This is a genomic window from Leptospira sp. B5-022 (assembly GCF_000347035.1).
GTDB classification, from domain to species: domain Bacteria; phylum Spirochaetota; class Leptospiria; order Leptospirales; family Leptospiraceae; genus Leptospira_B; species Leptospira_B cinconiae.
The window spans coordinates 56198-113868 of sequence record NZ_ANIJ01000010.1 but is presented as its reverse complement, the minus strand read 5'-3'; the positions used below and the strand labels follow the sequence as shown (position 1 = coordinate 113868).

The window sequence follows — 57671 nt, the reverse complement described above, 5'->3', positions numbered from 1 at the left end:
GGATCCTCGGCACAATGCCAGGGGGAAGATTTTCGGAATAAGAATATTGAGCTAAGTATTTTTCGTGGCGAAGGATCAATTCTTCGGTAAGAGCGGGATCCAACAAAGGCGCAAATCCGTCGAAAACAAGAAAACATGTCTCGTCCCATTCCGGGTCCCCCGTCCTGGAGGCGGGGAGCATATCGCAGATCTTAGAGAAAAATTCCGCTTCCGATCCGGATTCTATAATTATAAAATCAGAATATTCTAATTTTTTGCTGATCTTTTTTGTTTCTTCGGCTGTTCCGAATGTTCCATTGGAATAAACGGGAATACCTTTTAAAACGGAAGACAATTTTTTGAGAGTAAGTTCTAAATAGGAAAGAGAAGTCTGCGGATCTAAGTTTCCTTTTGTGGAATTAAGATCGGTCGGACGATAAAATACGACTGCTTGGGGAGGAAATTTCATATTCTGTTCGAGATCCGTTTCGCTTCGAATTTCCGAACTTAATCCAGGGTAAAGGTCTCTTGCTGGTCCGGGATCTTATTCTCTTTCTTATACGCTTCGTCAAAGATCTGTATCGGCACGGTTGATCTGGATTCTCTTACCCATTTTATAAAATTTTCGTCTTCTTTTTCGCGACTGAGAAGATTGATAATTCCCTGGCGTACGTTGTCCAAAGGAGTAGGTCTTTTGCCTTCTACCTTGACGATACAATAACGTTTTCTTTCGTCCCTGAAAACTTCAGAGATCGAACCCACCGGTATCGTGGATAATGCCACAGCAACGGAACGATTCGTTTTATATAATTCAAAGGAAGAGATCCAATCGATAAGTCCCTTTCTGGCTCTTAAAACAGCATCCGTATTTCTGGGGGAACCGGCAATCAGGCTGAAGGAAGCCGGATCGGATTGGATACTTTTTTTGATCTCACTTGCTTCTTTATGTATTCTGGATTCTTCCGCGATCGTATCATTATTGGGGGAGATTGCGATCTGTCTATACTGCACTTCGAACCCTACTTTTTCTCTGTTCTGAGCATACCATGCGCGGATATCCTTATCTGAAGGAGGATGGTTGGGGACCTTGTATTGCATGAGCTGCGTTTTTTTGATCTGATAGGGAAGTTCTGTATACCATAACTCGTAAGACATTCCGGAACTGGACTCGACTGCCTTTTCGAATTGTTTACGAGAGGTGATCCCCATATACTCCATTCTTTTTTCGATCTCACTCTCTAATCTTTTTTCGTTCACCTGAATGGATTCGTCTTCCGCAATGGAATCCACTACGGCTCTGTCTATCAGAAAGTCTATGATCCTCGAGCGGAGAGATTTTCTCATGTCCTCACTTTTGAGGTGTTTAGAGAGTTTTTGGTATTTTTCCTGAGCGTCGTCGAAATCTAATTCGCTGATGGATTGATTTCCAACGGTTGCGATAATCTTATTCAAGGATTCAGCCGGTCGGATCTCGGCAGTGAATACACTTAGAGAAAGTATACCGGAGAATAAGGCGAGCTTACGTGAAATTGAAGGGGAGGATCCCGGAAAAATTCCTAACACAGGGAAAAGGATGCTCCCGATCCTCTCTTGTTCAACCGTTTTTCGAAAGCCCGAAGGTCTCGTGGATCTTGTTTACGGCAGTTTCCGCATGAATTCTTGGAATTACGCAGGAGATTTTGATCTCTGAAGTGGAGATCATTTCAATATTGATCTCTTTTTCCGCCAAAGCTTTGAACATTTGAGCCGCCACTCCCACATGGGATTTCATTCCGATCCCAACCGCAGACACGATAGAGATCTCCTCGTTGATCTCAGGCTTTTTGGCGCCTTGGGAATTAGAGAAGGATTCCAGGATAGGAAGAGCTTGGACCAGGTCCTTTTTAGGAACCGTGAAGGAAATCGTGTTTCTTCCATTATAAGGAGAAGATTGAACGATCACATCCACGAGAATATCTTTGGAGCTTAGGTCTCCGAATAGAACTGCTGCAAGACCCGGTTTGTCCGGAACATCCGCGATCGTAATTCTGGCTTGGTCGTTCTTTGCGGTAACGCCGCTTACTTTCAATTTTTCCATAATTTTGTCCTCGTTTACAACCAAAGTCCCCGGATTATTATTAAAGCTGGAACGTACATGAATGACTACGTCATAGTTCATTCCCAATTCCACACTTCTGGAATGAAGAACTCCGGCGCCTAAACTTGCGAGTTCCAACATTTCCTCATAAGTGATCTGAGAATGTTTGCTGGCCTGGGGAACCACTCTCGGATCGGCGGTATAGACTCCGTCCACATCGGTATAAATTTCACATTCTTTTGCACCAAGTACAGCAGCTAACGCTACCGCGGAAGTATCCGAACCGCCTCTTCCCAAGGTAGTGATGTTCTCGTTCTGATCTATTCCTTGGAATCCGGCTACGATCACAACGTTTCCTTCGTTTAACGCTGCATCTATTCTGGAACGATCCACTCCTTGGATCTTTGCATTGGAGAAGTTCCCGTCTGTGATCATCTTGATCTGGGAACCCGTGAATGACTTTGCTGGAACTCCTAGATCCCAAAGAGCCATTGCAAGAAGAGCGATGGAGACCTGCTCTCCTGTGGACAATAACATGTCCATTTCTCTCTTAGGAGGATTTTTGGTGATCTTATCGGCCAGATCCACCAATTCGTCCGTCGTGTGCCCCATCGCGGAAACGACTACGACAACATGGTTGCCTTCTTCATGATAACGTTTGATTCTTCCGGCTACGTTCCGGATGCGATCGGGAGATCCAACGGATGTTCCCCCGTACTTTTGGACGATTATGTTTGCCATCGCTGCCTACCATCTTTTTGGGCTCGGGGCGGGGATCAAGATAAATCAAATCTAGACGGCTGGAAAGAATCCTTGTTTTCAAGGAAAGTCGGCCGATCTTTATGGAGAGTTCTCCCTCCTTTGGGAGAAGGGGGGCCCCATTTTTTCTCCTATCGATTGGTACCTGATCTTAGCGTATATCATTTTCGCTTTTTCGGTCGGACTTCTTCTTTCCTCTAAGGCGGGAGAAAGTCTGAGTTCCTACTTTGTCGCGGATAGAAAACTTCCTTGGTGGTGGCTCGGGACTTCCATGGTTGCGACCACATTTGCAGCGGACACTCCCTTGGTTATTACCGGAATGGTTGCTTTGGATGGGGTAGGCGGAAACTGGCTCTGGTGGAGTTGGGCGATCGGTTATCTGATCATTACCGTATTCTTTGCAGCATCTTGGAGAAAGGCAGAAGTTCTCACAGACGTTGAATTCGTAGAACTACGATACTCCGGAACAGGCGCAGCAATATTAAGAGCGGCCAAGGCATTCTTTTTAAGTATTCTTTTCAATTCCATCATACTGGGCTGGGTTTTTAAGGCAATGTCCAAGATTACCGCTCCTTTTTTGGATTGGAATGTATTGCTTGGCTCAGAAGTATTCAGTTCCATCTCCGATGTTTGGCCGGACTTTTTAATATTAGGAGATTTGAATACTACACTGACGGTTCTTATTCTTTTCTCGGTAGTAGTCTTTTATAGCAGTATGGGTGGGATCCAAGGTGTGATCCTTACGGACTTATTCCAGTTCGCTTTAGGAATAGGCGGTGCGATCGTATTTGCGATCTTCGCAGTCCAATACGTAGGCGGATTAGAAGGTCTGTACTCCAAATTAGAGACCTTATATCCTGGAAAATCGGAATCCATCATTTCTTTTTGGCCAAGGATAGGAGAAGAAGAACACGGACTACCTCTTCAGGTTTTTCTAATATTCGTAGGTGTACAATGGTGGATCCAATATCATTCGGACGGATCGGGATATTTAGCCCAAAGATTACATACTGCAAAAACTCCTAAGGATGCGGAATTAGGTTCTCTTTGGTTCAATATCGCAAACTTTATTTTACGCACCTGGCCTTGGGTACTAACAGGACTCGTATGTCTGGTCGTGTTCCCTTTACATGATGCGGATTTATTCCAACCTGCCGGTGCAGTCGTTCAATCGGATAGAGAGATCGCATATCCGGTACTGATGAAGATCGTTTTACCCGCCGGGTGTTTGGGATTGGTATTCGTAAGTTTGATGGCTGCGTTCATGTCCACTGCGGATACTCATATCAACTGGGGTGCCAGTTATCTAGTAAACGATCTTTATTTAAGATTTTTAAAACCGAATGCCAAGAATAATGAAACAGTTATCGCGGGAAGGGTAGCAGTAGTTTTGATGGCGGGGATTGCGATCTTAGTCGCAACTCAGATGAACTCAATTGCATCCGCATGGAAGTTTTTCCTTGCCATGGCTTCCGGTTTGGGACTACCTCAGATCTTAAGGTGGATCTGGTGGAGAGTGAACGCTTGGACTGAATTGTCCGGAATGGGAACAGCGCTTGTTCTTTCATTAATTTTATATAAAGTATATCCTAATGTAAACGCGGATTACCTTCTATTCTTTACCGCTTTGGGAAGCGTGATCGTTTCCATTCTTGTGACCTTTTTAACTGCTCCTGTTCCGGACCAAGTGTTGGACATATTTGTAGCCAAGTTACAACCTTTCGGTTTCTGGGGAAAATGGGGCGGGGTTTCCGTTCGTAAAAAATTCTATTATAGAATTCGGATCTGGCTATTGGCGATCTTCTCCTTATACGCTTGGCTTTTCGGGATAGGATACCTTCTGCAGCTAAAATATGCGTTAGGCGGTATCTTCCTTTTATCGGGTGTGATTTCTGGACTTATAGTTTTGAAATTATGGGAAAAGAAGGATTTGCTTCGATAAGCGGGATTAAAGAAAAGAGAAGGCGGCATCAACCGCCTTCTCCAGAGAGATCATAGTAAAAGGTTAACTAACGCGAACCAGAAATTCGTTACGTTTGCATCGTTCGGATTCACACTTTCAAAGAAACTCCTAAAAGTAGAACTTCCTAATAGATAATTATTGATGAAGGTCCCGAGTGTAATACCGGTATTTTCTATCTCCGTTCCGGTAAACTCCACAATGGAAGTACAATGACTTTCATTGATACTTCTGTAATACGGCATAAAATATTCTAGATTCGGAAATCTATCGTATTGCGCCTTCAAATTCTCGATATCCTGAGCCCAAAGAGTGGAAAGGATGTATTCCTTGTCCGCCGGATTATTCTCATCTAATCCGTAAAATCTTGCGTACGAATACATGGAATAATTGGCATCCCTTCTGAACAGAGTAATCGCCAATTTATCGTTCGGATATTTTTGGGCCAAGGCCTCGCTGATTTTTCCATAATCCGCACGAATATCTATGGAAGGAAAATCAGGTTGAGCTTTGCTGATAAAATACTCCGTATTCCAGGCGTCTTTGATCTTTTGGTGTAAAGGCCATTGATTCCCGAATCCAGGAGCTGGAAATATCGGGCCGGAATCGTTCAATAGATAACTTTTGGAAGGACTTAAAGCTTTTCTAATGAAGTGATAATTGATCAAAGAACCTGCACCCCCTGCACTACATCCGGAAACGAGCATTTCTTTCGGCTTATTAAAATTGTTTTTCAGCCAATTGATGACTAGCTCCATATTTTTGGCGCCTACGTGTCGATAGGTGATCGGAGGATTTTGTCCGGTTGGATCCGAATAAGTCGCGACCTTATTACCCGCGTACACGTCGCCCGTACAGTACGGAAGAAAGACCTTATTCCAATTGGAAGTCTTAACGTTCTGTCCTGTAGGATGGTTTCTTAATATGATCGGTGAGATTACCGCATTGGGACTTCCTCCCGGAACATTCGGATCTAATAATGCTCCAAAGTTCATGTGATTATCGGGAATACCGTTCGGATTGGCGGCTCCTCTGATACCGGTCTGTCCTGTACAACTTTCGTAATCCCAACAAGCTCCTCCGGGTTCCAAATATACCAATAATCTGCTGGAATATCCTAAGAGCCAATCCAAGATCCCATCGGCCCGATCTACGAATATTTTGTAAGGGGTTCCGTTGCTGCACACAGCGCCCGGAATATACACTACATCGTAAGAGCCATAGACCACACTCGTTAGGTCGTCCAAAATATTTTGGGCCTTTGGATCCGTGTTATCTAATCCGGCCAGATCACCCGCTTGTTTTTCGGGAGACTCTAAAAGTCCTCCTAATAAAGCCAGGTCTTGCGTATTGTTCGTATTTTGCTCAGGACTACAGTAAAACAACGTTACGGATAACGTTAGTAACAATCCTGACCACCAAATTCTCTTCACATCTTTCATTTTGATTTGCCTCCAGTTCTTAACTCCCTATTTCGCTTTTGATTGCGGAAATTCTAATATCACCTTGGCTCCTCCGAGTGTTTCGGAGTTACCTAGGCGGATACGGATCCCCATTCTATCCAATAATTTTTTAGCCAATGCTAGTCCGATCCCGCTAGAGGATTCGGATCCGGTCGGCTTCGCGGAGAGAATGGAAAATTCCCTGAACATGTTTTTTTCGTCTTCGGGTTGGAATCCCGGTCCTGAATCTTCCATTTTGATAATTAGAATTTTCTCATGTAGTTCTGAGGTAAGTTCGCTTTTGAGCGATATCTCCGAATTTTCAGGGGAGAATTTGGCGGCGTTACTTAATAAGTTGTCGAATATTCTATACAATATCTGAGGATTTGCCTGAAAGTAAAAGTTATACTCCGAGAGATTATCTTCTATCCTAATGTTCTTTGAGGAGAACAGGAAGTTTAGATTGCAAGCGACCGATTTTAATAATAGTTCCGGATTCAAATTTTGGCTTTGATTTTCGATCGTTTCCGTATCTCCGGAACTTGCGAGATATAAAACATCTTCAATGGATTCTAAAATTTTGCGGGATGTCCTATCTATATGATCCAGGATTTCCGGAGGATCCGCATAAGAAGAAGTGAGCCGAATCGAAGGAGAAATATGACTAGGTTCTCGCGTATAAAGTCCCACCAAACTTATTATCCCGGTGACGGGACTTTTGAGATCGTGAATTGCGATCCTTAGAATTTCAGATTTTTTAATGGACTCCATTACTAGTTTTCGGTTCAGATCTCGGATGGATTGTTCCTTATGAAAAGAATTCACCTTGGTAAGAAAACTGATCAGATCCAATAAAGTGGTCATGACCATGGTAAAGAAAAAATTCTGGATCAGAAAAGATGAGTTTTTTCCCAACCAGAACATTGCCGCAAAGAATACGGCGTAGTTAGTGAAATAAATAACCTTCTTCGTTTTATCAGGATAACGAAGAAGTACTGCGATCCCTAATTGGGTGAACGCGAATAAAGAAATATCCGTACCGAATTGGAATATAAGCAAGTTCATTGCCGTTCCTGAGGAAGTTAAGAACAAGGTTCCTGCAACAGCGATCCATCTTCTGTTATTTTCACTTTTTAGAACGGGGAAATTTAAAAGGACAGTGAAAAGGAAACAACCGGGAATAAAAATCGAGTTATAAATTAAGAGAGGAAAGTAACCGGAATTTTTTAGAAAGTCGGCCCAATCCAAAATGGCAAAAGGAATGTACACTACGAATAAGAACGGGAACAGATATCTAAGTATTAAATAAACTTCGAAGTAAGCGGATCGGATAAATTCCTCGTTACTTCTGACTTCTCTTAGTATCTGAAAATGTTTTTTTATGAATAGTACGAAGTTTTTAGCCCTAAACCGAATGGCTATGTAGAAATGTTTCACGGCAGACCTAAGACCTTATGATTCGAATTTTTGAATATGGATAGAAGTCGACTACCTTGAGAACGACTAACGGGGATATTATGGTTCGTATACAATAGGAGCCGGTAGGTAGTAGGGTTTTTAAATAAGATCTTTTTAACTTCTTCCAATCGGACTAGGTAACTTCGGTGAGCTCTGAAAAATCCGTGGACTTCCAAATCTTTTTGGAGTTGGTCTAAGGTCTTTCTGACTTTTTCCTCGTTTCCATCTTTGGTAAATAGTCTCGCATAATTTCTTTCCGATCTGGCGAATACAATATTCTCCGGTTCGATAAGATTGATCCCTTCTTCTTTTTTGAGAGGAATTCCTTTGAGTGAGAATACGTTCGGATGTGATGAAAGATATCTTTGGATGGAGATCCCGAATCTTTCTCTTGTGATCGGTTTTGGTAGGAAATCTAAAACGGAAAATTCGAAAGCTTTTACGGCGTTGTCTCGTTCGGAAGATACAATGATTGTTTGGAAAAAACTTCTACTTTCGATTTCCAGGAGTTTAAAACCGGTTTCTCCTTTGAGGTTTATATCCAAAAATAATAGGTCCAAAGGATTTTTTCTTATAAATTCCGCCGCAGAACCCGGATCGGAAACCGTATGGATACTTTGTATCCTTTCGTTCAAAAATTCTTTCGCTAAAATTTCCAAACAGCGAGAGGATAAAACATCATCTTCTACGATTAGGATTCGCATACGCGGGAGTTTACTCCAGGTTCTAAAATAGTCAATTTATTAGGGATAAAGAGATCACATCTCGGGACGAATGGATCGTTTTATGCAAAACGATTGTTATTAATAACGCTTGGACTTTTTGTATAAGTCCTCTGATCGATTGATATACGTTATGCGAAATATTGGCGGTCCCCTCGCTTCGCTCGGGTCGCGCTGCTACGGGTTCGCGCATTCGCGCTCATCCGGGCAAGCCCGGACTAAAGCCCTTCGCATCCCTACCGCTGGTTTCTCACGCAGAGGCGCGAAACCGCAGAGATTTGGTCCACAAAGATCGCACGGAGATCACAGAGTTGGCACACTAAAAAACAGAAACTTTATAAATATTTAATATATTTTTTTTATTCTATTCTATGCCGGTTCGGAGGGGTTGGACTCCGAGTTTTTTAGGACTTTCGGTTTGGATTTCTTAGAGGGTTGGGCAGGCCAAAAAGGATGGACAGACTGGAAAAACCGGGTTTTGTTGAAAAAGTGGGACCGGTTTTTAGCCGGCTTTCCTATTTTTGATCTTATATTTTTTTAAACGATCTATTCTTAAATGTAAGGGGAAATCCGATGTCCGGGCATAGTAAATGGGCAACGATTAAGCGTAAAAAAGACGCGATTGATTCTAAAAGAGGGGCGATTTTCACCAAGGTGGTCAAGGAGATCACTGTCGCGGCTCGTATGGGCGGAGGAGACATTAACACCAATCCAAGGCTTCGACTTGCAGTATTGAAGGCAAAGGCCAGCAACATGCCCAAGGATAATATTGACAGGGCGATCAAAAAAGGGACCGGAGAATTGGAAGGTGTTGTGTACGAAGAATGCCTTTACGAATGTTTCGGGCCTGGCGGAACTGCGATCATGGTGGAAGCGGTAACGGATAAAAAATCCAGGACCACTCCGGAGATCAAAAGTATTCTTACTAAGTTGGGCGGTTCTTTAGCAACGACAGGTAGCGTTAGTCGTCTTTTCGAAAGAAAGGGGATTATCGTAATTCCTTCCGAACAAATTTCCGAAGAGGAATTATTCGAATTAGCGGTGGGCGCAGGTGCGGAAGACGTTCAGAACGAGGGGGAAGTTTTCAGAGTAATAACTTCGCCGGAAGATTATGAAGCGGTCCAGACCGCTTTGACCGACAAAGGGATCAAGTCGGAAGAGTCGGAGATCAAATTCGTGGCTTTAGTCGGCGCGGAAGTTTCCGACAAAGAGATTGCGGAAAAAGTAATGAAACTGATCGACAATTTGGAAGGTCACGACGATGTCCAAAGTGTGAACTCCAATTTCGAACTTTCTCCGGAGTTAGAAAAAGAATTCGGCTGAGATTTTTCTCCGATTTCTTTTGCGGTTAGATTGGTGATTAGAGGATTTTGTTGGAATTCCAACAAAATTTTGTAATACGAAATTCGATTGTCGGTTTGAGGGATTTATGATAATGGGGGATTGTGCTCTCCCACGAGCCACTCCCCCCACCCGAAGCCGGGCGGGGGCGCCCCTCTTGCCCATGTAGGAGTTCCTACAAATTAGTTTAATTTTTTGACTCAGGAGTCTTTTTGGTGAAAATTTTAGGAATAGACCCTGGGTCCCATCGTCTGGGTTATTCCGTTCTTCAAAAAGATAAGTCGGTGATTCGTGTTCTCACTTACGGCACAATTGAAGTTCCGAGTGGAACAAAAAGTCCCGTCAATCTAATCGCGATTCGCAGACAATTGGATGCAATCCTGGATGAATATCATCCGGATCTGGCTTCCGTGGAAGAATTATTTTTTGCTAAGAACAGAACGACTGCCGCCAGAGTATACGAGGCGAGAGGAGTTGTTTTATTAACATTAGGAGAACATAATATTCCCTTGGTCGAGCCGACGGCTTCCCAAATCAAAAAGGGGACTACCGGTAGCGGTATAGCTGATAAAAAAGACATTAAAGCGGCTCTTAAACTTCTTTTAGGTCTGGAAAATTTGACTGGGCATGACGATTCTTGGGATGCTATTGCGTCCGCTTACGTAGGTTTTGCGATGAGCGGATCATTTAAAAAAAAATGATACATTGGAGGATAGATGGATCGGAAATTTTTACCTTTTGTGATTTTGGCTTTTTTGCCTTTGCTCGTTTTCTGCTCTAAAAAAAACCAATTAACCGCTTTCGAAGAAAACGATGTTTACGGTTATAAGGACCAGAACGGAAAAGTCCAGATCTCCCCTCAATATTCCATCGCTTACGATTTTAATGAGAATGGCATTGGTTTTTCTTTCAGCAAAGACGGATGGGTCTGTATCGATCCTCAAAACAAGGTCTTATTAAAGGTGTTCCCTTTTGATAACGGTCCGGATTATTTTTCGGAAGGTTTGGCTCGATTTGTAGAAGGTTCTAAATTCGGATTTTTCGATGCTTCCTGTAAAAAGGTGATCTCGGCGAATTACGATTTTGCATTTCCAATCCTTCACGGTTTCTCGCTTGTTTGCAACGGTTGTGGATCCGAAAGCGACGGCGAACATTCCACCATTCATGGAGGGAAATACGGCCTGATAGATAAGACGGGAAAAGTTATCGTCCCGATTGAATACGATTTTATCTCGGAAATTAACCCGGAGACTAAAACGGTAGAAGTATCTAAGGGAAATACTAAGAAACAGATCAATCTTCCCTGAGAGCGATCGGTTTCTTATTTACTTAAATATACGCCTAAAAACACGGCGGTGATACAGATCGTTGTGCTAAGTACTATGTATGCAAAAAAACTAAAATAGCTTCCTGATTGCAAAAGTTTAAGATTTTCTAAGGCGAAAGCGGAGAAGGTCGTAAATCCTCCGCAAAATCCTACTGTCGCAAATAGTCTGACTTCTTCCGAAATTTTTCCCTGAGCTAATCCGTAAAACACCCCGATCAACAGAGAGCCTAAGATGTTTACTACAAATGTGGAGATCGGAAAAAGACCGGAATCTTTAGGGAACGTTTGGGAGATCATGTATCTGCAAACGGATCCGAAAAACCCTCCTAACCCTACGAGCAAAAGATTCATTTTGTATTATCTTCGTATAATATTTGCAGTCCCCGTAAGGTAAGTAGGGGTTCTATCTTATCGAAAATTTTTGGATTTGCGGCATGAATGGTCGTCACAAGCCCTCCGGTTCCGATTACCTTGTAATCGTTTCCGTAAGCTGCTCTGACTTCTTTGATTATACCTTCTAACAGTCCTATCCATCCGAAAAAAAATCCCGCTTGTATGGATTCTATAGTAGAATCTCCTAATATTTTAGAAGGAGCTTGGAATACGATCGGAGGCAATTGTGCGGTATTTCTGGTCAAGGCGTCCATAGAACCTTTGAGCCCCGGTGCGATCACGCCACCCAAATAATCGGGAGTATCATCCACAACACAGAATGTGGTGGCGGTTCCTAGATCAATGATGATCGATTTTCCCGGATGGTCCTTTACTGCGGCTGCAGCATTTACCAATCTATCTGCGCCTATCTCGAATGGTCTGGCATATTTGATCCCAAAAGGTAACTTCATTTGGTATTGGACTCTGATCGGTTCTATCTGAAACCAATCGTGGATCATTCTTTCAATGATCGGATTCAGCTGAGGGACAACCGAGGAGTAGATACCTCCCGCGATCAGGCTGCTATCAATTTCGAATTCTCGGAGAAAACCCTTAAGGTAAAGTCCCATCTCGTCGGAGGTTCTATCTCTTCGAGTGACTGTTCTCTTATGAAAAATCGGCTCCTTGGAACCGTTCTTATAAATACCAAAGACCGTGTTGGTATTTCCAACGTCGATTACTAGGATCATTCTATTCCAAGGACCTAAAATCCTCAGGGCTGTCAATGAATTCGACCATGTTTCCGACCGAGGTCCGGGCTAATAATTTTCCCTCATCATTCACTCCCAGTAGTGTTGCGGTTTTTTGTTCTCCGCCTTCGGTCCAGGCAATGGTTTCTCCTTTCCAGAGAAGTTTTTCATTTATAAATTCTGTTCTTTTTTCTCCGCTTGAAATTGCGAGTACTGCATCGTTCAACAGAGGAAGTAATGTTTCTAAAAATCGACTCTTTCGTCCTTTTTCGTTTTGATCGATTGTGATAAATCCCGCATCACCTAGATAATCCGGAATTTTAGTACCGTACAGATTGGCCCCTATGCCTAAGATCCAATCCCAAACTTCTCCTTCTTTTTCCGTCTCGATCAATATACCGCAGACTTTTTTTCCATTTAAATAAATATCGTTCGGCCATTTGATCCTAAGATCTTTTTTACTGGCAGAAGGGTATACGGCCAAAATCGTCTTTGCGACTGCGATCCCAACGTATAAGGAGAATAGACCGGGAGACGATAGGTTGGAATCGGAAGAGAATTTGCCCGAAAAAATAAAAGGTTCTTCTCCTAAAATACTCCAGGTTTTTCCCTTTCTTCCCCTTCCGGACGATTGAAAATCCGCTAGGATCCAGGACCCAGCCGGGAATTCCTTTCCTTTTAGGATGGTATTTGTGGAACCTGCTTCCGAGAGAAAGATTCCTTTTTCGGGATCCAATAATTGAAACGACATGAGTTCTGTTTAGTACCTTTTTACGATCCTTCGGACAAGAAAAAATCTGGCACTTGTGCGAAAAAGACAGGTCCTATAGCTATACAAAAATCCCTCCCAATAAATACAGAAAGAAAGAGGTTCCTTTGAAGCTTTCCGAGGTTTCTATTCGCAATCCGATTTTTGCATGGATGATGATGGCAGCGATCATTCTGCTGGGAAGTATCGGCTTTTCCCGTATGGGTCTTTCTCAGATGCCGGACGTGGATTTTCCCATCGTAAACGTTACTCTGAATTTGACCGGAGCGAATGCTCAGGTCATGGAGACCGATGTTGTAGATCCAATCGAAGAAGTTTTGATGACAGTCCAAGGTGTGGTAGAAGTCCGTTCGGTCTCTACGGACGGTTCTGCCACAATCACGGTTGAGCTGGAGCTCAAACGTGATGTCGATGTTGCCGTTCAAGAGATCCAAACGAACATCGCGCAGGTGAGCAACAAACTTCCGGACAATCTGGATCCAGCAATCATTATGAAGTCCAATCCGGACGATCAGCCGATTATTTGGATTACGTTGACCGCTACTAACAGAAGCGAACAAGAGAAGATGGTCTTCGTTAAGACTAGGCTTAAGGATAAATTCCAAGAAATTCCAGGAGTAGGCGAAATCATTCTGGGCGGGTACGTAGACCGCACTATCAACGTATTCTTGGATCCGATCCGTCTTTACAGGGCGGAACTTACGGTAACCGATATAATCAATACTTTAACGGAACAGAATATTGAAGTCCCGTCCGGAAGGGTGCAAAATAAAATTTCGGAAGTTTCTTTAAGAGCGGTGGGCGATGTTCCAACTGTAGAACAATTTTCTAATATATATATCAACTCCAGAAGCGGAGCCGCGATGTTCCGTCCTATCCGTTTGAGGGAAGTCGCCAAGGTCGAAGACGGTCTCGATGAGATTAGGAGGATTTCCAGATTTAACGGAGTATCCTCAGTTGGCCTAGGGATAAAAAAGGTCAAAGGAGCAAACGCCGTAGAAGTCGGAGACTTGGTGAAGGCCAAGTTAGAGGAGCTTAAACCGACTCTTCCTTCCGGATTCGAACTGAATATTTCCAATGATAATACCACTTTTATCAGGGACTCAGTTCATGAATTAATTTTTACTTTGATACTTTCTTCCCTGCTTACGGGAATTGTTTGTAGATTGTTCTTGGGAAATTGGAGTAGTACTTGGAACGTTCTTCTTGCGATACCTACCTCCGTGATGGGAACTTTTTTAATCCTGTATTTTGCAGGTTTTACATTAAATACATTCACATTGCTCGGTCTTTCTTTAGCGACGGGTATTGTAGTGGATGATGCAATCATGGTGCTCGAAAATATCAGTAGGCATAGGGAATCGGGTAAAACTTGGTTCCAGGCTGCATTAGATGGCGCGTCCGAGATCAGATTCGCTGCGTTAGCTGCTACACTGGCGATCATTGCGATTTTCCTACCGGTTGCGTTTATGTCCGGGATTATCGGTCGTTACTTCTTGGAATTCGGTGTTACTGTTTCCGTAGCGGTGGCTCTTTCTCTTTTTGAAGCTTTGAGTTTTACCCCGATGAGAGCTTCTCGTTATAGAGAAAGTAAAGAAGCCCAGAAAAAACAAAGATCCAAATCACCATTTACTCTGCCTGCGGATACTCTTTTTTCTAAACTAAAAAATATCGCGGATCGTTTTTCCTTTTTCAAACGAATGGATCCTGTGATAGAGAATTTTCTTCAATTCTCCGAGAGAGTTTACGGAAGAGTTTTAGAATTTGTAATTCGTAAACCGGGAACAGTGATTGTTTCTTCTATTCTGTTTTTTGCATTGTCCCTCGTCTTTTTGTTCTTACTGAAGAAGGAGTTCATTCCTCCTCAAGACATGGGAAGATTTATTGTCCGAGCTAAAATGCCGATCGGTTCTTCTATCATACGCACGGACGAAGCAATGAAGAAGGTGGAGAATTATCTCAGCTCTCGTCCGATTGTGGAAAAATACATGAGCAATGTGGGCGGAATGGGAGGAACAGAATCCAATACGGGTATGTTCTTTGTTACCATGAAGGAGATGGGCAAACGTCCTAAGAGCAAAAAGACCGGAAGAGAGATCACTCAATCGGAAGTGTTGAGCGAGTTCCGAAAGGATTTGAAAGAGCTTGTGCCTGAGGCAAAATTCTCCGTCCAAGATCTTTCTCAAAGAGGTTTTAGCGCGGGAAGAGGATATCCTGTCGAGTTGGTGTTGACAGGTCCCGATTGGGCTACACTAGCAAAACTTTCCGACTCTATCCGAGAAAAATTAGATTCTTCTAAAATAATTTTGGATATAGATACCGATTATGTTTCCGGACAACCGAAGTGAAAATTCTCCCGAACAGAGAGGCCGCTGCGCTTCGTGGTGTGAGTATGGCAAATATCGGTAATACGATCGGGCCTCTGATGGGAGGACGTAACGTAAGTCGTTTCACGGAGAATGGGAGGAGTTTCGACGTCCGAGTTAAGATCGATAAGGACATGGGAGAAAATACGGACATCATTCCGAATATCGGAGTTCGGAATACCTACGGAGAGATCGTTCGTCTCAAAGACGTTTTAGTGCTTCAGGCAACCAACACTCTCAAAAATATCACCAGAGTGAACCGAGATAGGTCCATTAAAATTTTCGGAAATCCTCCTAAAGAAAAGGGACAGAATTGGGCGACGACTGAAGCCATCCGGATCGCAAGAGAAATGCTTCCGGAAGGTTATCATGTGGAAGTGACAGGTTCCGCAAAAACCGCATCCGAATCGCAATCCAGTTTGTCAGGCGCTTTGATCTTAGGGATCGTAATGTCGTTTATGATCTTGGCGAGTCAGTTCAATAGTTTAAAACAGCCTTTCTATATTCTTCTTTCCATGCCTTTTAGTTTTTCGGGTGCGTTAATCGCTCTTTGGATAGCGGGGCAGTCTTTCAATATGTATAGTTTTATAGGATTGATCCTGCTCTTGGGACTTGTGAAGAAGAACTCCATTCTTCTGGTGGAATTTGTGAATCATGTCAGAGGCGAAGGGAAGAATATTGCGGATGCGATCCGGGTCGGTTGTCCTGTCCGTTTGAGGCCGGTACTTATGACAACATTCTCTTCGATTGCGGCTGCTATTCCTCCCGCCTTGGCCTTGGGGCCTGGAGCGGAAACAAGGGTACCGATGGCGATCACCATTTTAGGCGGTTTGATCGTTTCCACCTTGATCACCTTGGTGGTCGTTCCTGCCGCTTATTATCTTATGGAAAATGAGAAAGATGAAGTACGTAGATACTCTTAAGAATTATAAAAAAATAATATTCTCTATTCTTGCCTGTTTTCTCTTTTGGGAATGCGCTTCCAGTCCGGAAGTAAAAGTCGCAGACGGAGTGGTGGAAGAAAGTCTGAAAAATATTACGGGGATCACTACCCAGGATGTGGAAAAAACGGTCGCGAAAGAAACTTTCGGCTTGGACGATCTTTATATTCTAGCAGTAGAAAGAACGGAAAGGATTGCCTTAAAAAACGAGGCAACCGAGCAGGCTTTAGCACAGAAGGACAAGGCTTTCGCGGGTTTTATGCCGACTCTTTCTTACGTTTTCAACAAGTTCTATTCGATCCCGGGTCATACACAACAACCTTCTATAGTAGACAACTATAGAACATATCGTGCAATCCAAAGCGGGGATCCGCTGAGTTTATTACCTTCTTCTACCTCGGGTAGTAATCTTCCTCCTACGGTTGGGGCGGGTTCTCGCTTACTATTGAGCATTCCGATCTCCGCTGGACTTTCTTCGTACCAAGATTACAGAGCCTCCAAAAGTTTGGCAGAGCAGAGAAGATTAGAAGCGAAACATGAAGCGGGCAGAATGTATTTGGAAATCGCTCAGGCTTACTTCAACTTTTTGCAATTGGAAGAAAGTGTAAAAATTTCCCAAGAGGCCTACGAGTTGAACCAAGACTCTTTGCAGGAAAGAAAAAGAATGTATGCAGTCGGAAGGATCATGAGATCCGATCTTTTGAATTCGGAAACGAGTCTTTCCAATGCGGAGGCCGTTCTTGCGGATGCGAAATTCCAATTGGAACAAGTGCGAATCACATTGGCCACAATGGTCGGTTATGATAAACCGATCTCGGTGGCAGGATTCAAAGCGGAACTAGAACCGATCCCCACAGGTATGCAACCTGAAGAATATTTAGCAAAAAGATACGATGTTCTTTCCGCCCATCAAAGTGTTAAGGTGGCCGAAGCACAAAAGGATAAGGCCTGGGTGGGTTTTGCTCCTACAATCGCATTAAATAATTTTTATTCTTTTCCTTATCCCGGACAAACACATTCTAAAGATATCACAGCCCAGTTGCAGATCACGATGCCTTTAACCCCGTTCTCCCAAATGGCGGATCTAAAAGCGGCCGACTCCGCTAAAAAACTGGCAAAATTAACCGCTTCGCAAACCAGAAGGACCGCCACACAGGAAATTAGGAACGCTTTTGAAAGTTTTAAGAATTCCCAAAAGATATTGGCGATCTACCAAAAAGCATTTGTATCCGCTCAAGAAACTTCCCAGAGCCAGGCCAGCGGTTATCGTTCCGGTAGAAACAGTAGGATAGAAGCGATCGCTTCCAGGATCGCGATGTTAAACTCGGAGATTACATACCGTAAGATGTTACACCAACATTCTTTGAATCGTATCGCTCTTGGAGTTGCGATCGGAGAAATTCCGCATCTTCCTGGAGAAAAGAAGGAAGAATAAACAAACGACCGACGATTGCCGGCCGTTGAAATTTTTATACGGCCGCCGCGGCTTGGCGATTCGCTCTTTCTAGACGTAATAAATTTCCTTCCGCGATCGCTAAGGAATCTATATTATAATCTTGTGAATGTTTAGTTCTTTGTTTTTTCAGATCCCCATCCACATGATTTAGCGATTTCTCTAGTAACATTCCGGCTACAAATCTTGCTGCGATCTCCACAGTTTCGAAAGCTAATTCGTCTTTTGTAAAACCGTCTCCTATCGATTTGTAAGAATGAACCGCCTGTTCCAATTTTTCCCAAAGAGATCTTAGATCGGTAGAGGGAGAAAATTTGGACATTTCTTCTTCTGCATAAGCTCTTAGATGTCCGCTCGCTGCCATTCCGGAAACCACTCCTCCGATTGCTGCTACGATCTGCAATTGAGTGGTTCCTTCGTAGATTGTGGTAATTCTACTGTCCCTGTAGATCCTTGCCACATCGTAATCTTCGGTGTAACCGCTTCCTCCGTGGATTTGGATTGCGTCGGAAGCAAGCGCCACACAACCTTCGGAGGCGTAATATTTACTCATAGGAGTGAATAAGTCTGCAAGTTTTTCCCAACGACGGATTGTCTCGTCTTGGTTCACATCTCTTTCGTTCTTACCTTCTTCTTTGAGCATTCTTTCTTTTTTCCAATGATACAGATCGATAGCTCTTCCCGTTTCGGAAACAAGACATCTTGTGGCTAAAATTTCTCTTTCCATCTTGTCCAAAATTTTTCGGACCGCAGGGATCTTCTCTATCGGTTTGCCGAATTGAATCCTTTCCGAGGCGTATTTTTTTGCTTCGAAATATGCGGCAGTCCCGATCCCTAAAGATTGGGTTGCGATTGTAAGCCTTGCAGCATTCATCATCCCCATGGAATATTTTACGAGACCATAGCCGGTTTTTCCGATAAGTAGTCCCGGAGAATTTTCAAAAACCACTTCGCAGGTAGGAGAACAATGTAATCCCATTTTATGTTCTATCCCCGCGACATGAACGTCCTTCCCTTGTACTAAGAAGAAAGACAATCCTCTAGCTCCGCTTTCGGGGCTTCCGGTCCTAGCTAAAGTAAGAATTACGGATGGAGAATCCACATAACCGCAGGCATGAGTGATAAAACGTTTTGCTCCGTTAATTCTCCAAGTTCCGTCAGGATCTTGGGTCGCCCTAGTTTGCACATTAGGTAGATCGGAACCGTAATTAGGTTCAGTTAAAGCCATGGCCGCGCTGAATTTTCCTGCGGCGATCTGAGGCAGCCATTCGTTGCACATTTCGTCGGAAGCATATCTTTCCATGATCTCGACTATATTAATATTTCCGTATGCTAGACAAAATGCCGCATCCGCTCTGGCAGCAATCTCGCACATCATGGATTGAACGATCGCTGGCAGGCCCAAACCTCCGTACTTTCTGGAGATGGAAATAGGCATAAGCCCCGCATCCTTTAAGGTTTTATAACATTCTTCTTGTGCTTTCGGGAATGTGACCTTGCCGTTCTCGTATTTTAACCCTGTTTGGTCCATTTCTTTACTACGAGGAGCAACAAAGTCCCCCATAATTTCTCCTAAAGCATCCAGAGTAGATCTATAATAATCTACTGCTTCCTGCAAATTAGAAGGTGCATATGCATATCTTTCGTCGTTAGTCTCTTTATATTTGGCGGCGTCATGGAAGTCGCCTTCGTATGCCGCTACAATCTCTTTCCAATCTATAAGATTATCAAAATGAGTTTGTAAGTCGGTGTTATCCTGGAAATAGTTTCCCTGAATCATTTGTATTCTCCCTGTCGCTTAGAGGTCTTTAGGTGTACTGCTTTCTTAAGCTCGTGTCAAGTATTACCTGATTACTTCTTTTTTAGAATATAGACTTTGGTTTGTAATGCGAACAAAGGAGGAGAACCGAACAGGTGTTTGGAATATTGTTTACACTTTACAACTCGAGCAATACAATAATTTAACTTATAAAGTAACCTTTTTCATTGGGAATTCGAAGTTTCCGGTGAGGGATAGAAACTATGGGTCGACTCGGATTATGGATCGGTTTTATATTTTTATTGGGAAACTTTCTATTGGGATGTTCCGAATCCGTAGGAGCTCCAAAAGAAAAGAAAGGGGGTAAGATGAAGTACGAAGTCCAGAAGTCGGAAGAAGAATGGAAAAAAGTCCTAAGTCCGGAACAATACCGGATCATTAGAGAGAAAGGGACAGAAAGAGCGTTTACCGGAGAATATTATTATAATAAGGAAAAAGGAAAATACCTTTGCGCTGCGTGTGGCGCCGAGTTATTCAGCTCAGATACTAAATACGAATCGGGAAGCGGCTGGCCTTCTTTTTATAAACCTGCTGCGGACAAGTCCGTCCTATCCGAAACGGATACAAGTCATGGAATGACACGGACGGAAGTGCTCTGCTCCAGATGTGGAGGGCATTTAGGGCATGTTTTCCCCGATGGCCCGGAGCCTACCGGGCTTAGATACTGTATCAATTCAGCATCTTTAAAATTTAAAAAAGATTAATATTCAAAGGAAAGTATGACTCCCGTACAAAACAGATTAGGCGAAATATTCCGAAACCTACATTCAAAGGATATCTTTGTGATGCCTAACGCTTGGGATGCGGGTAGCGCTCGTATGTTGGCGGGGGCGGGATATTCCGCGATCGGGACTACGAGTGCAGGTATCGCTTTTGCGGCCGGGCTACCCGATCACCAGATTATGAGTAAAGAAGACATGCTTTCAGAAGTAAAATCTATCGTGGACTCCGTCGGAATTCCGGTAAGCGCGGATCTGGAAGGAGGTTACGGGATCCAGCCTTCGCAAGTCGCTGAAACGGTAAAACAAGCGATCGGTATCGGAGTGGTCGGGTGTAATATAGAAGACCTGAGCGGCGATCCTTCTTCTCCTTTGTTGGATGTCAAACTTGCCACGGAAAGAATTCATGCGATCCGAAAGACTGCGGATCAAAGCGGTGTTCCATTTACTCTCACTGCAAGAACGGATGCCTTCTTAACGAATCATCCCAACGCCATGGAAGAAGCGATCGCTCGTTGTAATTCATATAAAGAAGCGGGAGCAGACTGTCTTTTTATACCCGGGATAGGAGATCCTCAAACGATAGGCACATTAGTACGTTCTATCAACGGTCCTCTAAATGTAGTCATGGGTTTAAGTCATAACCAACTTACTGTCGAGGAATTAAGATCTCTTGGGGTTCGGAGAATTAGTATAGGCGGAAGTCTTGCACGAGCCTGTTTTCATCTCATTCGTCAAGCTGCACTTGAAATAAAGAATTCAGGCAGTTTTACTTATGCGGATCATCAGTATTCTCATAAAGAATTATGCGATTTTTTTGCGGAATACGAGGCTAATACCAAATGACATTCTTTCACTTTCTATAGAGTGGAAGGACATAAAATTCTGTTTGCGCCTCGGGGCTGAGAATGGATTCTACCCTAGGGCGGGATTTTCGCCCGCGGTAGAAACCGAATGAAGAGAGACCATCTTACTTACCTTCCCGAAAAAGGGAATATCCGTCCCGTAATCGTACAACATTTAGCCGAGATCTATCACCATATATATTATTTTTTCTGTCATATCCTGGGGATCTTTATAGAACTTCCGGATCATACCGAAGGTTACAAAAGACCTATCGTATGTGTTTCCGGATTTTTAGGAAGAGGTCTGACTTGGGCTGCGATGCGTAAACATCTAATCTCTCTTGGACATCCGGTGTATGTGGTTCCACTTGGATTCCAGACGGGAAACATCCGCAAAAAAAGTAAGATACTCGAAAATTTCCTAATAGAGAAAAATATCAAAGATTGTTATTTGATCTGTCATTCCATGGGAGGACTGATCGCCGCCGGTTTGAGTTATAAAGGAAGAGACAGGGTTCGAAAAATTTTCGTGGTAGGGTCGCCTATGCACGGAACTTATATGGCTTACCTTGCTCCTATCTTTCCTTGCACCTGGCAAATGATGCCCGGTTCTAAATTAGTGAAGGAAGTAGTGGAAACTTATTCAAAATTTCATAATGTACAAGCCGTATTTACGAAGGGAGAAGGTATCGTCCGTCCTTGGGAAAGCGCAACCCTTGGCCATTTTGACGATGTTGAGATCCCGGAATACGGACATCTGAACTTATATTTAGGACCTCTTGGAATAGAGTGTTTAGGTTCCTTAGTGACTTCGGAAGAGAAGAAGGATCCGCTTCCCATCAAACAAAAACCGGTCGCCAAGGAAGATATAAAGAAGGAGTCCGTTGCATCCGCTCCTTCCAAAAAAACTTCTCCTAAAAAGCAAGCGGCTAAAAAAACAAGTCCTGCTAAAAAGAAAACGGCCAAGTCTTCCCCTAAAAAAGCAAAACCTAAGAAGAAACGTTAAACTTCTTTATAGTTTCGGCGGAAAATACGTAAGAGATTTACCGCCGGAGTCCCATTTCCTTGTTCCAGTCCCCCAAACAGTAATCGAATTTTTTTCGGAAGTAAAACTTGTGGTCCCATCCGGGAACACATTCACCTGGTATTTAGGAGTTTCCAAACGATACGTACCATTCTTAAAAAGATATACTCTTTCCTTTCTCGGAGATTGGAATACACCTTCTACCTTACCTTTCAGCGATTCTACCTTCAAAGAAAAAGGAATTCTAATATCAGGAATGGAGGAAGGATCAGTAATGTTTATCAACTCCGCAAGTTCTTCCGTTTTAAAAGAAGAAGCTTCCGAAAAAGCAAAAGGTAAAGTAATTGTTCCGATAATTTCCCATTCTAAAAATTTCGCAGGAAGATCTTTCGTTTCGGATCCCAAATAGCTCAGCAGATCCGACTGTAATTTGGAAACATTCGAATTGAGCACGGATCTTAATGCGGAATCGATACTTTCTCCCTCACAAGTTTTATCCCAAAGATCCCTGATTTTTGAATTCCCATACTTCTGAGAAATAAAATCCATTGCCAGAAATCCTGCTAGATAAGGATCTGATCTTTCCAGTTGTAACTTGCTCTTCTTTAGAATAAAATTTTCGTAATATTCTCTATACTTTGTACCTTTGTGTTTAGGCCAACCGAAATGGGCAATAAATTCTGCATGACCTTCTACAAGCCAAGCAGGCTGAGCGATAGGCGGTTGGTTTTTTCCGGTTCGGATTGCGCCACATCTGATCTGCTGCATATGATGAGTGATTTCATGATACACCATATAGGAGGGTTGGGTCGAATGTTGATACCTTTTGACCTCAGGATCCGGATCTTCCACGATCATATCCTTTTCGGGACTCGGATCACAAAAACTGATCCCGTAAATTCCGCCTCTACCACCGCTGCAAGCGATCCCGGCTAAATTATTGAATTCTCTGAAGGACTTCGTATCCTGAAAAAAAGCTACCAGGATCCTGGATGACGGTTTCAGATCGAAATCACTTTCCGCTTTTTTGAAAAAATCCGGAGTGGTTTTGGATTCGGTAAACGCATGAACAAAAAGAGAATTTTTAGGCTCGAACTCGAAAAGAAAACGATCTTTCTCTTCGGAAATATTTCCGTATCGTCCAGGTTTGGTAAATCGAAAGAATTTGTTCTCAGCTAGATTCTCATATAAATACTCCAATTTGCCGGATACTTCATAGAAAGAAGCTCTGATCTGTGAATTGTCCGGATAGATCAGGATTTTTTCGGATTGGCAGCTCGGGCATTTTTTAGGATAAGAATAGATCTTAACTCCTTCTTTTTCCAATGCCCATTCATCTGCGGATCTTTGGAGAAAGCTTGTGCCATCTTTCAGGTCCCATTTGTAAAATCCAGGACTCCATTGATACACCGTTCCGCCGTCAGGGCCGGTATAATATCCTGCTTTATTCGGAATTTTTAATACAAATTCTCGCCCGTTCGGAAAGTGGAATTTATCAAATTCTTCCCAATTGGACGGAGCGGTTTTCCGGCTGGATAAAATGAACTTGGGAATATCCGAGTTATATGCTAAATCCACTTTAGGCGCTTGGCCTTGCGTAAGAATTGGGGAAACGAAAATAAGAGTATAAACTATGATCTGAAAATTTTTTAACCTCACCGTGTTTCTCCCGTATTATTAAAGAAGAGGCGAAATGAACTAAGACTGGTCTTCCGATAAAACGATCAAAGAGTCGGATTCATGTAGCGAAAAATATTCTGACTTATCCGGGATCAAATATACTCCGTAACCCTTGGATTCGTCCGTTTCCTCCGAAACGATCCTAATCCCAAAACATGTCTCTTTTCTTTGTTGTGCTGCGTACATACAATCCGCAAAATTTACACGTTTAGGAAAATCCTCGAAATATAAGTAGGCAGGTTTAAGATAGATCTCACTTCCTTCCGGATCGAATAAACTTTCATAAACCCTCATAACATCGGGTTCTTGGGAAACCTGAGCCATCATCTTGGAAACGAATTGATTGGAGATCAGAAAGTCTTTCACTCCGGTTTCCAAAACTAATTCCGTATTTTCCGAATTCATGATCTCGGTGATAAGTTGTGTCTCGGCTTTTTTGCCTCCAGATAGTTGTTTTTTCTTAAAGTATTGGCGAAACCTTAACAATAGAGAAATTGTCCTGGCGTCCACTTCCTCGATATTCTCCTTCTCTTCCGCTAAGAATATTACGGAATCATACTGTTCCGGAGAAAGTTTTTCCAAAATACCTTCTTGGGAAAGGTTTGCTACCAACGATCTGAGTTTGATCTGGGGATATTTAGTTTTCAGTTTTGCAAGCGTTGTCTTAATCTCTTCGTTGGATTCGTTTATCAGAAGATCGATTTGGGAATCCGGAGAAGAGAATTTTGCATATTCGTCCACGATAATTTTACTTTTGGAATTCCACCCGATGATCAGTTGTTTGTCGATCGGCCTTGATAAACTGGTATTCGGATAAGATAGAGCTGCAGTAACGATCACAGGTTTATCATCGAATTTGATCTTAGAGTCGTCTTCGGCAAGAATGATCGCATCCTCTTCATTCTCCGGAAGATATTGCGGATCGGGATTTAAAACGATTTCCCCGCTGATCTTTCTAAAACCTAACGGAACCGATTCCTTAAATCTAAATGAAATTTCGGAATAGTTTAAACCTCTCCAACCGTTCTTAGGTTTATAAAAATAGATCTCATTTCCTTCAAAGCCGACTAAATTGGAATACACGATCGCAAGACCGGAAGTCCTGGATGTTTGGACAAGTAATTTGGAAAGAATACTTCTTTCGTCCATGACCTGTATGGATTCGGAAAGATCCGACGCAATATTCCGATTTTCTAATCCATGGAGTTCTGCTACGACGGGAGGAAGACCGAACTCTCCACTTAAAGCTACAAGAGCCATGATGGATTTTAAAACTTTCGCATCTCCTACGGATTTACCTTCTTCCGATTCTTCCGAACCTGCAGGATTTAGTATGATGATACTTTTCGCTTTTGACGCATTTACTTTTTTTAATGAATGAAGATGAGAAGGAAGTCCTGACCTGGTGATAATTTTTGTAGTCTTAGTATCTTCCAGATTTTCGGAAAGAAAATCATCCATTTCCTCCTTGTCTCGGTCGGCGAGTACTACAGCCGCTTTTCCCGATTCGGAAGAGTTAGCCTCTATCAATTCTTTTAATATTTCAATCGTTCGTATCCCGAATCCTAAAATCAATGTATGATCCGATTCTAGGACATCACTTTTACCTTTTCTGAGTTCTTGGATTTTTTGGTCGAATTGGTTCGTGATAAATGCAACTAAGCTGGAGAATAAGACTAAACCGGAAAATACGCTTAGTATTCCTACGAATTTATTGAACCAGTTGGATTCTCCGTCTTCTGCAACCGCTCCTGCATCGGAGATTTGTAAGAACACTCTCCATAAAAAATCACCAGATTCTTTAATGGATTCATCCGGAAACAAGAGTGCACCCAGTATTCGTATTAAAGATAAGAATACGAATGCTCCTAAGAATAGGGTCATTAGCGCCGCGAAGACGGAGCCTCCGCCTCTAGACATAAAATTATCGAAATGGTAGCGGAGCCTTTTGAAAAGACCTGGTTTCTCTTTCATGCGAGGTGAAGAGTTAAGTAATAATTATTTATTTCCAGCGGAAAAATGCAGGAAATTTGAAATTTATAGGATCAGATTCCGTTTGTACAGCTAGCCCAATTAAATTGGAAATTGTAATTTCGGATCGATCCGGTCACGTTCACAGTATCCGAAAAATTGGATTTGTTCCTTAATTGACCGGAAATAGTTCCTGTCATCGGACCATCTACTCCATCTATATCCCCATCCGTATAAGCTTGTTGTAATTGAAAATTGTCGTCGAAATTTTCGTACACATTAGAACTGGAATCCGTATATTCAAAAACAAATCCTTCGCTAAGTACCATAGTGCCGATCTCTTTCGGAATTTCCATATACACTTTTTCGGAAGAATTCGAACTCCAAGGCTGGGGAAACGGTAAAATCTCTCCGGAGTTATTATAATTCGGATGCTGCATGGAAACGTTGGTATGCAGAAGGAAACTGACCGCATCGACTTCAAGATTCAATTCGCAGTCGGGGCAGGCTGCTAAAATAAGTTGTGCATTTGCAAGGCAGAGAGGATTCCATCCTCCTTTATTTGAGTCATCTTCTAAAAAATCTAAATTTAAAAGAGAACATTGCAGAGTAAATAGAAGGAGGAATGCCCAAAACGGGAAAAGCACCCTTAAATGGCGAAACAATTTGGAAAAGGTTTTGTTCCCTATCATATAGGTAACTATACCATGATTTTTTTGTCTTTCGGACTTTTTCTTTTGAAAAAATATCCAAATTGGATGATTTGTTATAGGATAGAGGCTTATTTAGCTATATAATCTTCGAAAATCTCACGAAGACTGTCTTCCATTTCTCGGATATAACGTAGATCTTTAGTCATTCTCCAAAGAGTGATGGAACCATGATACGCCATCAACACTCTTCTGGAGACATATTGAATATCCATACTTCTGGTAAATTGACCGGAGGCAACCGCGCGGCTGAGATAATCTCGGATCATCTTAGTCCATTTTTCAGCGATACCTTTTAGAAATTCCGTATATTCCGGATCGGCATCCATCACTTGATTTGCAAAACCTGCAAATGGATCTCCGAAAAATTCATGATGACGGATCTGTCTTTCTTTCAAGATCACCCAGGCTCTTAAAAATTCTTGGACCTCTGGATATCTTTCCATGAGAGAGGCTAGGTCGGAAAGAGTCTTTTCTTCCTGGCGAGCGAGGTAGGCGATTCCTAGTTCCTTTTTAGAAGGAAAATGATCGTAAAGACTCGCAGCAACTGAGCCGGATTCTTGGATAATCTGTCTCATTCCGGTATTGGAAAATCCCTGTTTATAGAAAAGATCTGTCGCAGTATCCAGAATTCTTTCGCGGACACTGGCCCCGGAATCTCTTTTTTTTCTCTGAGCGGTCATGTGCTTAAATACGTTATTTTTTCAGTATTGCCCTAAAAACCTCGTTTCGTCAATAGAATTTGGGTTTAACGTATAAAAATACAGAACGAACGTTCTGTATTTTTTTTATTGCCCCGATTTCCCCGGGGTCTAAGCTAGTGTCAGGACGGTTCAAAATGTCTGTTACGGAAAAAGAACAAGTCAGAACCAGATTTTCGGATCTAGATACACAAAGACATACAACTAGTAGGACTTATGAGGATTCTTGTTTAGGGGATAGGTATCGTATCTTAGAAGAAGCGGGTTATTCTTGGAAAAGAATGCTCGAAGAATCGGTTCGATTACAAACCGTTGGGGCGGATATTCGTTTTCTTGCCCAACAAATGGAAAACACGGAATTATCCATACGCACTAGTTATCGCTCCGGACAGGATGGCCTATTGGCCTTCTCCCAAGAAGTTTTGGATCCAAACGGAAAAGTGGCGGCAGAGATCAGAACATTAGCAAGAACGGAGAAAGATGGAAAACCTTTCCAACTCATCGCTGCTCAAGATCCTTCCGAAGAGCTAATCTCTTCTTTCGAATCCGTACCTTCTTTTTCCGGATCTTGCGAACGGACACTTGCGGAAAGAGATCTATTTTACTGTGAAAGAAATCCATTCGGTGACTATAACCCTTCTCACTATTGGAGACTATTGGAAGAAGGTCGTTGGAATTTTACCGCAGAATGTGGACTGAGCCTGGAAGATCTGGTCGCAATGGACACCACACTTTTCTATATGGGTGGGAAGATCCGTTATCGTAAACCTCTTGCCGCTGGCAGAAGGGCAAAAGTGCAAACTTGGATCCATAGTTTTGATAAGATCTGGAGCCGAATGAGACAAGAGGTCAGCGACTCCGAAACAGGAGAGATATTAGCGGAATCCATGGACGATCTGCTCGTAGTTTCCGTAAGCAAGTCCAGGCCTAAAAAACCTGGAGAAGATCTGCTGAAAATATTCGCGAGAGTCACCGAGTTCCCTGAAGGAGGCCCCAAATGAAATATTATCTTATTTTAATGAACGTACCAAATAAAAGGTCTGGAGAAAGACAATGAAACTCGATAAAAAATTGGCGATTTGTACGCCAAGAAGAACTCCCTTCGCTCAAATTGCGAAAGCTTTAGGACCCTATCCTGGCCATCACTTAGGTCGTATAGTGGCTGAAGACATCATTGCAAAGAGTGGCGTTAAAAAAGATCAAATCGACGGGATCGTAGTTGGAGAAGGATTCTCTAATGCTCCGAACTCCGCGCGAGTGATCGCAAACCTGATCGGACTTAGGGACGAAGTTCCTTCGATCACAGTTTCCAATAACTGCGTATCCGGTATCGAAGCTCTTTCCGAAGCGGCTCGCCGTATCATTCTTGGAGAAGGAGAACTTTTCCTGGTAATCGGAGAAGAGTCTCAAACTTCTATGCCTTTCGTTGTGAAAAACGCAAGATTGAACAAGAAAGCGGGATCTTTGGACAAACTGAAAAAACTTCTTCCTGATAACCTTCCTGAAGGTGTGGAACTTAGAGACACTCTGGAAGACGGACTTGGCGACGGTGAAACTTCCTACGGAATGCAAGTAACTGCTGAGATCCTTGCTCAGAACTACGAACTTTCTCGTGAGATCACCGACAAACTCGCTTTCGAATCTTTCAAAAGAGCATTAGAAGCTTCTAAAGCAGGAAAATACGCTCCATTCATCATCCCGATGAAAGACGAAGACGGAACCGAGCTTACTATCGATGAGGCAGTCGGACTTCGTGAAGGACTTGTTGAAAACCCAAGCCGTATGGGAAGAGCAATGCTTCTTTTCGACAACCCTCAGATGAAATTCGACGAGTTCAAAACCAAGTATTCCAAATATCTTGAAAAATCTCACGGGCCAACCGTTTCCATCTTCAATGCGAGCCCTCGTTCCGATGGAGCAGCTGGTGTTATCTTAACTACGGTAGAAAAAGCGAAAGCTCTCGGATTAAAGATCGAAGCGGTACTTTCCGGATGGAAAATGAAAGGTGTGGATCCCAACTTGATGGGGATCGGACAAGCTTATGCAACCGAATCACTTCTTACGGACACCGGAGTTAAGATCGAAGACGTAGACTACGTTGAGATTCATGAAGCGTTTGCGGCAACTGCAGTAGCGGCTCTTGTTCAGATCGAAAAAGATACCGGTTGGAAATGGGAGCAAAAATTCGACGAGAAGAAGATCAACCCTAACGGTGGATCTATCGCGATAGGTCACCCTTTCGGAGCTACCGGTATCCGTTTGGTGAATAACGCGATCATGGACCTGCAAGAAGATCCTAAGGCAAAAAAAGTGGTTATCACTGCTTGTGCTCACGGTGGAATTGCAGGAGCAATGCTCATCGAAAGATTCGAAGGTTAATTTTTAACCTCTTAAATCGTATTAAGACCCCGAGGAAGGAGACTTCTTCGGGGTTTTTTATGTTTAAGGTTTAACTTGCTCTTTCTAAAGATGGTTGGTCCAAAATGGATCTTCTATTCTTTAAGATGAATAGTCCGAATACTAATGCAGTTACAAACATGAGCAAACTATAAGTAATCGGGACCACCGTCATAGTAGGGACTTGTAAAATGGTCCCTGTCACTAAAAGTGCTGTAGTCCCATTTTGGATGCCTAATTCAAAAGCGATCGTTACCGCTTGGGTCCTACTTAAACGTAAAAGTAAGCCCAGTAAAAATCCGAGACTGATACAAATACAATTCATAGTCAAAGCAGCAACGCCACTTTGAGCAAAAAATCCCCACATTTTTTCCCAGTTCTGTTTCACTAAGCCTGCAATGATTGCAAATAAAATGATCATCGAAAAAACTTTTACCGGTTTTTCACAAGCAGTCGCAAATTTTGGGGAATAATTTTTTACAACCATTCCGATCCCGACCGGAAGCACAGTGATGATAAAAAGTTGGAGGATTGTTTTGAGTATTGGAAGTTCTATCGTTTTTCCTTCCCCCATAAAATATACCATCGAGTAGTACGTCAAAAAAGGAAGAGTGAATGGTTTGATCACGCTAATCAGAGCGGTTAATGTTACCGATAAAGCTACATCTCCTTTAAACAAATACGAATACATATTTGAAGTCGGGCCGGATGGGCAGCAGGATAAGACCATTAATCCCACAGCCAACAACGGTTCCAGATGGAACATGGTTGCAACCATAAATCCTAAAAGCGGTAGTAGCAAAAGTTGGGCTAAAAGTCCCACCAATACTGCCTTAGGGAATAGAGCCACTCTTTCGAAATCTTTGAGCGTCAAAGATAGCCCCATCCCGAACATAATTATAAAAAGTGAGATCGGAAGCACTATCTCCAATAAAAATCCACTTTGCATTTTTTTTCTCCTTATTGTTTTAATTCGTTTCTTTTGTTACGAGTCTTGCGGGTTGGCCGTTCGTTTTAATCGGCTCTTTGGAAAACGAATATTCTATCTTTAAAAAGGAAATATCGTCCGTAAGATATTCCTCCATATCTTGGTAGATCTTGTGTAGATCTCCTTTCGCTTCTTCTATCCTGGAAAGGAAAGCTTCTTGGTTTTCATTGATCTCTTTGCTTCCATCTTCTCGGATACCTACAATCAGATCGTCTTTACCGTCAGAACCTATGAACAAAGAATCACCCGGTTTCAACTGAAATGACTGGACCGTAAATATGGAAGATGGATCGAAAGGTAATCCGATCCGATTGAAAAAATGTTTGGTCGGGATTAGACTTGCTTTTCCGTTTCTGTATAAGATGGGAGAAGGATGCTCCGCGTTTACTAAATATGTTTTGCCTGTAGCCTCTTCTATGACGCCGAGGATGGCGGTGACGAGCATACTTCCTTCGAAAATTTCAAACACTTTAGAAAGTTCTAAAAAAGTGGATCTCAACCAGCGTTGTGGAGTAAACTCTATCGTTTTATCTTCGAATAACCTTGTCCTATTTAAGATGGAACCGAATACGGAACCTAAAACGATTGCACCTCCTGCACCTTGGATCGATTTTCCCATTGCGTCCGCGTTCATGAACACGGTACAATTTGATCCTCCGATTTTGAGGCTCGCAGACATACAAAGATCTCCGCCGATCTCGTGGTTATGTTCCTTGAATACGAATTGTTTTTTCTGGCGAGTAAACGATTCAACGAAAACGCTTCCGTTCCGGATGGTCTCTATTCCGAACGGTTTTAAAAGAAGGGATGTTAAAAAATAATCCCCTTGTTGTTGTTCCAATAATTGAGTAAGCCTGGAAGTTCTGTCTTTTACCTGGTCTTCCAATGTGTCCGCATATACGGAGAGGGCAGTTCTTGCTTCTCGAATTGAGCTTACCATTCCATTAAAAGAGTCCGTAAGAAAACCGATCTCATCTTGGATACGAACTTGTAGCTTAGTATTTAGATCTCCTTGGTTTACTTTTCCGATCCCTATTAATAAATTTTTGAGAGGATTCCAGATCGCACCTCTAAAGAAGAGCCTAAACCCGAAAAGTACGACGAGTACGGTGATGAATAAAATTGCAAAGTAAGGTCTGATAGTTACGTGAAGAAAGTTTCTATATTCTTCGTACGGAAATGTTACTTCGTATTTATGATTTTGATCTTCGAGAGAAAATCTGTATAATACGGATCTTGATCCCACTTTACTATCTTCGATGAAATAACGTTCTGCTTCCGACGGAAAGATGGAGTCGTAATATCCTGAGGATTGTCTTAAGAAACTTTTGCGGAAATCCTGATCTGTTGGAATTCCTACACTCAGACTAGAGTTTGGATTTTGATTTTTTGGAATCCCGACATCCGCAGCGGAGATTGAATTCTGATTCGTCGGAGTTCTTGTATGCGGCCTAGAGTCCGAAACATTCTTCCGAATAAGGATCGAATTCTCCGCTTCTCGTAATTTACTTAGATCGAATGTATCTTCTTGTCTGGAAACGGATGCGAGCCCTATCCAATATAGAATGAGTAAGAATGTTCCCAAACAAATCCCGGTGATCCTGTTTAGAAAACGAGTCTGATCCGAAGTAGTATTGATGTAAAGGACTAGGATCACAAAACTTCCCGGGATCATAAAGAATGTATAAACGGTCAGGAAGTCCGTTCTGGAGATTAATCCTGCCCGGCTCATTCCGTTTGCGATCACGGGAGGGAATATTAAAAGAGAGAAGAATAGAACGAATAACCCGGTAAAACGATTGGATTCCTTAGAGGCAGTCCAACTTCTCCATATTCCCGTTAATATCATTAGGAAAGCATAAACTAAAACCAAAACTCCTAAGATCTTGTTCTCTAACGGAAGGGGGAAAGTCCAGATCTGTTCCGAAAAATCAAATACGGGTTCTTTTTTAAATGTGCAGAAAACATAATATATGGAAAAGGTTATCCAAACGAATAATTGCGTGATTAAGAACCGAAACGCGAATTTTTCTTTTACAGTAATCGGGTAGAAGAAAAAGAACTGCCCCATACAGGAAAATGCGGGAATGACGGCCAAGATCAGCCATCGATGATAGGCAGCTATGGGGGAATCGATACTATAAGCGATCACAAATGCGAACGCGTGGACTGATAATAAAAAAAATGCCCCAGCCAAATAAGAACTGGACTTGGATCTGTTTTTGATTGCGGCTAAAAAACTTGCGAGTACCGCGGTGAAAATACAAACGATCAAAGATCCGAAAGAAAAAAATGTCAGCTGTAAGCTCATAAAGCCCCCGAAGACATATAGCAGAAAGCGTGCCAATCTTAGTTTGAATTTTTACTTTGGAGATCCATCGTATCTTGCTTCGATTTCGCATTTAATTTGTTTCAATCGTTTTGGAACCCAAAACATCGATTGTTTTCAATCAGTATGGCAAAGAACGGTCGATCGATTTTAATCAGTTGCCCATCAGAATGTTGTATCCTTTTGTTTTCCGCACGTTTCATCCGGAAGTTTGATAAATTTCTTTCTGGCACGAAAACTGCTTAAGGAGGTTAGTCTCCTGATTACTTCGAAACGAATTTAGGAGACTCGTATAAAAACCGAGGAGAATATTAATGCGATACGGATGGAAAGGGAATTTAGTGAAAGGACTGATTCTTTTACTATTTCTTCCACTTATGGTTTTGCCGATCTCTGCAGAAGAAAAGGAAACTGCGGAACCGCCGAAGGACAAATGGAGAATATTATTAGGGGCTTTTGCAGGACAATTCGACTTACAATTACAAACGAAACTTCCGTTCAACTATGTAAACCCAAGTTCCGGTCAAAGAGAAATTCCTTCCTTAGGCAGAGCGAGCGGTCTTACACAAAACGGAGCAATGGATCTGGGAGTAGAAGGAATAGGTCCTCAGAAAGGGTTACAGTTCATGCTCTTAAGCGACTCCTTGGTCTTTCAGGCTTCCTATGCAAGAGTAGATGTGAATTTTGCTCCTCTTAGAAATCCTCCGATCGGCGTGAATACTGCGGAAGGAAACGCAGGAGGTAACGTTTATTCTAGCAGCTTGGACTATTATATGAATATAAGTCGTTTCGTTCAACCGATGGTAGGTGTCGGATACGCCGCTTTCGGAGCTTATTATAAGGCGCGTAACGTTATAGGCACTACAGTGGGCAATGGACTCTATGAATCCTTTCCTACGATAGATGCGGACGACGGATATAGTTCCAATGTGGGCAAAGCAGGACTACGTGTCAAGTTACCGATCCAAAGTTGGTATATCACGCCATACTTTCAATATGCGGGAAATGAATATCATATTAACGTAAGGACCACTGCCGGAACCGTACAAAACAACGTGAACGGTTATCCTGCGGACCCTAATGGAATGCTGGATGCTTGGTATTACCAAGGAGTAGGTTCGGTAAGTACAGTGGACTCGATGACCCAGATTTCCAGACAAGCAAGAAGTGCCGGGATCGTTTTCTTTATGGATTATAAAAAGTTCATAAGCCTTACGATCAATGCGAGAAGGAATTTTTCCCAAGCAGCTTGGAATGTTTCCGCTACCTTGATGTTATTCGTACATCCGAATATGGGGATCATGGCGAATTATTCTTATGCTGAACCTGAGATCCTGCTCAGTTTTAACCGATCCTGGGCCATTGGACCGGTATTCACTACTACATTCTAAAAGGATAACGTCGGATAGGAAAATAGAAAATATAAAGGCAGATCCGAAGGATCGACCTAATGCGTAAATAAGACTAATGGTTTCCGATCTTTTTAGAAAGTTCGGAGATCGATAGATCCAAAGATTCCAGTTCCGTTTGGAATTCCTTTCTCCGGGTCTCAGAAAGCTCTTCTTTAAGCTTTTCGAATGTTATGTTCAGGATCTCTCGCAGATCCTTTTTTTTTCTCAACTGCAAAAGGATATATTCTTCTTCTTCGAAAGTATTTAGGCCCGTAAAAGATCGTTTATTATCCAGATATTCCAATTTCTCCTGGAATACTTTTGCTTTTTCCGTCAGATCCGGATCGGGACGGAATATGTTCTCTCCCAAATTTTCAAAAATCTCTTTTGTCTTGGACAAAAAGGGAAAACCTACTAATTCGACTAATATGAAAGAGTCATTCGAATTTTTATCAGGATCCAGATCGGAAGTTTCTTCTAAATGAATAGATCCGGTGGACATTTCGGCAAAGCTAAAAGGTTCTTGTTCTGACAGGTGGGTCTTAGAGGCAGCGGGTCCTTCCGGATCAGATCCGGAGGATAGAAAATAAAAGCAGAATATTATCGCGGTAAAAAGAAATAAGAAGATCAGAAATCGAAATTTGGATCTAGGTTTCATGTATCCTTCCTAAAAAAAGAATCCGGCGGGGAACACCGGATTCGAATTGGAATTTACTTAACGGTATTGGTTAAACCATGAATATATTTTTCCTGCGGATGCGGACACCCATTCGTGTCCTGCCAGATAATCGGTATATCTATCCGTAGGAATTCCTTGGGACCTCAACTTGTCAAAATACAAATCCATGGTCCACCAAGGAACAACAGCATCCAAGAATCCGTGTACAAAGTATGTAGGCGGATGATTGGAAGGAAGAGTTGGAACGATACAAAGCGGTCCGCTGCAAGTTGCATAAGAACCGGATTGGATCGCTAATGCTTTAAATTCTCCCGGAAAAGATACAGCCATACGGCTAGTGTTGTACCCGCCGCTAGAAATACCGGTTGCGAATTTTTTATTCGGATTGATAGGTCCAAAACTGCCGTTACGGATCGCAGCAAATAGATTATTTAAGAAAATATAATCTGCCGTAAGTTCGTAGATTGTAGGCAGGTTGGTTTCCCAGAAAAGATCCAATCCCGCATCCGGAGCGATTACTGCGAATCCGTTATCTAACATTTTCTCGATGACTTTTACTTCGTAATACCCTCCGAACGGCGCTCCTTGTGTACGGGAAAACTGTACGGTAAAGAAAGATCCTTGGTACATAACTACGACAGGCCATCCTCCCGCAGGTGCAGTTCCTTCGGGTACTTGGTATCTGACGTCCCTAAATATCCCCGGTCTAGCTTGGATTTTTTTTGTAGAGTAAGAACAACTAGTCGTCTTAATCAAGAAACCTGTTGTTTTACAACGAGCAGCATCCACTTCTCCGGCTCCGGCAAATAGCAGAGCACCGATGAGTAGAGGCATTAACATTGTGATTCTCTTCAGCATTTTTTCCTCCCCGGGCCGAATTCATTCGGACCGGTATGCTTCCTAAAGCAAGACCTGTGCCTAACGAAAAAAATGTTTTGCATACCGCTTGTTCTACAAAATGGATTCAATATTTTGAATGTATTCACAGAATAGTTATTCTAACTAAATTCCATTGATCATTTTCAATCGCCGAAAATAGACAATTGATTGATTTCAATCGATTTCTATTCCGCCAAACCAATGGAATCGCCGTTATATCGGAGGATCTACAAGTTTCGAACCTTCTCCGCTCGGTACGGATATTGCTTTCTATCCCCTGTAATCTTTCCCAAAAAAATCAAAGGGAAAGAGGAGGACTTCTAACACATGAGACTTTTCTTATATTCTTTTTTACTAGTTTGGGGATTTTTATTTTCAAACTGTACTTCGATCTTTCTATATCTGATCAAACCTTCCGGTCCTTTTGCTTCGGAGAATGTTCCGACTTCTCCCGATTATTCTAAAAATGAATCTTGGGCTGCCCTTCCTGAGCTGAAAGATGATCCCGACGAGGTTCCGGCAATTACAGGTTGGAAAGATGGACAAAATGTGGCAAAGGCGGACGTATTCTTTGTCCATCCTACAACTTTTATTAAGGCGGATGGCTGGAATGCGGAGATCGGAACTAGCCTGATCGTTTATGGACTTTCTCCCTTAAAAATGCAGGCCTCCGTTTTTAATGAATCGGCAAAAGTCTATGCACCAAGATATAGACAAGCAGCGTTATACTCCTTTATCGATGATTCCGGAAGCGGAGAGAAGGCATTTGAGATAGCAAAAAAGGATGTACTTTCCGCTTTTGATCATTATCTAAAACATTATAACCAAGGAAGACCGTTTTTTATCGCAGGCCATAGCCAAGGTTCCATGATGCTTATTCATGTATTAAAGGAATATTTGGATCAGAAAAAAGTCCCGAACTTTGTGGCGGCATATCTTCCTGGTTGGGCAGTACATTCTTCCGAGTTTAAGAATTTAAAAGTATGCAAGAACTCAAAAGATCTAGGATGTTATATCAGCTGGAATTCCAAAAAATGGGGGTCCCAACTTTCCGATTTTGCACTTCCACCGGAAAGGTATGTGGGAGGCGTCTGTGTCAATCCAGTGAACTGGACTCCGAACAGTTCCGAAACTCCTAAAGAAGAACATAAGGGCGGGGTTGGTATCCAATTTTCGGGTTTGGATAAGGCTTATGTTAGAACGAAATGTGAAGGAGAAATGCTTTGGGTGGATCTACCCTCTAATCCGAACTACGAATCCAGAAGGGGAAACAAAAAAAATTATCATATCTCCGATTACGGGCTCTTCTATTTGGATATCAGAGAGAATATAAAAGAAAGACTCGAAGAATATTTTAATCGGAAAGGAAAACGTTAGAATTATCACTTAAGCGGCGTTTCGAAACGTGATTCAAGAAAATCGAAATGTCGCTTGACCTTCCGTTTTGGAATGGTCTTTTTAAACTCCGCTTTTATTTCATGTATCTCCAATTCCTGACCCTTTCTTTTTTGATCGCAGTACTTCTATGTATCTTAGGAGTGGTATACTGTCTAAGCGTAAAAAATAAGATCTCCGGCATAAGGGAGTTGATGCTCTCGTTCTTATGTTTGGTCTTTTTATATTCTGCTTGTGTATATGCTTCCGTAGAAACGGATCCAAGAGGTGCATTACATAGATGGATCACGGTTTCCGCCGCATTATTTGCCGCAGTATTTTTCCAAAGATTTTTTCTTAAATTTCCATCAGCGATTTTTCCTAAGGTATCCTCTTATCTGTTTAAGATACAATTGGGGATTGCGGCTTTAATCTCCCTTTGGTTCGTATGGCAGACAAAGGATTCCGTTAAAACGTTCAGATTTAACGGACAATATTGGGATCTTAGCGCTACCTTTCCGGGAAGAGTTGTGGCTATATTCTCTTTATTCTTAACCCTGAGTGTGATCGCCATAGCGATCGTACAGATCTTAAAGAATAAGGACCAGAAAAGGATCGCTCTTGCGGGAATACTCGGTTCCTTTTTCCTGAATTTTTTGATACCGACGATCTATCTTACCTTATTCAGGCTCGGTCAAGTAAGTGCAGAAGTATTCGTAAACGCATTGGCCATATCCGTGATCTCCGGATTTTTCATATTCCATATCTTTTTCGTTAGTTATGGCGGACATAGAACTTCGCTTACGGTTCGGATCCTGACGATAGTACTCGCGATGGCATTGTCCGTGACTCAGGTAATGTCGGGTGGGTTAAGCAAGGCGATTGAGAACGAATACGACAGCATCCAAACGAACGTGCTACAAAATGCAAAATTATCCTCTCCGCCTAAGGATTCCGTTTTTCTTTCTAAATTAGGGGAAAATGTTTCCAAATCCGATCTAAGCCTCGCAGTTCCGGGACTTCGCTCTTTCGTTTTGGCTTCTTCCGGAAAACCCCTGATTGTATATCAGAATTTCATAAATAATGTCGAAATGGGATTGGAGTATTCTTCCTATAGAAGTTTTGTTCACGGATACGTTCTAGATTGGGCGATCCGTTTATTTATAGGTCTTTGTGTATTGATCTTCGGATTTTTGATCTTTATGAAGATCTCCATCTTAAATCCGTTGTTTGCCTTATTAAAAGGTTTGGATCGAGTAGAAGGAGGAGAACTTTCCGTCGAAGTAGAAGTGCGTAATAAGGACGAGATCGGTCTCTTGACCCAGGCATTTAATGCAATGGTCCGCTCTATTCGCGAAGCCAGGCAGGAGCTTCAACAATATACGTCCAACTTAGAAAGGACCATTTTAGAGAGGGATTCTATCTATGACGCTGTCCCTCAGGAGAGGGTGTTATCTAATAAAACCTTAATATATGCTTCTAGGAGTATGCAGGCGGTTGTGGACCGAGTTGAAAGAATTTCCGGAAGAGAACAACCTGTATTGATTACCGGGGAGACCGGCACCGGAAAGGAGATAATTGCGGGTCTTCTCCATGAATTAGGAAGAGGAAAAGACAGTCCATTCGTTCCGATCAACTGCGCCGCCGTTCCGGCCAACCTTTGGGAAAGCCAGATTTTCGGTTATGTAAAAGGAGCATTTACCGACGCAAAATCCGATTACGCTGGCTTGGTAGCCGAAGCTAACGGCGGTACTTTATTTTTCGACGAAGTGGGCGAGATGCCTATAGAGATCCAGCCTAAAATATTAAGATTATTGCAAGAACGTAAATACAAACAAGTGGGTGGGCGTTCCGAACTTAAGGCGGAATGTAGAGCGATCTTTGCTACTCACAGAAATCTTAGATCTATGGTCGCAAAAGGAACTTTTAGAGAGGATTTGTATTATAGGATCAACGTATTCGAGATCGGGATCCCACCTTTAAGAGAAAGAAGATCCGATATCCCGTTTCTTGCGAATCGATTCGTGGAACATTATTCCAAACAAATGGAGATGGACAAACCCAATATTAGCGAAGAAGTTATGGATCTTTTTTTGGAATTTCCTTGGTCGGGGAATATACGAGAATTGGAAAATTGTATTATCCGGACTCTTGCCGATCTAAAAGGAGATCATATCAAAATTTCGGATCTTCCTCCCGAGTTATTGGAACTGAAAAATTCCCAAAAGGAAGAAATCGGGGAAATTCCCATTGCAAACGGATCGTATGCAGCAGGGTTCGAACCTTTGGTTTCCATGTATTCCAGAAGACTGATAGAAACGGCATTACAGAAATGTAAAGGGAATAAATCGGAGGCCGCTAGGCTTTTGAAAATTTCCAGAGGAAAACTACAATACCAGATGAAAATGTTGGATATGGAATAGACCTGAAAGTTCGTTTTACAAACGAATCTACGAATAAATCGATCATACACTTTCTTTTCGGTTTGATATAAAACGAACGAAATTTCTAACTAGCCGTATGACAGAGAAATTTGACGTTTTGTCCATACCCTTCAATGTACATATCCAGCTTTCCAGACCTAAACAGGGAGAAGATGCTCTCTTGGTAATGGAAGACAAACCGATCTATAAAAACCATGTAGGTTCCGGACACGCTGCAGCATTATTCGCACTTGCAGAAGGGAGTGGAGGGGAATATTTACTTTCCAAAGTGGCTTCCCTTCCTTTCGAAATTATTCCGGTGGTGCGTAAATCGGAAGTAAAGTATAAAAAGCCTGCGCAAGGTAGAGTTATATCCAGAGGAGTGATTCAAGAAGAGGAATGGTCCGCGTTTATGGCCCAACTCGAAAAGAAGGGAAGAGCGGGACTTACAGTTGGTGTGGAACTCTTTGATGAAACTCAATCGAATGTGGCGAGTTTCAGTTTTGATTGGTTTATAGCAAAAAAATAGAATTTCCTTTTCGGAAGATCCGAAACTGCCCAGGTAAGGAATGTATGAGGGTGTTTATTCCGGGTTAATTACTGCTGTAGGCCGGACAATTTTCCGGCCTCACTTACAATGACGCACTGACCACTTATATTTCAATTATAAAATTTTCAAACAAGTATATATCCCGTTCGAAATAAATTAAAAATTTATAATGTTTTTTCGAACGTATGTATTTACTTACATATTTTTCAAAAATAATTTGACCTTCCTTAAATTTCGGTTACGCCATTTTGTTGGACTGTGGAGGCGAAGGAAATGAAAAACAAACATTCGGATTTTTTGACCCTAGCATTGGCGCTTATCCTCATCACGATCGGTTGCGATCCTAGATCGGAAGAAAATACATTATTGGAACAGGCAGTTTTTTCGGATCGAGCTAAGGCAGCGGGTTCAAATCCGATTTTAAACAGTCTTGCTTTACCCACTTCCACGCCTGCGGATGTATTCTTAGTAGGTGCCGCAAAGTCCGATATAACGGGACCTTTCGTACAATCGAGCACTGGATATAATAGTCCGGGAGACGAGATGTCGGGTTTAGCAATGAGGCTTTATGCTAGAGCCTTCGTGATAGAACGTCCCGGTGGAGGGCGAGTTGCCATAGTTACCAACGATATGATCCATATGTACCAAAGCGTAAAGATGGGGGTCGTTAAAAAGTTACAGGCCGACGGTTACGGATCTGAATTCAATAATGATAATGTTCTTTTGTTTGCGACCCACACACATGCCGCCCCTTCTAATATTTCTTGGTACACCTTATTCAATCTATTCAACGGAGTGATCGGTTTTGATAAGGTTCACTATAATATCGTAGTAAACGGTATCGTGGATTCTATTAAGGCGGCTTATAATCAGAGAAGAGAGGCAAGGATCAAATTTATAGCGGGAAATCTTTCCAATTTTGCGAATAACAGATCTATTGCCGCGTATAACTGGAATCTAGATAAGACCAATTACCCTACGAATATAAACGAGACAATGAGTTTACTTCGTTTCGAAGGAACAGACGGTTCTCCCATCGGTTTATTGAACTGGTTTGCCGTTCACGGAACTTCTCTTGGAATTACGAATCGTAGGGCTCATGGAGATAATAAGGGTTATGCTTCTTATCTGGTAGAAAATACGTTTGGTGGGAATTTTGTGGCCGCATTTCCTCAAGGTCCCATGGGAGATGTGAGCCCTAATTCTCCTGATCCGAGCGATATTACGAAACCTTTCTTAAGGCCGAATGAGATGGATCCAAGCCTGGATCCTGAGGAAAATCCTATCGTTCATGGTACTAAACAGGGAAATAGAGCTTTAGAATTGTATAATGCAGCTACATCAACGATAACGGGAAATATCGGATACAGACATTCTCACGTCGTTTGGAATAATAAAGTTGCCGTAGATCCTTCCTATATCGGGACCTTCTCCATGCCTTGGGATACGAACTCAGGAAATACGACCTGCGTGGCTACTGTCGGCGGTGGTTTTTTGGCCGGAGATGAAGAAGGTGCACCTGTAGATTTCGCAAGAGAAGGTGAAATTCGGAACGATTTCGTTTTTGAAAATGGAGCTTGGGTTAAAAAGAATTATTCTTTAACTAATTTAAGCGGTGCCGCCCAGATCTTGGGATATCTTTGGCCCCTCGCTCAATTGGCTTTGGGTTCTGCAGAGTATGAGGAGTGTGATAAGGAAAAGTTCACACTTCTTCCTGTGGGAGAAGTGGACAATTTCTGGTTCCCGAATCCTCAGGTGCCTTTTGTTCCGGTAGTCCTGCCGTTACAAGTGATTACGATAGGCAACACTGCGATTGTGGCTTCTCCTTTCGAGGTAACTACGAATGCAGGAAGAAGGTTGAAAGCTAAGTTAACCGCTACTCTTGCTCCGGGGGGAATCTCCAACGTAGTTGTAGGAGCGATGGCAAATGCTTATGCTCAGTATTTAACTACTCGGGAAGAATATTCCGCGCAGAATTTCGAAGGAGGATTTAGCGCTTATGGACCATGGGCGAACGCGGCACTGATCCAGGAATTCGATAGGATCGCGAAGGATATAGTGGCGAATCGCCCTACGGCTGCCGGGCCGAATCCTCCTGATCTTTCCAATCAACAGTTTATACAAACTTGGTTATCCAAAAACGGTGTTGTGAATGATGGAGGAGATTTTGGAAAAGTCCTGGCGGATACAAATTCTTCTTACAACAAAAGCAAGGATACCGTAACGGTTAAATTCCAAGGTTCACATCCAAGAGTTGTCCAAGACAAAAAGCTGGATGGAACTCTATCTTCTTTTTATGATCCGAATACTTACTCTTATTTGGAAATCCAAAGGAAGAACGGAAGTTCATGGTTGACCGTCGCAAATGATAACAATCCATACACCGCTTATGATTGGGCAAGGACCGGCGGAGATCTTTCCGCTACTTCCGAGGTTACGATCACTTGGTTGATCCGCAACCAACCGGCTGGCACTTACAGGATTGTATACAACGGTTTAGCGAAACAGTTCTGGGGAATTTTCTGGACCTACAAAAAATTTACCGGGACTTCCAGAGAGTTCGTTTTGCAATAAAACAACTCCCGTAAAAAAACCGGTTTCAGACCAAACGAATATCCCGGAAACGGATGGACCTGTTCCCGGGACTTGGATATGATTCCACTATGGCTTTCAAATCCGTTTTGATTTTACTTTCCATAATGATCTTTACCTCTTCTCTATTTTCCGCTCCTAAGGCCGTCTATGATTTTACGGTAAAAGATATCAAAGGAAAGGATGTGGCACTTTCCAAATATAAAGGTAAAACCTTACTCATCGTAAACGTGGCTTCTAAATGCGGGTATACCTACCAATACGAAAATTTGGAAAAGGTATACAAAAAATATAAAGAGAAGGGCTTCGAGATCGTAGGGTTTCCTGCGAATAATTTTCTATCTCAAGAACCGGGCAGTAACGAAGAGATAGAACAATTCTGCAGACTGAAAAAAGGTGCAACCTTCGATATGATGTCCAAAATTTCAGTGAAGGGAGAAGACCAACATCCTTTGTATGTATACCTCACTTCTAATGCTCCGGATCCGGGTGATGTAAAATGGAATTTTGAAAAATTCCTGATCTCTCCTGCGGGCAGAATTGTGGCAAGATTCCGTTCCGGAACCGAACCGGATAGCAAAGAGGTCACCGAGGAAATCGAGAAAAATCTAAAATAGAGTCGTGTTGTTGGAGTTCCTACAAATGTTCTTTCAAAAAAGCTAATGTGATCGCCCAGGCTTGAGCGGCTGAAGTTTTATGATAAGCCGCTCTTGCGTCACAAAAGAACCCATGCTCTGCTTCAGAAAAGACCAACTCCACATAATTTTTTCCGGAGCTTTTTAGTAATTCGGAGATCGCGGCTATTTGATTTTGTTTTACACTTCTATCCTTTCCCGCCCATACTAAAAGTAATGGGGCTTTCTGTTTGGGGGAATATTCTTCGGAAGTTTGGACGATCCTGGATCCGTAATACGAAACAGCCGCTCTGAATTTATATATCGAATTTGCAAAAAAGGAAACCCATCCACCCAGACAATAACCGATGCTCGCGATCCTATCCGGAATACTTTTTGGATTTGATTTGATCCAATCCAGGACAGCGCTCAGATCTGATTCTAAATTTTCAGGCGTTAGTTGGCTGAAATGAGGTTTTAATGCCATAAAATCTTCGTAACTTCCCGCAAATCCTGGAGGAGCGGTCCTATAATAAAGTTCGGGAGCGACAGCAAGATAGCCTTCCTTTGAAAATCGGACTGCGACATCTTTGATATGATCGTTTACACCGAATGCCTCTTGTAATACTAAAACACAGGGAGAAGGAGAAGAATCCGGATAAGCCACGAATGTTTGCATTTCTCCATGAGCTGTTTTGATTGTAACAGTTTCCGTATTCATCTTCACCTCGGTATAAGCAGGTAGAAAGATCTAATCGTATGAGTCTTTGTCGATCGATTTACAAGCTTATAATGCGTATTTAAGTTCTTTTCTTTTTTTTCCGGATATACAAATTAGTTTCATGTCAGTTCGTATTTTCTGGTCCCTTCTTTTATTCCCTTCTTTTATATTTTCCCAATCTTTTGCTCCCGAGATCTATGAAACAAAAAGTAAGACCAAGGTGGATCTTTCGTCTATCATCGAAAAGGCGAAAGACGCGGATGTGATCATTTTCGGAGAAGAGCATAACGATAAGGTCGGACATGTATGGAAATTAGAGGCTTTCCAAAAATTGGCCTCTACATATTCTACACTTCTTTCTTTGGAAATGTTGGAGAAGGATCAACAGAGATCCGTAGATGAATATTGTAAAGGGGAGATTACTGAAAAGGGATTTTTGAGTTCCGGAAAATTTTGGCCGAATTACCAAACGGATTATCATCCGATGGTATCTTTTGCGAAAGAAAATAAACTTCCTGTCCTTGCGGCTAACGCTCCGAGAAAATACGTGAACCTTGTATCTCACCAAGGTTTGGAATCTTTATACAAGATCAGAACTCCTTTTCTTCCGCCGAGATATACTTATAATTTATTCAGACAAAAAGAATACGAAGAACTTCTCTCGGCAATGATCGCAGAACATACATCTACCGGTTTTTCTCCCGATAAACAAAAATTTATAGATGCACAATATGTTTGGGATGCTTCTATGTCGGATTCTATAGCAGAGGCATATTTTTTATTAAAAAGAAAGATTGTACATGTGAACGGAAGATTTCATTCTGATCGAAGTTTAGGGCTGACATATAGGCTGAAACAAATGGGCCTGAATGTTTTAACCGTCAGTATTTTTCCTTCGGAGGAAGGCAAAAGTTTTCAGGAAGAGGATTGGAAATTGGCTGATTTTCTGGTAATCACCGAAAGAAAACCCGTGCCATAAACACTTTCTTGCTTGTAGGGTACACGGATCTCTCCGACATTAATAGAGATGTTGGAAACCAAGGTCCGCACTCTTACAGAAACTAAGTTCGAATGCCTTTCTTGTGGAACCGTTTCCAGGCTTCCCGAAGGAGTTCCTACAGGGACTGTTTTTAAACTCACTTGTTATCGATGCGGCCAAAAGGCTTTGGTTAAATACGTATCTTCTCCACCTGAAACCTTAGAAGAAAAACAAACTCCCAAAGACGATATGCTGGTCCCCTCTGTTGGAGCTCCAACATATCAGGAAAGGGAACGACCTATCGTTCGTCCTATTCAAAAAGAAGTTCCGCAAGAATCTCCGTTTTTGAGGATCATAGAAGGTCTACAATCCAAATGGGAAACTTGGAAAAAGTTTTGGTCCAAAGATCCCTCGGAAGATCGCCCTTGGTTCCAGAAAGTCAGAACCGAAGCGGAATCACCAACACCCTTCCATCGTCCGATCAAAACTTTGTCCGAAAGACTATTGGAAAAGGGGAGAAGGTTCCAATTTCCAAAGTTCCGTCCGAATATTTGGCTCATTCTAATTCCTTTACCCTTGGCATTGGTGTTCCTGATCTTTTTCTGGATGGGGGTTATTCAAAAGGAAGCGGAAGTCCCGGGTCTATTAAGTATTTTTTATATTCATCAACCCACTATCATATATGATCGGGACGGTAGGAAGGTCTCCGAAATTTTCGGCAAAAAGACCAGCAATTTGGAATGGGAAGCTTATCCCGAAAATCTGAAAAAAATGGTACTCCTTGTGGAGGATCGTAGCTTTTTCTCTCATGGAGGGATACATTATTCTTCCGTGCTCCGTGCGTTCTTCGTAAATATAATCAGTCTTCGATTTAAACAAGGTGCTTCCACAATTACACAGCAGTTGGCTCGAATCCTTCTGAACGACCGCGAAAAAAGTTTGGGAAGAAAGTTGAAAGAGGCCCAGCTTGCTTATGCGCTCGAATCTTCCTTAGATAAGGAAAAGATCCTATTACATTATATGAATAATGTGTATCTGGGACATGGGGCTTTCGGGTTTGCGAGTGCTTCGGAATTTTATTTCGGAAAAAAGCCGAAAGACTTGAATGTGGCGGAGATGATCGTCCTGGCGTCTTTGGCATCCGCTCCTAATCGTTTTTCTCCATTAAAAAATCCTGATCTTTCTTCCGGCAGAGTAGAGGCGATCTTACGATCTCTAGAGAATGACGGCGCATTAAAGGAAGATCTAAGGCCTACGATCCAAGACATCTATCAGGCATTTAACACACGTTCTCCCGGGGAGACAGTGTATGGAAATCGTAAGGATGATTCTCCTTATGTGACCGAACATGTCAGAAAATTCCTCCAGACAATGTATCCGGATACGAATATATATGAAAGCGGAGGATTTTCAGTTTATACCACGATCTCTCAGCCGGTCCAGGCGGAATTGCAGAAAGTTGTCAAAACTCATGTGGAGAATCTCTTAAAGAGCGGACAAGTTAGACGAAATCGACTCACGGAGAACGGTAAAAATGCGGATGTAAACCCATTCCGAAATTTAGTCGCCGAACTTTCTCCCGCGTTGGAATTATTCATAGATACGGATCGATTCGTTACAGGCGGAGACAGCGGACTACAGGCTGCAATCGTTGCAGTGGATCCTCAAACGGGAGACGTTCTTCTATTACACGGGGGAACGGAATTCAAATCGGATAACCAATTCCCAAGAGCTACCGGAATGTATAGACAGACAGGATCAACGATCAAGCCGATCCTTTATTCGGAAGCGATTGATTCCGGGATCGCTAATCCCGCGACACGTATCTTAGATGCACCTTTGATCTATAAAAACTCCGTCTCGAATTGGATGCCTGAAAATATCGGGAACCAATATGACGGTGATATTTCTCTCAGAGTCGCGCTTGCTAAATCCAAAAACACCGCGGCGGTCCAGATTGCCGAAAAACTAGGATTAGGCGAGATCTCGAATGCATTTGAAAGGTTTTTCTTTCCGGAAGAAAAAGTATTAAAGAATAGATTCAGGCGGGATCTTTCTTTAGCATTGGGGTCCTTGGAACTTTCTCCTTTGGAAATGGCTTCCGCCTATTCAGCCTTCGCTAATGATGGAAATATAGTTCGGCCTCATTTGATCGAAAAAGTAGTCGATAGAGCGGGTAACGTTGTTTACCAAAGAAAAGACCAGGACGAATTTAATTTGAAATGGCCGCAAACAAGAAAAGCGATTTCGCCTCCTACCGCAGAGATCATGGTGGATCTATTGCATGGAAGTGCAAACCACGCAGGTGTCCGCAATACCGGTTATAGGGGAGAAGTTGCCGGAAAAACGGGGACCACAAACGATCACAGAGACGCTTGGTTCGTAGGGGTAAGGCCTGGAATTTCTATGGCGGTTTGGTTAGGTTACGATTCTCCCGGTTTCGGAATGGGAAGTTCTGCGTTAGGCGGAACAATTGCAGCTCCTTTATGGGGAACGATCGCAAAACTATTCGACTCTGCGGAATCGGGTGATAAGGAAGAAAGAAAAAAATACCAATACTCGCAACGAGCGGTGAATATGGAAATCTGTCCTGAATCGGGAAAACTCCCTGGGCCGGAATGTCCTAAAAAAACCGGCGAACTATTTCATCCATCTCATCTTCCTGCGGAAACCTGTCCTCTGACCCATAAGTCGGATGCAAAACAGGAGCTTTTGAAGAATGTTTTCTAAAAAAAAGAATACGGCTTCTTTCTTTCTGATATTTTTTTTACTCCCGAGTTTAAGCTTCGCGGTTTCCTACGAAGAAGCTTATGAATTGGAAAAACTTTCTCCCATATTCGCGATCCCGTTATACGAAGAAGTCGTCCGCTCTTCCGGCACAGGTGACTTTAAAAAAACTGCATCTTCCAGGCTCTACTTTTTATACGAAAAATTTAACAAATATATACCCGCCATCCAATATCAAACTAGGGCAGGGAGTCTGAAAAACAAAAAGGGGGAATGGTCTTCTCTTGTAAAAACACTTTCGGATGGATTGGGAGTTACACCGTTCTCCTTATTGGCCGTTATAAATTCCTGTTCTAAGGAAACTCTCGTTTGGGAATCTCCTGAACCCACGGTCCATCCCGAAACAGGTGAGTTGATCCAGCCGACTCCTCCCGATCCTTACAGAGTATTGTCCAAAAAAGAAAATCATTCTTTGATCCGTCTTTGTTACTCTCTTAAAATGAAACAAAGGGATTTTGAAGGATGGGATAACGTATTCTTTTATCTATTCTCGAAAGATGTTCTGACAAGAGACGAGGCACTTCCACTTTGGGTCGGATCTTCTATTCAATCCGGGAAAGGAACACCGTATAGAAGAGTGTTTTTTTCCGGACGATTCAAGGAATTAAGCAACGAATCCAAATCGGATCTGCTATTCTTATACGCGAAGTTTCTCAGACATAACGGGAAATTCGAATCCAGTACAAGATATTTTCTGACAAGCGGGACATACGCTTCTTCCAAACGGGGAAAATGGGAGACTGCAAAAAATCTGCTGATCATGGACCGAAAAAAAGAGGCCTGCACAATGATCGGAGATTCATTCAACGCAGGAGACGAATCCGAAATTTTAATGAAGAAGATCTGCCAGTCAGGTAACTGGGATTGGATACAGGCCTATTTGCCTGCTCTCAAAATTTTAATGAGAGAAAATCCCGATCCGGTATTTGCTTATGCGCTCGAGGGTGGAGGTAGAGAAGCGATCGACTTATTCTTAAAACAAGTCGGTTCCAAAGTTTCCGATAAAGACGACGACTCGGAAGAAGATTCCGAATCGGCTGATATTCTAAATAAACTCATCCCTCCCGAGAATAGAAATAAATTTCCTTTTTGGGATGCTCGCGACAAAGAAGCGGACTTAGTTGTTCCGGACAGAGCAAAATATTTGTGCAAAGTAATACGCAGACCATTTTTCGGAACACCATCGATCCAACCCCAGTTCTGCAAAGAAGTTTCCCCGGGAAGTTTGGAAACATTACTTTCCATCGTGGCGGAAGAAGAGGAAGAAGCAAGTTTCACATTTGCGGATCCTGCTTATCTTCCTCTATCCATAAAATGGATCTGGAAAAACGGATTTGAATCGGAATCGAATGGGGAAACGGCGCCCCCGAAATTTTTGGGCCCTTCTTCCGAGCCCGGTCCTTGGAATTTGGAATATATAGTATATCGTAAAATCCTAAATCGTGCTTACGTTGAGATCCGCTTGAAAGACAAATATTTTGTGGTTTCCGTGAAACCTTCGTACGTTGTTTGGAACAAGAATTAAGGTTTTGTAAAGAATCCTTCGGGCGACTCCCTCGCTTTGCTCGGGCCGCGCTCTACGCTTCAATCAGCAAAGCGCCATAAACGGCGCATTGCCGGATTTCCGCTGCGATCGCTGTCGCGTGCTAGAAGTTTAGAGAAGTTATGTGTTATATGGAAAGGTAAGGGATATCGGAAGGATTAGCTCATAGTCATGCTTTTGCCCAAGGAGCAAAATGTTCTAAATTTGACATTTTTACCATTTCGTTCTCATGAAATGATGATTTTGTTAGTCTTAGCTTATCCTTTTTCATCGATAAAGGTTTCTTTTCTGGTAAAGTGGAAATAATTGAAAAAATTAATTCTGCCAACTGCCTTCTTTTTTCATCATCTACGTAAAAAAGTTCATAATGACGATCGGAATAGAATGCATTTATTTTCGGACGAGTATTAGGATTATGACGGATATTTAATTTTAGGTTATAAAGACTTTGGGCTTCAATATCTACATAATATAAATGCTGAAGCGTATCCCTCGCGGAAGCGGCGTAGATGAACGTTATTAATTCGATTTCATTGACAAAATTTTCTGTAATACCTTCATTCTTTACAATAAAAACTGAGAGATTATCATCTTTAGGAGAAAGGTCCTTAATTGCTTTCCCTAATGCTTCTTCTTTATTTGAAACATATTCTTCAAAGATCCAATGTCCTTTATGGAGAAGAAATCTAAAGACAGATTTATGTTTAAAATTCTTCCATTGTTTGTTGAACAACAGTTTTGATATAATTATTTGGGGTATTTTCAAGAATTTTTCGAAGTGCATCTTTTCTGTTATTTTCATCTATGGCATACCACTTGCCAATGGCTTCGATCAAATAATATCGTATATATTTGCCCAATTTTTCATCCAAAGCATATTGCATTGTTTTTTCAAAATAATCTACCGGATGCCTGGACAATGCAGATATTATTATATCCAATTCTTTTTCACTTTTATAAGTGCTCAACATATTTATGCAATAATTATACGTTGAATCATTGTAAATAGCGTTAGACAACACTTGATGAATTACTGCGCCGGAAGCATTTGCTGAGTCTTCAACAAGGGTTGCTATTTCCTTTTCTGAAAGGGGAGATGCGCTGACGCTCTCTTCGCAAATTGACCCTAAAACATTAACAAGACTTGTTGAAAGATTTTTTATTGACGACGAAAATTCTTGAACTTCCTTCTTCCATTCCTTTACTGGAGTGAAGGGTATTGTGATTTTATTTTTATTTAATGTGGTTGCTTGCATATTTATTAAATTCTCCAATCTTATCGACGAATTTACGAATAGACTTATCTTTATTATCTGATTTCTCTATAAATCGATCTTCGAAGTTAAAATTTACCCTATCCCCAGAAACTGAATCGATCGCATAATTAATCAGTATGTCATGTTCTTTCTTTATTCTATAGAGAAATTCTGAATGATTAACGTTATCCTTTACATTTAGCTCTTTATAGCTTTCTTCGAGAATCTTCTTTATTGAATTCTTCTTAGATTCCGGTAAGGTTAAATGTAAATTGTATCCTATTGCTGTAATCGGAGTATGCGGCAATATTTTAAAGAGTTGAATCAAAAAATTGAACTTACTACTATTAAATCTTTCTAAATTATTAACATTTTGTATTCTAATTATATTTTGAGATACGAAAAAATATACCTGAAGATCTTTCAGGAGAAACCTTAGCTGCCTTGATAGATAATCAAATTCTGCTAAAATTTCACCGCTGTATATATTCTTTTTCTTCATCCAATCGGGATTAAAGAGGCCCAGATTGAACGAGCCTATTAGCACAACATCTTCATATAATATTTGCATAAGAGTAAAGTCGAAAGCTTAACATTTGATGGGATCTCTATTAAGAGTTATGCGACATTATAAATATGATTTAAATAAATACAATATAAGCTACTAAAATTTCCATAAATATTTAAACGTTAAATGATTTAACTATTACTTTACACATCTAAAAACCAAATAATTCCAATGCTCTATTCCGGATAATTGAGAAAGTTTATCGGATTCGCCGTTACGCAGTCTCGCGTCCTGCTCGACTGGGCTCCACGGCGTCTTGCTCGCGCCTTCGTCCATCCATGGACTCGGCACGCGTTTGCTTACGCTCTCTACGGATCGCTGCAAACGCTTTCGCTCGCAAGCTTCGAATCCTTCCGGACTTTTTTGTTTATTAGAATTTAATTGTGATGGAAAAGGGAGAAACTTTTTTGGGCAGGGAAGGATTCGAACCTTCGAAGGCTGGGCCAGCAGATTTACAGTCTGCCCTCGTTGACCGCTTGAGTACCTACCCGTTGTTGAGAGCCATTATTTTTGCTCAGGGTGGCTGGTCAATCTTATTCGGAAAATGAACGAGCTGCCTATAGGAATCGAACCCACAACCGGCTGATTACAAATCAGCTGCTCTACCAATTGAGCTAAGGCAGCGTTCAGAGACAGTTTTCGAAACCATTTTGTCGGGTCAATCGATTAAAAAGGATTTTCTCCTACTTTCGAGTATTGTCTTTTGGACAGATGCCTCTTTTTCTGATCAATACCGGAATGACTCTTTCTATCCTTTTTTTTTATACGGGATACTGGTTTCGCTTTCGGAACAATCGACTTCATCGTATTTTTAATTCAGGTGGAATTCTTTTCAATTTGGGGACCGCCGTTTACCTGCTCGGGTTAAAGTATTTGGCGGAAGGAATTGAGCAGGCAGGTTTGATCGCAATTGTAGATAGACTATACATAGACATTCATAGGGCGGTCGCGGCTTTTACCTTGATCTTAATGTTACTCATGGGTTGGTCCGGACTTACTAGAAAAAAAGAATTCCATAGGAAGCTTCATTTTATTTTTCTACCATTATACACACTCGTTTATCTATCGGGACTGTTTTTGTTCCGTTCGAATTAATACGGAGCCTTTGCAACCATGGAAGACACCAAAGAAATCAAAATATTCGCAAATAATATCCGCAAAAACGTGATTAAAATGGTCACTGCGGCTAAATCCGGTCACCCGGGAGGTCCTCTGGGACTTGCGGATATCTACGCAGTATTATACAAAAAGGTCCTAAATCACAAACCTTCCGATCCGGATTGGGAAGATAGAGACAGGCTTATCCTTTCCAATGGTCACGTATGTGCAGTACGTTATGCTGCTATGGCCCAAGCGGGATTTTTTCCCGAATCCGAACTTCTTACCTTTCGGAACATAAACTCCAAACTACAAGGACATCCTTCCACCCGCTACTTAAAAGGGATCGAAAGTTCCTCCGGGTCCTTAGGCCAAGGACTTTCCGTTGCCGTCGGGATCGCTTTAGGAGCGAGACTTTCTAAAAAAGATTACAAAGTATATGCATGTATTTCCGACGGAGAATGTGGAGAAGGAATGACTTGGGAAGCGGCACAATCGGCTGCCCATTATAAGACCGATAACCTGATCGCTTTTATGGATAAAAACGGAATACAGATCGACGGATTCACAAAAGACGTAATGAATCTGGAGCCTCTCAACAAAAAGTTTGCCGCTTTCGGTTGGAACGTTTTAGAAGCGGACGGTCATAATATCGACTCCATTATCACCGCCTTTGAAAAAGCAAAGTCCCATAAAGGTTCTCCCACGATTATTCTTTTCGAAACCGTACTCGGCAAAGGTGTCTCCTTTATGGAAAATAATCCTGGATGGCATGGAACTCCTCCAAATGCGGAACAAGAAAAGAAAGCATTGGAAGAATTAGAGCAAGTAACCGCTTAATCCTCTCGGGTTAGAGAAAGAAATTTTCTAACCTGAATATTTCTCTTAGCATAACAAAAGTCTCATTCGATTTTTCCGATCACTTAAACAAGTGCGTTCGAAAAAGATGGAAGACATAGTTTACTTATTGTACTCATCCTTTTTTGTTTGGATCTTTCAGATCCGAATTGACTTTCGTTTTTGAAATTGGATTTTATAGATATGCAATCCTCCGATTCTTCTTTCGGTATAGTTCCCTTTCCCCCGGATAAGATCGAGGACAAGTTTTATCAGTTGGAGTTTTCTTCTCTTCAGGATAAATCCAGGATCATAAAAGAGATCGCAAGTATGATCCCTTGGCAGGTTCGAATACAAGATATTGCGGACGAACTCAAAGATCCGACTCTTAGAGTATTTGCTCGTTCGGTTAGTGCTGCCGTTCATTCGGAAAGGATCGGTTACCGTTATTCTATCTTAGCGGAGAAGGGACATCCGAATCATTACGACGATCTGGAAGAGGGTGTATTCCTTCTTTCTTCCGTGATCGATTCGGATCTATCTTATCTAGAGTTCAGGACGTATCTGGACAAGATTGCTATCCGGGTCGAAGAGCTGGTGGATTTGAACGAGGACCTTGCTTCCGACGAGGTTAAGGTGCATTTTTTAACCAGAGTACTCTCCCAGGAAGAAGGTTTCGGCGGAAATCACGACCAATACGAGGACCCGAACAATTCGTATCTTCACAAAGTATTCTCTTCCAAAAAAGGGATCCCGATCTCTCTTTCCGTTATTTATCTATTAGTGGCTCATAGATTGCAGCTCCCCTTATACGGGGTCAATATGCCTCTGCATTTTCTCTTACATTTCGAATCTTCCGAATTCCAAACCTATATAGATTCTTATCATGGCGGGGTGATGTTGGATCGTTCTACCTGTATTCGTTTTCTAAAAGCGAACGGTTTTCAGGCACACGAAAGATATTTCACTCATGCGAGCAGTTTGACAATTCTTAAAAGAATGTTCCGTAACCTCATCCACATCTACCGCAAAAAGGAAGACAGGGATATGGAAAAGATCCTTTCCCGTCATCTTCTCGCCCTGGACAATAAATGGAAACCTTGACCATAATTTGGTCCCGAACTTCTCCCCTCGCGTCCTTTACTGCTTGAGCCGAAAATTCGTTTCTAAATACTGTCGTAACAGGAAACCCGCGTGAAAGCAAAAGGATTGAAGGATCTCTTAGTCCGTAAGTTCGATAAAAAACTAAAAGATATCATAGACGAAGATCTACGAATTCTGGCCGAGATTAAAGAATATACGATCCGTTCCGGAGGAAAGAGGATCCGACCTATTCTACATTATTGCCTTTGTAAGATCCTGGGCTATAAGGGAGAAAAATATTCCGATGTGGGTGCGATTGCGGAGCTTATCCATGCTGCGAGCCTTCTTCATGACGACGTGGTGGACGAGGCCCAGACCAGAAGGGGAATCCCTAGTGTTCCTTCAAAATTCGGGAACAAAACTTCTATCTTGGCCGGAGATTATCTTCTTGCATGCGGGATAGATCATCTCAATAGTTTGGGCTCTCCGGATCTTATGGATCTGTTTACAACCGTTATTAAAGATCTTTCCGTAAGCGAACTCATTCAAATGGAATGGGAAAAAAATCCCAAAATTACATTAGATATCTATAATAAAGTAGTTTATGGAAAGACCGCATCCTTATTCGGAGCGGTATCGGAAGCGGCGGGGATATTGGCGGAAGTTCCCAAGAAGACCAGAAAAAAACTACATGAGTTCGGGATCCGCTTAGGTTCTTTATTCCAAAAACAGGATGATGCGATCGATTATTTCCAAGCCGGAAATCAAACCGGAAAAATCCCTTTAAAAGATTTTCGAAACGGTTTATATACTTATCCGATCCTAAAACTATTGGAAATTGCGGACAAAAACGACAAAAAACTGGCTCATTCCTTGTTTGCTAAGGAGGAAAGGAATTCGGACGACGATCTGGTCATTCTATCCTTATTGAATAGATATAATATTCGAAAAAGTTTAAATGAAGAATTTGTTGCCGATGTCGAAGGCCTGTTAAACTTCTTAAAATCCTTTCCCGAGTCCAGTGAAGGCGCTTTGGTTGAAGAACAATTCCGCAAATTGATGGAAGTGTAATCTTTCAGAAAGAAGCGGATATCGTTCTTCTTAACTTTCTCAAAAAAAGCCGCAGTGGTCTGCGGCTTTTTTATCTTACGTTTAACTTTCGATTACTGACCGGTAGTGGAAGATGAACCGGACGGGATAGCGTTACTTGTACAGTTAATATCACCTTTGATCGAAACGGTAGGACCGCTTGCAGTATTCGTATTATAACATTTTAAACCGTCTTGCGTATAACACATACTGGAAGAAGTCGCAGAGGTACAATTGATAAAGTCCGTAGTATAACATTGAGTCAAAGCAAGACCTGCGGATCCGGTTGTTACTTTATTGCCGACTAGGTCCAAAGTAACCGTCAGATAGGAAAGAGCCTGGGTGCTGGAAGTTCCCGTATCCACAGGCACTCCGCTTCCTCCCCAGAAAATTTTTCCGTAGTTTGCTACCACAGGCGCTACTCCCAAAGCAGGAAGACCGGAGAAAGAGAAACCTTGTTGAGCGTCCACTGTTCCTTGGTTTTGGGTCGCATCATAAACGAATTTCAAGGTTACGAATGCTCCCGTAGTAAAATACATCCTGGAGTTGATCGTGAATAAGTTCGTAGTGGAACCTGTGCTTGTAGTAGTTCCGGTTGTCGTTCCGCTGCCGGAACTGGAATAAGGAGTTGCTGTTCCACAATTGGATGTTTTGTCCTTATCGATCTCTCCCTGGATTGGGAATGTGGAACCGTCTGTTCCGGTAACCGTAAGATCTACTTTATTCGTATCGCCCGTATTACAAGATACGAGCACTGCGACCGTGGCGATTAGGCCGACTAATACCGGGAACATTTTGGAAATATAAGTTTTGGAGAACGCCATAATTCTAATATCTATCTTCGGAAAATCATGGTCAAGAATGAAATCTTGGGAACGAAAACTCGACCTGTTGGTCCATAAGACCGGAAAACCCCTCTAAAGGTTCCGCCATTGAGTTGACGTAGCTCTAATTTTGGTTTTCGATCGTCCTTCTGATGAATGTAAGGGCCGAATCTTATTCCGATTATAAACCGGGTGTTTTAGAAAAATGGGGCATCCAAGTTCTCCGGAATTATGTCAATGGAGAAAAAGAAGCGGAAAGAACACTGGGACCAAGTCCCGACTTCTTTCCTAAAAGTACTCGGATTATTTACTGGGCTTCCTTCTTGGGATTGCAGATCGGATTTTGGACCACTTATTTTATTATCTTAGTGGAGAAACTTTTTCCGGAGTCTCCCGAAACATTCTCTCCCGAGTTTATAGAAAAGTGGAGTTATGCCGGAGCAGCGCTTGCCATCGGGACCATAATAGAATTTTATTTACTCTATAAATTAGGATTATGGGCCGCATATAAACTCACAAAACTTTCCGGGATCCCACTGGAAGAAGATCCGGATCTTGTTACCGGAAACGCAAATTTACTTTCCAGAATGGCCCTGGAAATCCCGGACCCGGATCTAAAACTATTAGGAATAGATCCGTTACGACTCACGGACAAAAGAAGTTTACTTATAAGAACGTTCTTTTATAAGACGAAGGTATTACTTTCCAACCTGATCGCAAAGATCGTACTCAGAAAAATTTTAGCAAGAAACTCTCTGAGAGTCTACGCGGACTATATTGCGGCACCTATCACTGCGATCTGGGACGGAGTAGTCATGTATCTAATCTTAAAAGAACTCAGGATTAGGCTACTCTCTCGAATCATAGCAAAAGAAGTTACGGACGAAATATTAAAGAATACGGATAGACTCAGTAAAGAAGCAAAGGTCGCATTTTTGGCTGCAGTCGGGAATTCGGTCGTATTCACACAAAGATTTCATCCCAACTTGGAATATATGCTGATCAAAATGCACAAAGGATTCGGTTTGAATTCTCAGAACGGATCATTGGATGATCTGGATACATTCGGAAGTTTGGTCTCCCAATTATCTAAAGAAGAAAGGAAAGCTTGCTTAAGATTATTATGTATCGCGTGTTCCTTCGACGGAAAACTGTCTTCTTTCGAAACAAAACATATCAAACGAATATTGAAAGAAGAAGCAAAAGAGAATTTGGACTCTATTCGAATTCTTTCCGAGTACATCCGAAAAGGAAATTTAGAAGCTTGCAGAGAAAGGAGTCGATTATTTTCCTAGAAGACGGACTAAACTAATCGATTTAGTTAGGGGAGAATTCGAGTTTGAAAATCCATCACTATGACTCAATTCCGGATGTAAAGGAGATTGGAGACGGAATTTTTAAAACGGAGATCCCTCAACCGTTTTATGCGCCCAATAATATTTATATTCTTCCGGATGGCGAACCTGCACTTATAGATTCAGGC

General features: G+C 42.1%; 48 protein-coding genes, 2 tRNA genes and 1 pseudogene (2 of these 51 running past the window's edge). 26 read left to right on the top strand and 25 right to left on the bottom strand.

The window, feature by feature from the left end:
* From LEP1GSC192_RS03925 to LEP1GSC192_RS03915, 3 genes are all read right to left on the bottom strand, one after another.
* A protein-coding gene (locus tag LEP1GSC192_RS03925) for a spiro-SPASM protein (protein ID WP_020768636.1) crosses the window boundary here: on the bottom strand, positions 1–448 show its beginning. 1112 nt of this gene lie to the left of the window's left edge; 448 of the gene's 1560 nt are visible here — the first part of the coding sequence; its start codon is at positions 446–448; the stop codon falls past the left edge of the window.
* A gap of 38 nt (positions 449–486) precedes the next feature.
* Positions 487–1479, bottom strand: coding sequence for a putative peptidyl-prolyl cis-trans isomerase (locus tag LEP1GSC192_RS03920; RefSeq protein WP_232420953.1), 993 nt, complete (start codon positions 1477–1479; stop codon positions 487–489).
* Positions 1480–1573: 94 nt separating this feature from the next.
* Positions 1574–2797, bottom strand: a complete 1224-nt coding sequence (locus LEP1GSC192_RS03915; RefSeq protein WP_020768546.1) for an aspartate kinase — start codon at positions 2795–2797, stop codon at positions 1574–1576.
* 139 nt (positions 2798–2936) lie between these two features.
* Here LEP1GSC192_RS03915 and LEP1GSC192_RS03910 point away from each other — a divergent pair, with 139 nt between their 5' ends.
* The gene (locus tag LEP1GSC192_RS03910) at positions 2937–4757 is read left to right on the top strand and encodes a sodium:solute symporter family protein (protein ID WP_036088950.1); all 1821 of its coding nucleotides are present in this window, start codon (positions 2937–2939) and stop codon (positions 4755–4757) included.
* A gap of 50 nt (positions 4758–4807) precedes the next feature.
* On the opposite strand, the gene LEP1GSC192_RS03905 is transcribed toward LEP1GSC192_RS03910, so the two are convergent.
* From LEP1GSC192_RS03905 to LEP1GSC192_RS03895, 3 genes are read right to left on the bottom strand one after another with little or no spacing between them, the layout of a single operon-like run.
* Positions 4808–6217: a pectin acetylesterase-family hydrolase gene (locus LEP1GSC192_RS03905; protein WP_020768620.1), complete on the bottom strand. Its 1410-nt coding sequence runs from the start codon at positions 6215–6217 to the stop codon at positions 4808–4810.
* A gap of 27 nt (positions 6218–6244) precedes the next feature.
* Positions 6245–7654, bottom strand: coding sequence for a sensor histidine kinase KdpD (locus LEP1GSC192_RS03900; protein ID WP_020768689.1), 1410 nt, complete (start codon positions 7652–7654; stop codon positions 6245–6247).
* The gene (locus tag LEP1GSC192_RS03895) at positions 7651–8379 is read right to left on the bottom strand and encodes a LytTR family DNA-binding domain-containing protein (RefSeq protein WP_020768574.1); all 729 of its coding nucleotides are present in this window, start codon (positions 8377–8379) and stop codon (positions 7651–7653) included. Before LEP1GSC192_RS03895 ends, LEP1GSC192_RS03900 begins: the two co-directional genes overlap by 4 nt.
* A gap of 591 nt (positions 8380–8970) precedes the next feature.
* Between LEP1GSC192_RS03895 and LEP1GSC192_RS03890 the strand changes: the two genes are divergently transcribed.
* The 3 genes from LEP1GSC192_RS03890 (at position 8971) to LEP1GSC192_RS03880 (ending at position 11045) form a co-directional block, all read left to right on the top strand.
* On the top strand, positions 8971–9720 hold the full coding sequence (locus LEP1GSC192_RS03890) for a YebC/PmpR family DNA-binding transcriptional regulator (RefSeq protein WP_020768618.1): 750 nt from the start codon (positions 8971–8973) through the stop codon (positions 9718–9720).
* Positions 9721–9953: 233 nt separating this feature from the next.
* Entirely contained in the window at positions 9954–10439 is a 486-nt protein-coding gene (locus tag LEP1GSC192_RS03885) for a crossover junction endodeoxyribonuclease RuvC (RefSeq protein ID WP_020768667.1), read from the top strand.
* A gap of 15 nt (positions 10440–10454) precedes the next feature.
* Positions 10455–11045, top strand: a complete 591-nt coding sequence (locus tag LEP1GSC192_RS03880) for a WG repeat-containing protein (protein ID WP_020768632.1) — start codon at positions 10455–10457, stop codon at positions 11043–11045.
* Positions 11046–11059: 14 nt separating this feature from the next.
* Here the strand turns inward: LEP1GSC192_RS03880 and crcB are convergent, their stop codons facing one another.
* Genes crcB through LEP1GSC192_RS03865 form a run of 3 tightly spaced genes read right to left on the bottom strand, consistent with a single transcriptional unit; the run spans position 11060 to position 12940 of the window.
* Positions 11060–11416, bottom strand: coding sequence for a fluoride efflux transporter CrcB (gene crcB, locus LEP1GSC192_RS03875; RefSeq protein ID WP_036088947.1), 357 nt, complete (start codon positions 11414–11416; stop codon positions 11060–11062).
* Entirely contained in the window at positions 11413–12189 is a 777-nt protein-coding gene (locus tag LEP1GSC192_RS03870; RefSeq protein ID WP_020768650.1) for a type III pantothenate kinase, read from the bottom strand. The genes crcB and LEP1GSC192_RS03870 overlap by 4 nt, the downstream gene beginning before the upstream one ends.
* A gap of 1 nt (position 12190) precedes the next feature.
* Positions 12191–12940 carry a biotin--[acetyl-CoA-carboxylase] ligase gene (locus LEP1GSC192_RS03865; protein WP_020768558.1) on the bottom strand — a complete coding sequence of 250 codons (750 nt, stop codon included), beginning with the start codon at positions 12938–12940 and terminating at the stop codon, positions 12191–12193.
* A 170-nt stretch (positions 12941–13110) separates the two neighbouring features.
* On the opposite strand from LEP1GSC192_RS03865, the pseudogene LEP1GSC192_RS03860 reads away from it, so the two are divergent.
* A pseudogene (locus tag LEP1GSC192_RS03860) lies at positions 13111–16247 on the top strand (efflux RND transporter permease subunit).
* Positions 16225–17700 (top strand): TolC family protein, encoded by a 1476-nt coding sequence (locus tag LEP1GSC192_RS03855; RefSeq protein ID WP_020768688.1) that lies wholly within the window; start codon positions 16225–16227, stop codon positions 17698–17700. Before LEP1GSC192_RS03860 ends, LEP1GSC192_RS03855 begins: the two are co-directional and overlap by 23 nt.
* 34 nt (positions 17701–17734) lie before the next feature.
* Here the strand turns inward: LEP1GSC192_RS03855 and LEP1GSC192_RS03850 are convergent, their stop codons facing one another.
* Entirely contained in the window at positions 17735–19498 is a 1764-nt protein-coding gene (locus LEP1GSC192_RS03850; RefSeq protein ID WP_020768551.1) for an acyl-CoA dehydrogenase family protein, read from the bottom strand.
* Positions 19499–19845: 347 nt separating this feature from the next.
* Between LEP1GSC192_RS03850 and msrB the strand changes: the two genes are divergently transcribed.
* The 3 genes from msrB to LEP1GSC192_RS03835 all read left to right on the top strand — a co-directional run bounded on the left by msrB (position 19846) and on the right by LEP1GSC192_RS03835 (position 22107).
* Positions 19846–20241 carry a peptide-methionine (R)-S-oxide reductase MsrB gene (gene msrB, locus LEP1GSC192_RS03845; RefSeq protein ID WP_036088999.1) on the top strand — a complete coding sequence of 132 codons (396 nt, stop codon included), beginning with the start codon at positions 19846–19848 and terminating at the stop codon, positions 20239–20241.
* 15 nt (positions 20242–20256) lie between these two features.
* A complete protein-coding gene (locus LEP1GSC192_RS03840) occupies positions 20257–21102 on the top strand; it encodes an isocitrate lyase/phosphoenolpyruvate mutase family protein (protein ID WP_036088944.1) in 846 nt (281 codons plus the stop codon).
* Positions 21103–21210: 108 nt separating this feature from the next.
* Entirely contained in the window at positions 21211–22107 is an 897-nt protein-coding gene (locus LEP1GSC192_RS03835) for a triacylglycerol lipase (protein WP_020768697.1), read from the top strand.
* Between the two features lie 6 nt (positions 22108–22113).
* Here the strand turns inward: LEP1GSC192_RS03835 and LEP1GSC192_RS03830 are convergent, their stop codons facing one another.
* The 4 genes from LEP1GSC192_RS03830 to LEP1GSC192_RS03815 form a co-directional block, all read right to left on the bottom strand.
* Positions 22114–23784, bottom strand: coding sequence for a DUF6055 domain-containing protein (locus tag LEP1GSC192_RS03830; protein WP_020768529.1), 1671 nt, complete (start codon positions 23782–23784; stop codon positions 22114–22116).
* A 39-nt stretch (positions 23785–23823) separates the two neighbouring features.
* Positions 23824–25725 carry a hypothetical protein gene (locus tag LEP1GSC192_RS03825; RefSeq protein WP_020768572.1) on the bottom strand — a complete coding sequence of 634 codons (1902 nt, stop codon included), beginning with the start codon at positions 25723–25725 and terminating at the stop codon, positions 23824–23826.
* A gap of 125 nt (positions 25726–25850) precedes the next feature.
* Positions 25851–26267 carry a hypothetical protein gene (locus LEP1GSC192_RS03820; RefSeq protein WP_157186885.1) on the bottom strand — a complete coding sequence of 139 codons (417 nt, stop codon included), beginning with the start codon at positions 26265–26267 and terminating at the stop codon, positions 25851–25853.
* A 290-nt stretch (positions 26268–26557) separates the two neighbouring features.
* Entirely contained in the window at positions 26558–27169 is a 612-nt protein-coding gene (locus LEP1GSC192_RS03815) for a TetR/AcrR family transcriptional regulator (protein WP_020768686.1), read from the bottom strand.
* A gap of 155 nt (positions 27170–27324) precedes the next feature.
* Here LEP1GSC192_RS03815 and LEP1GSC192_RS03810 point away from each other — a divergent pair, with 155 nt between their 5' ends.
* Positions 27325–28188 (top strand): thioesterase family protein, encoded by an 864-nt coding sequence (locus LEP1GSC192_RS03810; RefSeq protein WP_020768628.1) that lies wholly within the window; start codon positions 27325–27327, stop codon positions 28186–28188.
* Between the two features lie 52 nt (positions 28189–28240).
* Positions 28241–29566, top strand: coding sequence for a thiolase family protein (locus LEP1GSC192_RS03805; protein ID WP_020768696.1), 1326 nt, complete (start codon positions 28241–28243; stop codon positions 29564–29566).
* Between the two features lie 70 nt (positions 29567–29636).
* On the opposite strand, the gene LEP1GSC192_RS03800 is transcribed toward LEP1GSC192_RS03805, so the two are convergent.
* Complete coding sequence (locus tag LEP1GSC192_RS03800) at positions 29637–30533, bottom strand: bile acid:sodium symporter family protein (RefSeq protein WP_020768543.1); 897 nt, start codon at positions 30531–30533, stop codon at positions 29637–29639.
* Positions 30534–30552: 19 nt separating this feature from the next.
* Complete coding sequence (locus LEP1GSC192_RS03795) at positions 30553–32883, bottom strand: SpoIIE family protein phosphatase (RefSeq protein ID WP_020768575.1); 2331 nt, start codon at positions 32881–32883, stop codon at positions 30553–30555.
* A gap of 332 nt (positions 32884–33215) precedes the next feature.
* Between LEP1GSC192_RS03795 and LEP1GSC192_RS03790 the strand changes: the two genes are divergently transcribed.
* Complete coding sequence (locus LEP1GSC192_RS03790; protein WP_020768597.1) at positions 33216–34292, top strand: hypothetical protein; 1077 nt, start codon at positions 33216–33218, stop codon at positions 34290–34292.
* 73 nt (positions 34293–34365) lie between these two features.
* Here LEP1GSC192_RS03790 and LEP1GSC192_RS19235 read toward each other — a convergent pair whose 3' ends face one another.
* Both LEP1GSC192_RS19235 and LEP1GSC192_RS03780 read right to left on the bottom strand, forming a co-directional pair.
* The gene (locus LEP1GSC192_RS19235; RefSeq protein ID WP_020768627.1) at positions 34366–34950 is read right to left on the bottom strand and encodes a hypothetical protein; all 585 of its coding nucleotides are present in this window, start codon (positions 34948–34950) and stop codon (positions 34366–34368) included.
* Positions 34951–35007: 57 nt separating this feature from the next.
* Positions 35008–35829, bottom strand: coding sequence for a plasmid partitioning protein (locus tag LEP1GSC192_RS03780; protein WP_036088939.1), 822 nt, complete (start codon positions 35827–35829; stop codon positions 35008–35010).
* A gap of 348 nt (positions 35830–36177) precedes the next feature.
* On the opposite strand from LEP1GSC192_RS03780, the gene LEP1GSC192_RS03775 reads away from it, so the two are divergent.
* From LEP1GSC192_RS03775 to LEP1GSC192_RS03755, 5 genes are all read left to right on the top strand, one after another.
* Positions 36178–37227 carry a DUF3089 domain-containing protein gene (locus LEP1GSC192_RS03775; RefSeq protein ID WP_020768615.1) on the top strand — a complete coding sequence of 350 codons (1050 nt, stop codon included), beginning with the start codon at positions 36178–36180 and terminating at the stop codon, positions 37225–37227.
* 47 nt (positions 37228–37274) lie between these two features.
* Positions 37275–39647: a sigma 54-interacting transcriptional regulator gene (locus tag LEP1GSC192_RS03770; protein ID WP_020768678.1), complete on the top strand. Its 2373-nt coding sequence runs from the start codon at positions 37275–37277 to the stop codon at positions 39645–39647.
* Positions 39648–39744: 97 nt separating this feature from the next.
* On the top strand, positions 39745–40176 hold the full coding sequence (locus tag LEP1GSC192_RS03765) for a YiiD C-terminal domain-containing protein (RefSeq protein WP_198289293.1): 432 nt from the start codon (positions 39745–39747) through the stop codon (positions 40174–40176).
* Between the two features lie 294 nt (positions 40177–40470).
* Positions 40471–42771, top strand: coding sequence for a neutral/alkaline non-lysosomal ceramidase N-terminal domain-containing protein (locus LEP1GSC192_RS03760; protein ID WP_020768694.1), 2301 nt, complete (start codon positions 40471–40473; stop codon positions 42769–42771).
* Positions 42772–42896: 125 nt separating this feature from the next.
* Entirely contained in the window at positions 42897–43406 is a 510-nt protein-coding gene (locus LEP1GSC192_RS03755) for a glutathione peroxidase (RefSeq protein WP_232420952.1), read from the top strand.
* 19 nt (positions 43407–43425) lie between these two features.
* Here the strand turns inward: LEP1GSC192_RS03755 and LEP1GSC192_RS03750 are convergent, their stop codons facing one another.
* Entirely contained in the window at positions 43426–44124 is a 699-nt protein-coding gene (locus tag LEP1GSC192_RS03750) for a dienelactone hydrolase family protein (protein WP_020768695.1), read from the bottom strand.
* Positions 44125–44245: 121 nt separating this feature from the next.
* On the opposite strand from LEP1GSC192_RS03750, the gene LEP1GSC192_RS03745 reads away from it, so the two are divergent.
* Genes LEP1GSC192_RS03745 through LEP1GSC192_RS03735 form a run of 3 tightly spaced genes read left to right on the top strand, consistent with a single transcriptional unit; the run spans position 44246 to position 49415 of the window.
* Positions 44246–45103 (top strand): ChaN family lipoprotein, encoded by an 858-nt coding sequence (locus tag LEP1GSC192_RS03745; protein WP_020768652.1) that lies wholly within the window; start codon positions 44246–44248, stop codon positions 45101–45103.
* Between the two features lie 48 nt (positions 45104–45151).
* Positions 45152–47833, top strand: coding sequence for a transglycosylase domain-containing protein (locus tag LEP1GSC192_RS03740; protein ID WP_020768552.1), 2682 nt, complete (start codon positions 45152–45154; stop codon positions 47831–47833).
* Positions 47823–49415 carry a hypothetical protein gene (locus LEP1GSC192_RS03735; protein ID WP_020768602.1) on the top strand — a complete coding sequence of 531 codons (1593 nt, stop codon included), beginning with the start codon at positions 47823–47825 and terminating at the stop codon, positions 49413–49415. Before LEP1GSC192_RS03740 ends, LEP1GSC192_RS03735 begins: the two co-directional genes overlap by 11 nt.
* Positions 49416–49602: 187 nt before the next feature.
* Here the strand turns inward: LEP1GSC192_RS03735 and LEP1GSC192_RS03730 are convergent, their stop codons facing one another.
* The 5 genes from LEP1GSC192_RS03730 to LEP1GSC192_RS03705 all read right to left on the bottom strand — a co-directional run bounded on the left by LEP1GSC192_RS03730 (position 49603) and on the right by LEP1GSC192_RS03705 (position 51881).
* On the bottom strand, positions 49603–50199 hold the full coding sequence (locus LEP1GSC192_RS03730; protein WP_232420949.1) for a hypothetical protein: 597 nt from the start codon (positions 50197–50199) through the stop codon (positions 49603–49605).
* Positions 50138–50689 carry a hypothetical protein gene (locus LEP1GSC192_RS03725; protein ID WP_020768573.1) on the bottom strand — a complete coding sequence of 184 codons (552 nt, stop codon included), beginning with the start codon at positions 50687–50689 and terminating at the stop codon, positions 50138–50140. The genes LEP1GSC192_RS03730 and LEP1GSC192_RS03725 overlap by 62 nt, the downstream gene beginning before the upstream one ends.
* A complete protein-coding gene (locus tag LEP1GSC192_RS03720) occupies positions 50667–51191 on the bottom strand; it encodes a hypothetical protein (protein ID WP_232420948.1) in 525 nt (174 codons plus the stop codon). Before LEP1GSC192_RS03720 ends, LEP1GSC192_RS03725 begins: the two co-directional genes overlap by 23 nt.
* A 474-nt stretch (positions 51192–51665) precedes the next feature.
* Positions 51666–51747 (bottom strand) — tRNA-Tyr (locus LEP1GSC192_RS03710).
* Positions 51748–51808: 61 nt separating this feature from the next.
* Positions 51809–51881 (bottom strand) — tRNA-Thr (locus tag LEP1GSC192_RS03705).
* Between the two features lie 87 nt (positions 51882–51968).
* On the opposite strand from LEP1GSC192_RS03705, the gene LEP1GSC192_RS03700 reads away from it, so the two are divergent.
* From LEP1GSC192_RS03700 to LEP1GSC192_RS03685, 4 genes are all read left to right on the top strand, one after another.
* Positions 51969–52352: a hypothetical protein gene (locus LEP1GSC192_RS03700; RefSeq protein WP_020768634.1), complete on the top strand. Its 384-nt coding sequence runs from the start codon at positions 51969–51971 to the stop codon at positions 52350–52352.
* Between the two features lie 18 nt (positions 52353–52370).
* A complete protein-coding gene (locus LEP1GSC192_RS03695) occupies positions 52371–53195 on the top strand; it encodes a transketolase (protein ID WP_020768609.1) in 825 nt (274 codons plus the stop codon).
* A gap of 201 nt (positions 53196–53396) precedes the next feature.
* Positions 53397–54296 (top strand): transglutaminase-like domain-containing protein, encoded by a 900-nt coding sequence (locus LEP1GSC192_RS03690; RefSeq protein ID WP_036088987.1) that lies wholly within the window; start codon positions 53397–53399, stop codon positions 54294–54296.
* Positions 54297–54386: 90 nt separating this feature from the next.
* Positions 54387–55346, top strand: coding sequence for a polyprenyl synthetase family protein (locus tag LEP1GSC192_RS03685; RefSeq protein WP_020768649.1), 960 nt, complete (start codon positions 54387–54389; stop codon positions 55344–55346).
* Positions 55347–55438: 92 nt separating this feature from the next.
* On the opposite strand, the gene LEP1GSC192_RS03680 is transcribed toward LEP1GSC192_RS03685, so the two are convergent.
* Positions 55439–56188: a hypothetical protein gene (locus LEP1GSC192_RS03680; RefSeq protein WP_020768565.1), complete on the bottom strand. Its 750-nt coding sequence runs from the start codon at positions 56186–56188 to the stop codon at positions 55439–55441.
* Positions 56189–56340: 152 nt separating this feature from the next.
* Between LEP1GSC192_RS03680 and LEP1GSC192_RS03675 the strand changes: the two genes are divergently transcribed.
* Entirely contained in the window at positions 56341–57483 is a 1143-nt protein-coding gene (locus tag LEP1GSC192_RS03675) for a hypothetical protein (protein ID WP_020768585.1), read from the top strand.
* 44 nt (positions 57484–57527) lie between these two features.
* Positions 57528–57671: the beginning of an MBL fold metallo-hydrolase gene (locus tag LEP1GSC192_RS03670; protein ID WP_020768571.1), read on the top strand. Its footprint extends 891 nt past the window's final position; the window shows 144 of its 1035 coding nt (coding positions 1–144); the start codon lies at positions 57528–57530; its stop codon lies off the right edge, out of view.

Coding starts and splice junctions, on each gene's coding strand:
- LEP1GSC192_RS03915 (WP_020768546.1), bottom strand. CDS start 2,797: ATGGCAAACATAATCGTCCAAAAGTACGGGGGAACATCCGTTGGATCT.
- LEP1GSC192_RS03905 (WP_020768620.1), bottom strand. CDS start 6,217: ATGAAAGATGTGAAGAGAATTTGGTGGTCAGGATTGTTACTAACGTTA.
- LEP1GSC192_RS03895 (WP_020768574.1), bottom strand. CDS start 8,379: ATGCGAATCCTAATCGTAGAAGATGATGTTTTATCCTCTCGCTGTTTG.
- LEP1GSC192_RS03890 (WP_020768618.1), top strand. CDS start 8,971: ATGTCCGGGCATAGTAAATGGGCAACGATTAAGCGTAAAAAAGACGCG.
- LEP1GSC192_RS03880 (WP_020768632.1), top strand. CDS start 10,455: ATGGATCGGAAATTTTTACCTTTTGTGATTTTGGCTTTTTTGCCTTTG.
- crcB (WP_036088947.1), bottom strand. CDS start 11,416: ATGAATCTTTTGCTCGTAGGGTTAGGAGGGTTTTTCGGATCCGTTTGC.
- LEP1GSC192_RS03870 (WP_020768650.1), bottom strand. CDS start 12,189: ATGATCCTAGTAATCGACGTTGGAAATACCAACACGGTCTTTGGTATT.
- LEP1GSC192_RS03865 (WP_020768558.1), bottom strand. CDS start 12,940: ATGTCGTTTCAATTATTGGATCCCGAAAAAGGAATCTTTCTCTCGGAA.
- LEP1GSC192_RS03855 (WP_020768688.1), top strand. CDS start 16,225: ATGAAGTACGTAGATACTCTTAAGAATTATAAAAAAATAATATTCTCT.
- LEP1GSC192_RS03850 (WP_020768551.1), bottom strand. CDS start 19,498: ATGATTCAGGGAAACTATTTCCAGGATAACACCGACTTACAAACTCAT.
- msrB (WP_036088999.1), top strand. CDS start 19,846: ATGAAGTACGAAGTCCAGAAGTCGGAAGAAGAATGGAAAAAAGTCCTA.
- LEP1GSC192_RS03840 (WP_036088944.1), top strand. CDS start 20,257: ATGACTCCCGTACAAAACAGATTAGGCGAAATATTCCGAAACCTACAT.
- LEP1GSC192_RS03835 (WP_020768697.1), top strand. CDS start 21,211: ATGAAGAGAGACCATCTTACTTACCTTCCCGAAAAAGGGAATATCCGT.
- LEP1GSC192_RS03825 (WP_020768572.1), bottom strand. CDS start 25,725: ATGTCTAGAGGCGGAGGCTCCGTCTTCGCGGCGCTAATGACCCTATTC.
- LEP1GSC192_RS03815 (WP_020768686.1), bottom strand. CDS start 27,169: ATGACCGCTCAGAGAAAAAAAAGAGATTCCGGGGCCAGTGTCCGCGAA.
- LEP1GSC192_RS03810 (WP_020768628.1), top strand. CDS start 27,325: ATGTCTGTTACGGAAAAAGAACAAGTCAGAACCAGATTTTCGGATCTA.
- LEP1GSC192_RS03805 (WP_020768696.1), top strand. CDS start 28,241: ATGAAACTCGATAAAAAATTGGCGATTTGTACGCCAAGAAGAACTCCC.
- LEP1GSC192_RS03800 (WP_020768543.1), bottom strand. CDS start 30,533: ATGCAAAGTGGATTTTTATTGGAGATAGTGCTTCCGATCTCACTTTTT.
- LEP1GSC192_RS03795 (WP_020768575.1), bottom strand. CDS start 32,883: ATGAGCTTACAGCTGACATTTTTTTCTTTCGGATCTTTGATCGTTTGT.
- LEP1GSC192_RS03790 (WP_020768597.1), top strand. CDS start 33,216: ATGCGATACGGATGGAAAGGGAATTTAGTGAAAGGACTGATTCTTTTA.
- LEP1GSC192_RS19235 (WP_020768627.1), bottom strand. CDS start 34,950: ATGAAACCTAGATCCAAATTTCGATTTCTGATCTTCTTATTTCTTTTT.
- LEP1GSC192_RS03780 (WP_036088939.1), bottom strand. CDS start 35,829: ATGCTGAAGAGAATCACAATGTTAATGCCTCTACTCATCGGTGCTCTG.
- LEP1GSC192_RS03775 (WP_020768615.1), top strand. CDS start 36,178: ATGAGACTTTTCTTATATTCTTTTTTACTAGTTTGGGGATTTTTATTT.
- LEP1GSC192_RS03770 (WP_020768678.1), top strand. CDS start 37,275: ATGTCGCTTGACCTTCCGTTTTGGAATGGTCTTTTTAAACTCCGCTTT.
- LEP1GSC192_RS03765 (WP_198289293.1), top strand. CDS start 39,745: ATGACAGAGAAATTTGACGTTTTGTCCATACCCTTCAATGTACATATC.
- LEP1GSC192_RS03760 (WP_020768694.1), top strand. CDS start 40,471: ATGAAAAACAAACATTCGGATTTTTTGACCCTAGCATTGGCGCTTATC.
- LEP1GSC192_RS03755 (WP_232420952.1), top strand. CDS start 42,897: ATGATCTTTACCTCTTCTCTATTTTCCGCTCCTAAGGCCGTCTATGAT.
- LEP1GSC192_RS03750 (WP_020768695.1), bottom strand. CDS start 44,124: ATGAATACGGAAACTGTTACAATCAAAACAGCTCATGGAGAAATGCAA.
- LEP1GSC192_RS03745 (WP_020768652.1), top strand. CDS start 44,246: ATGTCAGTTCGTATTTTCTGGTCCCTTCTTTTATTCCCTTCTTTTATA.
- LEP1GSC192_RS03740 (WP_020768552.1), top strand. CDS start 45,152: ATGTTGGAAACCAAGGTCCGCACTCTTACAGAAACTAAGTTCGAATGC.
- LEP1GSC192_RS03735 (WP_020768602.1), top strand. CDS start 47,823: ATGTTTTCTAAAAAAAAGAATACGGCTTCTTTCTTTCTGATATTTTTT.
- LEP1GSC192_RS03725 (WP_020768573.1), bottom strand. CDS start 50,689: ATGCAAGCAACCACATTAAATAAAAATAAAATCACAATACCCTTCACT.
- LEP1GSC192_RS03720 (WP_232420948.1), bottom strand. CDS start 51,191: ATGAAGAAAAAGAATATATACAGCGGTGAAATTTTAGCAGAATTTGAT.
- LEP1GSC192_RS03700 (WP_020768634.1), top strand. CDS start 51,969: ATGCCTCTTTTTCTGATCAATACCGGAATGACTCTTTCTATCCTTTTT.
- LEP1GSC192_RS03695 (WP_020768609.1), top strand. CDS start 52,371: ATGGAAGACACCAAAGAAATCAAAATATTCGCAAATAATATCCGCAAA.
- LEP1GSC192_RS03690 (WP_036088987.1), top strand. CDS start 53,397: ATGCAATCCTCCGATTCTTCTTTCGGTATAGTTCCCTTTCCCCCGGAT.
- LEP1GSC192_RS03680 (WP_020768565.1), bottom strand. CDS start 56,188: ATGGCGTTCTCCAAAACTTATATTTCCAAAATGTTCCCGGTATTAGTC.
- LEP1GSC192_RS03675 (WP_020768585.1), top strand. CDS start 56,341: ATGAATGTAAGGGCCGAATCTTATTCCGATTATAAACCGGGTGTTTTA.